Raw genomic sequence first — 56,363 nt, forward strand, 5'->3', positions numbered from 1 at the left:
GGGTGACGTAGCCGGGGTTGGAGTCGGTGGGCTCCGGGGAGGCGGTGGGCGCGCCTGCGCCCGCTGCCGCCGCGCCCACCGCCTCCCCGGAGCCCACCGACTCCAACCCCGGCTACGTCACCCCGCTCGTGCGCAAGCTCGCGGGCGAGAACGGTATCGACCTCTCCACCCTCACGGGAACCGGAGTCGGCGGCCGCATCCGCAAGCAGGACGTCCTCGACGCGGTCGAGGCCGCCAAGTCGGCTCCGGCCGCCCCGGTCTCGGCGCCCGCCGCCGCAGCCGCCAAGGCCGCGCGCACCCCGCTCGAGACGTCGCCCCTCCGCGGCACCACGCAGCCGATGTCGCGCCTGCGCAAGGTCCTCGCGCAGCGCGCCGTCGAGTCGATGCAGACGAGCGCCCAGCTCACCTCAGTCATCGAGGTCGACGTCACGGCGGTCGCCCGCTTCCGCGACTCGGTCAAGAAGAGCTTCCAGGAGAAGACCGGCGCCAAGCTGTCCTTCCTCCCGTTCTTCGCCCTCGCGGCGGCGGAGGCGCTCAAGGCCTACCCGGTGATCAACTCGACCCTCGACGGGGAGTCGATCGTCTACCCGGACCACGAGAACATCAGCATCGCCGTCGACACCGAGCGCGGCCTGCTGACCCCGGTCCTCAAGAACGCGTCCGAGCTGAACCTCGCGCAGATCGCCTCCACCATCGGGGACCTGGCCGAGCGCACCCGCAACAACAAGCTGAAGCCCGACGAGCTCGCCGGCGGCACCTTCACGCTGACCAACACCGGTTCGCGCGGGGCCCTGTTCGACACTCCCGTCGTGTTCCTGCCGCAGACCGCGATCCTCGGCACCGGCATCGTCACCAAGAAGCCGGCCGTCGTGCAGGTGGACGGTGCTGACGCCATCGCGATCCGCTCGACCGTCTTCCTCGCGCTCTCGTACGACCACCGCACGGTCGACGGAGCCGACGCGGCGCGCTTCCTGGTCGCGATCAAGGAGCGTCTCGAGGAGGGCTCGTTCGAGAACGACCTCGGCATCTGAGACGCTCCCCCTGAGCGCGCCTCTCACGAGGCCGCTCCGGTGTAGACGTCGCGGATGAGCCAGCCGGCCTCCGTCCTGATGATCAGGACGGAGGCCGCTGTCGTCCCCGGGGCCGTCCGGAGGTGCACGACCGCCGATGCCCCGTTCACGTCGACGAGGACGGCCGACGCCTCCCCCGTCGCCGGGACAGCGGAGGCGGGGCCGTCCGCTGCGTCGCCGAGCGGCGAGTCCGCCGTGACCAGACCGCGGGCGCACTCCCGGTCCCCGCACGCGCGCACCGCGTCGATCAGCACCTCCGCCGCCTGCTCGGCGTCGAGTGAGGTCGCCGCGACCGGAGCCGGCGGTGCCGCGGTCGCCACCGCCGGCGGAGCCGACCGAGCCGGAACGGGCGCGGCTGCGGTCGACGCCTCCGCATCCTGCACCTGCCGATCGGGCCCGCCCGCGAGCGAACCGGCGAGCACCGCTCCCAGCACGATCGCCGTCCCGACGGAGAGCGGTCCCCGACGCCGGACGACGAACGCCCGGAGGCGGTCCTGCCAGCCGTCGAGCGGATGGACCCGCCTGTGCCGGGCAGCCGGAGCGGGCACCGCCTCCCGACCCCGTGCATCCGCGCCGGACGTCGGCAGCGCCCGCACCGCCTCGCCTATCCCCTGCGGATCAGCGAGTCCGTAGAGGTTGCCCTCCAGCGCCAGCAGGTCGCGGTGCCGCGCGAGGGCGGCGACCGGCAGCTCCGGGCAGAGCATTCCGAGGCGCTCCAGGACCCGCTGCAGCGCGTCGCGCGCCGCACGCGGGGTGTGGACGGCGGGCGTCGTCAGCAGCACCAGCGGCCGACCCTCCTCCGTCAGGCCGATGTCGTCCGTCGTCGGAGCCAGCCATGCTCCCTCGAGCGCGGCCGACCGGACCGCGCCCACCACGGGGGCGAGGAGGGTGACCGCGGCGCCGAGTGCGATCCCCCGCTCGACCCGCAGGAACCTCTCGAGTGTGGCGACGACGGGAGGGGCGGTCGAGACGATGCGCCTCCTCGGAGACGACTCCACCCTGACGATGCGTTCGCGGTGGCGGTGCTCGGCGAGCCGAGCCACCGCCGACACCTGTAGCGCCTCGGCCTCCCGCGGCCGCATCGTCCGCTCGGCCGGCGGTGCGGCATTCGGCGCAGGCGTCCGCCGCCTCCCCGTCCGCACTCCGCCGATCCTCCGGCCCTGGACCGTCCCGCTGCTCGTCATGAGGCGAGCCTGACCGCAGGTCGGGGCGGAGGACACCCGTCGATCCCGATCGGTGGACGGATCGGCGCACGTGCCCTCTGTGGAGGAGTCGGATCCGCGTCCGGGGTCCGCCGCCGCGCTCCCGCTCGGTATCCTTGACGTCATGGCACGCAGCACGGAACCGTCGACGAAGGCGGTCAAGGAACCCGGACGTCTCAAGCAGATGTGGCAGGTGTTCCAGATGACCCGCCGCTACGACAGCAGCGCCGTCTGGATCATCCTCCTCGCGCTCCTGCTCCCGATCCTGCTCGGCGTGCTCCTCGGCATCCTGCTCGGCAACGGCAACGGCTTCGTGATCGCGCTGTGGATCATCGTGGGCGTGATGGCCGGCCTGGTCGCCGGACTCGCCGTGCTCTCGCGTCGCGCCGAGCGCGCCGCCTACGGGCAGATCGCCGGGCAGCCCGGCGCGGTCGGCGCCGTCCTGCGAAGCGGACTGCGCGGCACCTGGACCGGCGGCGAGATGCCCGTCGCCGTCAACGGTAAGACCCAGGACGCCGTCTACCGCGCCGTCGGCCGCGGAGGCGTCGTGCTGATCGCGGAGGGCCCCGCCTCCCGGACCAAGCGCATGCTCGAGGACGAGCGGCGCAAGGTGTCGCGGATCCTGCCGAACGTCCCCGTCACCTTCGTGCACGTCGGCTCCGACGCCGATGCGACTCCGCTGCACAAGGTGCCGAGCCGCCTCTCGAAGACGAAGAAGGTCCTCACCAAGGCCGAGGTCCTCGCGGTGAAGAACCGGCTCTCCTCGCTCAACACGTCGCTGCCCATCCCGAAGGGCGTCGACCCCTTCAAGGTGCGCCCTCAGCGATCGCGCTGACGCACGACGCGACAGGCCGGTCGGGATCTCTCCCGGCCGGCCTGTCGCGTCTGCGGCGCGAGTCAGTAGCGGACGAGAACCGTCCCGGCCACCTTGTCGTGGAAGCCGCGCTGGTCCGAGTCCCAGACGAGCGCCGGCACCAGCACGGCCAGCAGCACAGAGCGCACGATCGGGCGCCACACGCCGACCCAGCCCCCGCCGAGACGGATGACGCGCATCCCGAGCAGGCGGTGCCCGATGCTGCCGCCGATGGTGGGGATGAAGACGACCTGCAGCAGGACGAACAGCAGCAGGCTCGCCCAGCGGTCGTAGTCGAAGAACGCGAGCGACAGCAGAGCGGCGACGGCGAAGTCGACGGCCAGGGCGGCGATGCGGCGGCCGGACCGTCCGACCGAGAGGCGGCCCTCTCGGGGGAGGCCGAGACGCTCCCCCGGGTACGAGCTCGGGGCGGCGTCGGCGAAGGTCCTGCGGTCGGCGGCTGGCATCCTCCGATCCTATCCGCGGCGTCTCGGAGCGGACCGAGGAGCGGGTGGTCCGGCAGACGACGTGGAGCCCGACCCCGGACCGGCCCCGTAACATGTCGGAAACAACAGGGACACGGTGGGGAAACCCCCCGTCACTACCCTGGAACGGCTGCGCTCTGCAGCACCCCGTCACGCCATTGGAGACCTTTGCATGTTTAAAGATTCTTCCGAGGTGCTCTCGTTCATCAAGGACACGGACGTCAAGTTCCTCGACATCCGGTTCACCGATCTCCCCGGTGTCCAGCAGCACTTCAACATCCCCGCCTCGACTGTCGATGAGGAGTTCTTCTCCGTCGGTCAGCTCTTCGACGGGTCCTCGATCCGCGGATTCGCGAACATCCACGAATCGGACATGCAGCTGATCCCTGACGTGACCACCGCCTACGTGGACCCGTTCCGCGTCGAGCGCACGCTGATCCTCGTCTTCGACATCTACAACCCGCGCAACGGCGAGATCTACTCCAAGGACCCGCGTCAGGTCGCGAAGAAGGCCGAGAAGTACCTCGCGTCGACCGGCATCGCCGACACCGCGTTCTTCGCCCCCGAGGCGGAGTTCTACATCTTCGACGACGTCCGCTACGAGATCACGCAGAACTCCGCGTTCCACTCCGTCGACTCGGTCGAGGGCGCCTGGAACTCGGGACGCGTCGAGGAGGGCGGCAACCTCGGCAACAAGACGCCCTACAAGGGCGGCTACTTCCCGGTGAGCCCCGTCGACAAGCAGGCCGACCTCCGCGACGACATCTGCCTCAAGCTGATCGACGCCGGCCTCATCCTCGAGCGCTCGCACCACGAGGTGGGCACCGGCGGCCAGGCCGAGATCAACTACCGCTTCGACACGATGGTCCACGCGGCGGACGACATCCTGAAGTTCAAGTACATCGTCAAGAACACGGCCGAGCAGTGGGGCAAGACCGCCACGTTCATGCCGAAGCCGCTCTTCGGCGACAACGGCTCGGGCATGCACACCCACCAGTCGCTGTGGAACGACGGCACGCCGCTCTTCTACGACGAGAACGGCTACGGCGGTCTCTCGGACCTCGCGCGCTGGTACATCGGCGGACTGCTCAAGCACGCCCCCGCCGTCCTCGCGTTCACGAACCCGACGGTCAACTCGTACCACCGCCTGATCCCGGGCTTCGAGGCGCCGGTCAACCTGGTCTACTCGGCCGGCAACCGCTCCGCGTCCATCCGCATCCCGATCACGGGCACGAACCCGAAGGCCAAGCGCATCGAGTTCCGTGCGCCCGACGCCTCCGGCAACCCGTACCTCGCGTTCGCCGCCCAGCTGATGGCGGGCCTCGACGGCATCAAGAACCGCATCGAGCCGCACGAGCCGGTCGACAAGGACCTCTACGAGCTGCCCCCCGAGGAGGCGAAGCTCATCCCGCAGGTCCCCGCGACCCTGGGCGAGGCGCTCGACGCCCTCGAGGCCGACCACGACTTCCTCCTCCAGGGCGGCGTGTTCACTCAGGAGCTCATCGACACCTGGATCGAGTACAAGCGCGAGAAGGAGATCAAGCCCCTCGCGCAGCGTCCTCACCCGTTCGAGTTCGAGCTGTACTACGGGGTCTGATCCCGCAGCACTGCCGAAGGGCCGTTCCTCCTCGGAGGGGCGGTCCTTCGCCGTCCGCGGCGCGCGGGCGTCAGCGGTAGGAGGGAGCGTCTCCCGCGGCCGGCCCGTAGAACAGGCGCTCGAAGACCGCGCGGGAGCGGCGGGTCACGCCGAGGTAGTCGTCCTCGAGTGCCGTCGCGGACCCGGCCGGATACTCGAGCAGGCGCGCGACGCCCTCGAGCTGCCGGCGGTCGGTCGGGAGGACGTCGCTGGTGCGGTTGCCCCAGAGCGTGGTGCCCGAGCGGACACGGGACGCGAGGATCCACGCGGCGCGCAGCCGATCCGCGTCCTGCGGGCCGATCATGCCCTCCTCCTCCGCGACCGCGAGGGCGGTGAGGGTCGAGGTCGTCCGGAGCGCCGGGGTCCGCCGCGCGTGCTGCAGCTGGAGGAGCTGCACCAGCCACTCGACGTCGCTCAGCGATCCGCGGCCGAGCTTGAGGTGACGGCGCGGGTCGGCGCCCTGCGGCAGACGCTCGCTCTCGACCCGTGCCTTGATCCGCTTCACCTCGCGGATGTCACGGTCGGAGACCGCTCCCGGGTAGCGGACCCCGTCGGCCAGCTCCTCGAAGTCCTCGATGAGCGCCTGGTCCCCCGCTACTCCCCGCGCCCGGAGCAGCGCCTGCGCCTCCCACGTCAGCGACCAGCGGGCGTAGTAGGCGCGGTAGGAGTCGAGGGAGCGCACGAGGGGCCCGTTCTTGCCCTCGGGCCGCAGGTCGGCGTCGAGGTCGAGTGGCAGGCGGGAGTCCTCCGTGAGCCGGACCAGCTCGGCGACGACGAACTGCGAGTAGAGCTGGGCCTGGTGCGGCTCGGCGGTGCCGGGTCGCTGGACGTACATCACGTCGGCGTCGGAGCCGAACCCCAGCTCCGCCCCTCCGTACCGGCCCATGCCGATGATCGCGAACTCCGCGTCGGCGCCGGGCCGGGCCGCACTGCCGCGCCGGATGGCGGCGAGCACGCCGCCCAGCAGTGCGCTGATGATGTCGGTGAGGCTGGTCGCGATCTCCTCGATCGAGCTGAGGCCGAGCACGCCACCCATGGCGGTCCGCAGCACCTCGCGCCGGCGCATCGAGCGGAGGACCGAGGCGACCGCGTCGGGCGTCTCGTGCCGGGCGAGCACGGCGCGCACCTCCTCGGCGAGCTGGGCGGCGCTGCGGGGGCGGAGGGCGTCGTCGTCCTCGAGCCAGGCCGCCGACTCCGGGATGCGGTCGAGCAGCTCGCCGACGAAGCGCGATCCGGAGAGCACCGTGGTGAGCCGCTTGGCGGCTCCGGACGAGTCGCGCAGCATCCGGAGGAACCAGGGCGTCCCGCCCAGTGCGTCGCTGAGGCGCCGGAACGCGAGCAGGCCGTAGTCGGGGTCCGGTCCGTCGGCGAACCACTGCAGCATCACCGGCACGAGGTGGCGCTGGATGCTCGCGCGGCGCGAGACGCCCGAGGTCATCGCGGCGATGTGACCGAGCGCCCCGCGGGCGTCTGCGAAGCCGATGGCGGCGAGGCGCGCCTCCGCCTGGCCGGTGGACAGCTCGGCACCGCCGTCGGAGAGCGCGGCGACCGCGGAGAGCAGCGGACGGTAGAACAGGCGCTCGTGCAGGCCCCGGACGCGGTGCTTGATCCCGTTCCAGACGCTCAGCAGCTCCTCCGCCGTGCGGGCGAGCCCGCTGGAGCGGGCGAGGGTCCGCAGCTCGTGCTCGTCCCGCGGCATCAGGTGCGTACGCCGAAGGCGCCGCAGCTGGAGGCGGTGCTCGAGCAGCCGGAGTGCCCGGTAGTCCTGCGCGAACTCCTCGGCGGCGGAGCGGCCGATGTACCCGCGGTCGGCGAGGGCGCCCAGGGCGAGGAGAGTCCCGGGCATGCGGATCTCGTCGTCGGTCTGCCCGTGGACGAGCTGAAGCAGCTGCACCGTGAACTCGATGTCGCGCAGGCCGCCGGGCCCGAGCTTGATCTGGTAGTGGACGTCGTTCTGCGGGATGTTCTCGGTGACCCGCTCCCGCATCCGCTGCACCGACTCGACGAAGTTCTCGCGGGAGGCGCTCGACCAGACCTTGGGCGCGACCGCGTCGACGTACGCCCGCCCCAGCTCCTGGTCGCCGGCGAGCGGACGCGCCTTGAGCAGCGCCTGGAACTCCCAGCTCTTCGCCCACCGGTCGTAGTAGGTGATGTGCGACTCGAGGGTGCGCACGAGCGCGCCCTGCTTGCCCTCCGGGCGCAGGTTCGGGTCGACCTCCCAGAGCTCCGGCTCCATCGCCAGCGCAGAGGTCCCGCGCATGAGGAGCACGGCGAGCCGGGTGGCGACGTCGATCGCACGGGCGTTCGTCAGCTCCTTCTCCGGGTCGCCCTCGGCGACGAAGATCACGTCGACGTCGCTGACGTAGTTGAGCTCGGACGCTCCCGCCTTGCCCATGCCGATGACGGCGAAGCGGGTGGCGGCGACCTCGTCCCGGCCGAAGCGGCCTGGGCCCGTGCCCTCGACCAGCTCGGTCCGCGCCACGGCGAGGGACGCCTCCAGCGCGGCTCCGGCGAGGTCGGCCAGCGCCCTCGTCACCCGGTCGATCGCCGCGACGGGGTCGGCTTGGCTCAGATCGTGGACGACGATCCTGGTGAGGAGGCGGCGGTACCGGACGCGCAGCGCCGTCCAGCCCGCCTCCTCCCGGAGCGACGAGAAGCCGTCGACGGCGCCGACCGACTCGAGCAGCTCGGCCTTCATCCCGGCGCGCCCGGGGAGCGTGCGCACCGGCTCGAGCACGCTGGCCAGCTCGTCGGGCCGGCGCTGGAGGAAGTCGGCGAGGCCGGAGGAGGCCCCCACCACCAGAAGCAGCCGGGTCAGTGCCTCGTCGTCGGCGAGGACCGCGTCCATGCGGTCGCGGTGCCGCCGCAGCAGGTCGATCAGAGCGAGCAGCGCCTCGTCCGGGTCCGCCACCCGGGCGAAGGAGGGCAGCACCGACTCGAGCTGCCGCCCGGCCAGCTCCTCCGCCTCGGCCAGCCGTGCCCCGGTCTCGCCGAGCGCGGCGAAGCCGAGGCGTGCGACATCGCGGAGGGAGCGTTCGCGGGGCATGGCCGAGGCGTCAGAGCATCTCGAGGTTGCTGCGCAGCTCGTACGGCGTGACCTGGGCGCGGTACTCGGCCCAGTCCTTCCGCTTGTTGAGCAGCACGAAGTTGAACACCTGCTCGCCCAGCGTCTCGGCCACGAGCTCGGACTCCTCCATCAGCGAGATGGCGCGGTCGAGGCTGGCGGGCAGGGCGCCGTAGCCGAGCGCCCGGCGCTCCGCGTCCGAGAGAGCCCACACGTTGTCCTCGGCCTCGGCCGGGAGCTCGTAGCCCTCTTCGATGCCCTTGAGCCCGGCCGCCAGGAGCAGCGAGTACGCCAGGTAGGGGTTCGCCGCGGAGTCCAGCGCCCGGTACTCGATGCGCGAGGACTGCCCCTTGTTCGGCTTGTAGAGCGGGACGCGCACGAGGGCGGACCGGTTGTTGTGGCCCCACGAGACGTAGCTGGGCGCCTCGTCGCCGCCCCAGAGCCGCTTGTAGGAGTTGACGAACTGGTTCGTCACGGCGGTGATCTCGGGGGCGTGCTTGAGCAGGCCCGCGATGAACTGGCGGCCGAGCTTCGAGAGCTGGTACTGGGCGCCCTGCTCGTAGAACACGTTCACGTCGCCCTCGAAGAGCGAGAGATGCGTGTGCATGCCCGAGCCGGGGTGCCCGGAGAGCGGCTTCGGCATGAACGTCGCGTAGACGCCCTGCTCGATCGCCACCTCCTTGATCACGGTGCGGAAGGTCATGATGTTGTCGGCCGTCGTCAGCGCGTCCGCGTAGCGGAGGTCGATCTCGTTCTGGCCGGGGCCCGCCTCGTGGTGGCTGAACTCGACCGAGATGCCCAGATCCTCCAGCATGCGCACGGAGCGGCGGCGGAAGTCGTGCGCCGTGCCTCCGGGGACGTTGTCGAAGTACCCGGCGGAGTCGACCGGTTCCGGACCCTCGGCGCCGAAGGACGACGACTTGAGGAGGTAGAACTCGATCTCGGGGTGCGTGTAGAAGGTGAACCCGCGCTCGGCCGCCTTCGCCAGCGTGCGCTTGAGCACATTGCGCGGGTCGGCGACGGCGGGCTGGCCGTCCGGCGTGGTGATGTCGCAGAACATCCGCGCCGTCGGGTCGATCTCTCCGCGCCACGGGAGGATCTGGAAGGTCGACGGGTCCGGATGCGCGAGGACGTCGGCCTCGAAGGAGCGGGTGAGGCCCTCGATGGCGGAGCCGTCGAAGCCGAGCCCCTCCGCGAACGCGCCCTCCACCTCGGCCGGCGCGATCGCGACCGACTTCAGCGTGCCGACGACGTCGGTGAACCAGAGGCGAACGAATTTGATCCCTCGCTCTTCAATGGTGCGAAGAACGAAGTCCCGTTGCTTGTCCATCCAGACCCCTCCTGTTTCGACCCTCAGGCTACTGCCTCCGACCGGGGCCCGCGGGGCGCCCGAGGCGCGCCGTAGACTGGCGCCCATGTCAGCGCAGCCCGTGAAACGCGTTCGAACCCGCCACTTCCAGAACGCGAAGGACTCCGGTGTCCGCATCACCGGGCTGACCAGCTACGACCAGCTGACGGCGAAGATCTTCGACGACGCCGGGATCGACTTCCTCCTCGTGGGCGACTCCGCCGGCAACACGGTGCTCGGCTACGACACCACTCTGCCCGTCACCGTCGACGAGCTCATCCCGCTGGCGCGTGCCGTCGCCGGAGCCGTCGAGCGCGCCTTCGTCGTCGCCGACATGCCCTTCGGCTCCTACGAGTCGGGTGCCGACGACGCGCTGCACACGGCGTTCCGCTTCATGAAGGAGACGCACGCGCACGCGGTGAAGCTCGAGGGCGGGGTCCGCTCCGCCGAGCAGATCCGGCGCATCGTCGAGGCGGGCGTCCCCGTGATGGCGCACATCGGCTTCACGCCCCAGAGCGAGCACGGGCTCGGCGGCCACATGGTCCAGGGGCGCGGCGAGGGCATCGAGCAGCTGCTCGCCGACGCACGAGCCGTCCAGGAGGCCGGGGCGTTCGCCGTCGTCCTCGAGATGGTGCCCGCGGACGCGGCACGTCAGGTGACGGAGGAGCTGCGCATCCCGACGATCGGAGTCGGAGCGGGACCGCACGTCGACGGACAGCTGCTCGTGTGGACGGACTTCGCCGGATTCACCACCGGCCGCATCCCCCGCTTCGTGAAGCAGTACGCGGATCTGCGCGGCGTGCTCACCGGAGCGGTCACCGCGTACCGGGACGACGTGGAGTCCGGCGCCTACCCCGGCGCCGAGCACAGCTACGAGTAGCCGGAGTCCGGCGCCTACCCCGGCGCCGAGCACAGCTACGAGTAGCCGCGGTCAGCGGTCCTCGGCGGCGTCCTCCTCGGCCCACTTGCGGCTGTTCTCGTGCAGCCGCTCGAGGGCGTGCTCCGCCTCCTCGCGAGAGGAGAAGGGTCCCACCCGGTCGACGGAGGGGGACACGAATCCCTGCTCCACCGTGCCGGCCTTGAGGTTGTACCACCAGGAGTTCGCGTCGCCGTCAGCCATGCCGCGATCCTACGCCGCAGCCCGCGTCGGTCCGCACCCCCGCCCTTCGCTAGCATGGCCGCTATGACTGCTGCGGCGACCGCCATCGGGATCGACATCGGGGGAACGGGCATCAAGGGGGCCTCGGTGGACCTGGCCGCGGGCACTCTGCTCAGCGACCGGATGAAGCTCGCCACTCCCCCGGGCGGCACGCCGAAGGACATCGTCGCCACCGTCCAGCAGATCCTCGAGAAGATCCCGGACCTGCCCTCGGACACCCCGGTCGGCATCTGCTTCCCCGCCGTCGTCGTCCACGGACGGACGATGTCTGCGGCGAACGTGTCGGACGAGTGGATCGGCCTCGAGGCCGAGAAGCTCTTCGAGGACGCGATCGGCCGGAACATCTTCTTCGTCAACGACGCCGACGCGGCGGGCTACGCCGAGTCGCGCTTCGGAGCGGCGAAGGACAAGAAGGGCCTGGTCATCATGACCACCCTCGGCACCGGCATCGGGACGGCGCAGATCCACGACGGGATCCTCATCCCCAACGCCGAGCTCGGCCACCTCGAGATCCACGGCGGCGACTACGAGAAGAAGGCCTCGTTCGCCGCCAAGGAGCGCGACGACCTCGACTACAAGCACTGGGCGAAGCGCCTGCAGCGCTACTACTCCCACCTCGAGGCGCTGCTCTGGCCCGATCTCTTCATCGTCGGCGGCGGCATCTCCAAGCACCACGACGAGTTCCTCCCGCTGCTCGACCTGCGCACCCCGATCATCCCGGCGGCGCTCCGCAACAACGCCGGCATCCTCGGCGCGGCCGCGCTCGCAGGGCGGGGCTGAGTCTTTTTCCTCGACGGTCCCCGCCCGCCGAGGCGCGGTCGGCCTCGGGAGGTGACGCGATCCGGGGAGCGGGGTGCGGACGGCTACGGCGAAACGCCGGCACGCGTTTCGCCGGTTCGCCTCGTGAGTGGCGCCACGGCGGACGGACGTGATCAGACTTTCAGGGTTCAGTGGTCGCGGTGAGCCAGGACGGGGGCGGGGGCACCTGGTCCTCGGGGTCGATCCGCAACGGCGTCTCAGGACCGCCCTCCGGCACCGTCGCCTGCCGGACGTCGTGCTGCACCGCTTCGTCCGCAGGAGGCAGCGCGAGAGATGGACCACGCCAGTCCTGTCGAGTGGCGGCGCAAGGATGTATCGAGACCCGGGAACCGCCACGGCAGGCCGTCGCGCTGCCTGCGGGCGGGAGCGCGAGCTCGGCGACCGGCGGAGACGCGAGATGCCCCGCCGGGGCGGGGCATCTCGTGGCGAAGGGGTCGGCTGATACGCCGGGTTCTGTTCACGCCGCGCCTCTCGGCGGGCGCTGGACGGCCATCTCTCTCGGAGCCACGTCGCCGTGACCCTCCAGCGGTCTACCCGAGGACCCGACGAGCAGCCGCATCGTCCTCTGTCTGACCTTGCTCCGGGCGAGGTTTACCGAGCGGACCGGATCACTCCGGCCCCTGGTGGTCTCTTACACCACCGTTTCACCCTTACCGCCGGCCGGAGCCGACGGCGGTCTGTTCTCTGTGGCACTGTCTCGCGGGTCGCCCCGGGTGGGTGTTGCCCACCGCCCTGCTCTGCGGAGCCCGGACGTTCCTCGGCACCACGGCTCTCGCCGCGGTGACGCGACCGTCTTGCCGGCCCGTTCGCCCGTCCAGTGTACGGCTCAGGCGAGGGTGGACTCCTCGCCGCGCACCAGGATGCAGCCGCTGTCGGGGCAGAGGACGACCTCGTCGGGAGCGGAGGCGCGGATCCAGGAGAGGTCCGACTCGGTGAGGGCCACGCCGCTCCCCTCCGACACCTTCCCGCGGAGGAGGGCCGCGCCGACTCCGTAGCGGGCGCGCTGCTTCTCGTACAGCTCGACCAGGTCCTCCGGAAGGGTCGTCACCAGGTCCGCCCGGTCCCGGGCGAGCGCCTCCTGCTTGTCGCGGAGCTTCTCGGCCTGCGCGTCGCGCTCCTCGGCGAGGGTCCCGAGCGAGGCGACGACCTCGTCGCGCTCGGCCTGAGCCGCGGCGACCTCGGACTCGATGCCCTCGATCCGCTCCATCAGGGTCAGCTCGATGTCCTCGAGGTCTCCCCGTCGCTTCACGAGGGAGGTGATCTCGCTCTCGAGCGCGGCGATGTCCTTGGCCGCGGAGGCGGTCTGCAGGCGGTCGCGATCGCGGGTGAGCCGCTTCTCGACCACGCTGACGTCGGACTCGATGCGCCCGAGCTCGGTGCGCACGTCCTCGAGGCGCCCTGTGCGCTCGGCGAGGGAGCGGCGAGTCTCGTTGTCGCGGGCCTGCATCGCCTGGATCCGCGCGATCTGCGGGAGCGTCGCGAGGGCGTGGCGGAGCTGCGCGCCCCTCGTGTCCAGACTCGCCAGAGTCAGGAGTTCGCGCTGGTGTGCGGGGCTGGCTTTCACGTGGCGGTCCTCGTTCCCGGCGCGCAGTACGGGCGCGCCGCGTCCATTCTCCCGTGCCCGCGGCGGGTCAGTGCACGATCGCGAAATCCCACGGGTCGGTGCGGGTCTCGCTCACCTCGACGGTGACCGTGGGCAGGGCCTCCCGCAGCGCGGTCGCGGCGACGTCGAGCCACAGCCACTCGCTCGCCCAGTGCGAGACGTCGATGAGGGCGGGCCCGGTGCCGTGCAGGGCCTTCTCGCGCGCCTCGGAGGCCGGGTGGTGCCGGAGGTCGGCGGTGATGAAGACGTCGCTCGTGCGGACGGCGGGGGCGTCCAGGAGGGAGTCCCCCGCTCCCCCGCAGAGCGACACGCGGCGCACGGGCGTCTCGTAGGCGCCCGCGGCCCGCACTCCCCCTGCGGTGGCCGGCAGGAGCTCGGCCACGGCTCCGGCCAGGCGTCCGAGCGTCACCTCCTCGGGCAGGTCCCCCACTCGGCCGAGCCCGACCGACGGGTCGGCGCCCGGGACGAGCGGAGTCGCGCCGGTCAGGCCGAGGCGGGTGGCGATCACGTCCGAGACCCCGTCCGCGACGATGTCGGCGTTCGTGTGGGCCGAGATCAGTGCGCAGCCGCCCCGGATGAGGTCCGCGAGCAGGCGGCCCTTGTAGCCGTCCTCGGCGATCGAGGTGACGCCGCGCAGCAGCAGCGGGTGGTGCGCGACCAGGAGCTGGTATCCGCCGTCGACGGCCTCCGCGACGGTGTCGGAGACCACGTCGACCGTGAGCAGGATCCGCTCCACCGCGGCGTCGGGGTCGCCGGTGACCAGGCCGGGCGCGTCCCAGCTCTCGGCGGCCGCCTCCGGCCAGAGACGGTCGATGACGGCGTGGATGTCGCGCAGTGAGGGCATGCGTCCAGGGTAGGGCCGCTCAGCGCGGGTGGTCGGTCTCCACGGCGCGGATCGCGGCGTCTGCGTCGGCCGCCGCGTCGAGGTCGGCTCGCAGGTGGTCGTCCGACTCCGGCACGCGGACGGTGATGCCGCTGTACCGCTCGATCTCGATCAGGCCCGCGACTCCGGAGGCGGCGAGCACGCGGCCGCCGATCCCGCCGGTGGTGTCGACGACGTGCGTGTGCAGGCCGGCGACGCTGATCCCCTGGAACGGCTGCGGGCCGACGAAGCCCAGCAGCGTGCCCTCGACGCCGGTCAGCCGGACCTCGTGCTGGTCGCGCATCGCGTCCGCCAGGCGGCGGTAGGGCTCCGCCTGCGCGATCGGCCGGCGCAGGGTCGGCGTCTCCGCCGCGCGCGCAGGCGGACGCCGACGAAGACGTCCGGGCCGGGCACGAGCGAGCGCACCGCGACCGGTCCGCCGAGCGGCGTGATCGGGAGCCGTCGCGGCGCACGGTCGGTGGTCCGTGCTTGCCTGGGGACCATGAACGAGTACCTCCCCTGGGCCGTCGCGGCCGCCCTGCTCCTGGCCCTTCTCATCACGGTCGTCGCCGGCCGCCGACGGCGCACTGCGGCGAGAGCGGCGGCGGAGCAGGCCGCGGAGGAGGCCACGGAGGAGCACAAGCGCACGATTGCCGAGCGCGACCGGAGCCACGAGGCGGCGCTCAAGGCACTGACGCGCGCGCGCGACGCCGAGCGCGACCTCAGTCGGACCGAGCTCGAGACGGCGCAGGAGGAGGTCGAGCAGACCCGTGACGCGCTCGCCAGGACCTGGAGCAGCGAGGCCGTCTCGCACACCCTGATCCGGGAGGCGTGCGCCTCGGCGGGGCTGTCCGGCGTCCTCGCCACGAACGTCGTCTTCGTACCGGTCGACGCGCGCACGACGCGCCGCTTCCTCGCGCAGATCGACCATCTGCTGCTCACCCGGCACGGCGCGCTCATCATCGAGGCCAAGTACTGGCAGGGGGTCGTCTTCGACGGCGTGCGACCCGGTACCGTCCACCCCTCCTACGGCGTCCTCCTCGACGAGGACGCCCTGCCCGAGGCCTTCGCGGTTCAGATCGCACCGGGGACGGTGTCGCGGTGGACGGTGCGCACGCATGTCGAGCAGCACGTCCCCGCCCGGCAGGTCCGGATCCAGGCCGCGCGGCTCAAGGAGCACCTGGCCCTGAACGGTCTGCCCACGCCGTGGTTCGAGACGGCCGTGCTCTACAGCCACCCCGACGTCAGGACGTACGCGCCCGGATGGGAGGGCACGGGAGCGGCACGGACGAGGATCCTGACGGGAGTCGACGAGCTGACGGACGCTCTGGCCGATCTCGCACGGCGCCCGGGCACCACGATCGGGGAGGACGCGTGGGGCGAGCTCTCCGGATTCCTCGCCGGATGCGGCGGCCATGTGGAGCCGGTCGGGCCGACCCGCGCGTGACCAGCAGGGGGACCCGGTGGCCGGACGGGCACGGTCATGGCTGGCCGCGCCGGCCTGAGCCGGACAGGACGGCGCCGGACAGGACGGCGCCGGACAGGACGGCGCCGGACCCTCTAACGCAGGGAACGACGAAGGTCCGCACTCCCGGAGGAGTGCGGACCTGTTCGGTGGATCCGAGGGGATTCGAACCCCTGACCCCCTGCATGCCATGCAGGTGCGCTACCAGCTGCGCCACGGACCCATGTTGTGTTCTGTCTTGCTTCGTGCTGTCTTTCGCTGTCTCCGCCCGGCGGAAGCAACTCGAATAAACTACAACACGATTCGCGTGAAGTGAAATCGAGCGCTGTCGCCGGGCGTGTTCGTCAGTTCGAGGACGTCGACGAGTCGACGGCGACAGGCTGCTCGAGGGTGAACGGCACCGTTGGGCAGTCCTTCCAGAGGCGCTCGAGCGAGTAGTACATGCGGTCCTCCTCGTGGAAGACGTGCACGACGAGGTCGCCGAAGTCGAGGAGGATCCAGCGGCCCTCCGCACGGCCCTCGCGGCGCAGCAGCTTGGCGCCGGAATCGTTCAGGCGGTCCTCCACCTCGTTCGCGATCGCGACCACGTTGCGCTCGGAGCGGCCGGTGGCGAGGAGGAAGATGTCGACCAGCGGCAGCGGCCCCGAGACGTCGAGGGCGACGAGGTCCTCACCGCCCTTGGAGTCGGCGGCGGTGGCCGCGAGCTGGAGCAGGGCGCGGGCGGAATCGGTCGCAGTCATGAAGCCTTCAGTGTCGGTGGTGGAGATCAGAAGATGTTGAGCACGAAGCCGCCGATGAACAGCGCGATCGCGCCGACCAGCAGGACGGCCGCGGTGATCGCGAGGACCACCGGGACGCTCACGCCGGCGCGCTTCTGCGGCGCGATCATCGAGGTGCCGGCGGCGTGGGTGGAGACGGCGCTGGACGCCCGGACCGGCTCGGACTCGCCGACGGGCTGCTCGCGGTCGATGCGGTCGACGTAGCGGTCCACATCGGGCGAGTCGTAGAGGTTCGGGTGCTGGCCCGTGGAGCCGAGGCTGCGCGGGAGGTCGAACGAGCCGGTGACGAGGATCTCCCCCGTGTCCGTGCCGACTGTCGCGCCGGGGCCCGTGGTCGGCAGGATCAGCGCGTTGGTGGTGGTGACGGCACCGGTGGCGGCGACTCCGCTCGCGATGAGGGAGTCGAACGAGGCGTCCACCTCCTCCTTCGACTTGCTGTCGAGTTCCTCGGTGATGGCGAGGTGCTCGATCGGCGGCTCGAAGCTCCCGGTGATCTCGGTGGCCTTCTCGTCGGCGATGTCGAGGGATCCGCCCACCGACGCGAAGAGCGCGGTGTTCAGGTGCGGCTGCTCGGGCTGCTCGCCGGCCGTCGGCTGCTCGTCGTCCGCGTCCCGCTCGTCGGAGGCGTCCGCGGACGGCGTCTCGTCGTCGGAGGAGGAGCTCTCGATCTCGGCCTCGTGCACCTCGGCCGCGTCGGCGTCCGCGGTCGCATCGGTGGCGGACTCGTCCGCCTCCTCCTCGGACGCCTCGGGGGCGTCCTCGGTGACGACGAACTCGTCGCCCTCCGGCTCCTGCTCCGCTGCGCCCTCGGGCACCGGCTCCGCATCACGGGACTCGTCGGCCGCCTCGATCACGGGGACCGCCCCGGTCGGCGGGAGCGCCGAGGCGCGCTCGAGGGCGCCCTCGACGTCGTCTGAGCGCTCGTCGTCGGACCGCTCCTCGTCGGCGGGCGGCTCCGCCTCCGGTGCGGCGGCGACCTTCTCCGCCTGCTGCTGCGCCAGCAGTGCGCGCAGCTCCCGACGGGTCAGCTGGCGGCCCGTGGCGTTCTCGGTGGCGACGATCTCCATCGAGGAGGTGCGCAGGTCGGGCTCGCTCGCGGGGCTCGGCTCGACGGGGGTGATCCGCAGGGCCTGGGTGGGGGTCAGCACCGGCATGTCGCCGGCGGTGGTGGCGGTCGCGGTGGCAGCCCGGCGGGACGTCGTCGGAACAGCGGCGGTCGTGGCCGCACCGGCCTCGCGCCTCTCGCGCTCGCGGATCTCGCGCCGGGTGAGCGGCTTCTCCTCGGGCTGAACTGTCATGACGTGCTCCGATACAGGTGGTGCTTCGAGATGTACTGGACGACACCGTCGGGAACCAGGTACCAGACCGGATGACCCCGGTTGACGCGGCTCCGACAGTCGGTCGAGGAGATCGCCAGTGCCGGAATCTCCAACAAGGATACGTCCTGGGCCGGCAATCCCGAAACATTGAGGACGTGCCCCGGCCGGCTGACGGCGACGAAGTGGGCCAGCTCCCACAGCTCGTCGTAGTCCTTCCAGCTCAGGATCTGAGCGACCGCGTCCGCGCCGGTGATGAAGAACAGCTCGGCGTCGGGGTGCGCGGCATGGATGTCCCGCAGGGTGTCGATCGTGTAGGTCGTGCCGATCCGGTCCACGTCGACGCGGCTGACGGTGAAGCGCGGGTTCGACGCCGTCGCGATCACCGTCATCAGGTACCGGTGCTCGGCGGAGGTCACCGTCTTCTTGTGCCACGGCTGGCCGGTGGGCACGAAGACGACCTCGTCCAGGTCGAACGACTGGGCCACCTCGGAGGCGGCGACCAGGTGACCGTGGTGGATCGGGTCGAAGGTGCCGCCCATCACGCCGATGCGCGGACGCCGCGGGCCTCCGCTCGCGGCGGACGTCACGATCGCTGGGCTCCCCGCCTAGTGTCCGTGACCGTGCTGGTCGTGGGAGCCGGCGCCGGTCTTGTGCGAGTGGCGGTTCGCCACGTCGCGGTAGCTCCAGGTGACGAAGCCGAGGGCCGTGAAGGCGACGGCGGCGATCAGGCCGAAGACGATCGGGGGGAACGGCAGCTCCGTGTGGGCCGCTGCTTCGGCGAGGACGGTCGTCGCGAGGGACATGCAGTGCTCCTTGGAGGTCGTGGTCGCCCCGGCGGGGCTCCGACGAGTCTACCCGGACGCCGCTCGACGGCGGATCGCCGGTCCGGGCGCTAGGCGCGGACCTGTCCCGCGCCGCGCAGCAGCCACTTCGCGCTGGTCAGCTCGGGAAGGCCCATGGGGCCCCGAGCGTGCAGCTTCTGCGTCGAGATGCCGACCTCGGCGCCGAACCCGAACTCCCCGCCGTCGGTGAAGCGGGTGGAGGCGTTGACCATCACGACCGCGGAGTCGACCTCGGCGAGGAAGCGCTCGGCGCTTCGGAGGTCGTTCGTCACGATCGACTCGGTGTGGTGGGTGGAGTACCGGTCGATGTGGGCCATCGCGGCCTCTAGGTCGTCGACGATCGCGACGGCGACGTCGAGCGAGTAGTACTCCGCCGACCAGTCCTCGTCGGTGGCGGGCACCGCGTCGGGCCAGAGCGCCGCGACGCGCTCGTCGCCGTGCACGGTCACTCCCGCTTCCGCGAGCCGGCCGAGCACGGGCGGGAGGAGGCGCTCGGCGGCGTCACGGTGGACGAGGAGGGTCTCGAGGGCGTTGCAGGTGCTCGGACGCTGCACCTTGGCGTTGTGGACGATGTCCACGGCCCACTGCTCGTCGGCACTGGCGTCGAGGAAGACGTGGACGACTCCGGCGCCCGTTTCGATCACAGGGACCGTCGACTCGGTCACGACCGACTCGATGAGGCCCGCGCTCCCCCGCGGCACCAGGACGTCGACGTAGCCGCGCGCTCGCATGAGGGCCTTCGCGCCCTCGCGGCCGTGGTCGTCGACCGTCTGCACCAGCTCGGCGGGCAGCCCGACGGAGGCGACGGCCTCCTGCAGCAGCTCCACCAGGACGCGGTTCGTGTTCTCCGCGGCCGAGCCTCCGCGCAGGATCACGGCGTTCCCGCTCTTGAGGGCGAGCGCCGCGATGTCGATGGTGACGTTCGGGCGCGCCTCGTAGATCGCTCCGACCACGCCGAACGGGACCCGCACCTGGGTGAGGGAGGCGCCGTTGGGCAAGTTCGATCCCCGCACCGTCTGCCCGACCGGATCGGTGAGCCCGACGACCGCGACGACGGCGTCGGCGAGGGACCCCAGGCGCGCCGCATCGAGGCGGAGGCGGTCCTGCAGGCCCGCGCTCATCCCGCTCTCGCGGCCCCGCTGGAGGTCGAGCTCGTTCGCCGGGACGACGCGCTCGGCGCTCGAGCGTACCGCGTCGGCGATGGCGAGCAGAGCCCGGTTCTTGAGGTCGGTGGTCGCACTGCGGAGGGAGCGCGACGCGACGCGGGAAGCGGCGAACCGCTCGGTCAGCGCACTGCTGTCGGGGGTCGTCTGCGGCATCCGGCCAGTGTAGAGGCAGACGACCCCGGCGGCGGGAGTCAGCTCTCCTCGCCGGCCTCCGTGCCGTCGCCCTCGTCGGCGACGCGCCAGACGCCGCCCTGGCGCTCGCGCTCGAGCTCCGCGCGGGCCTCGGCCTTGGCGTCCATCCGCTCGAAGTAGTCCTCGCGACGCTCGTTGCGGGTCTTGCGCCGGTTGTCCTCGAGGCGGAGGTCCGTTCCGCGGGGCGCGGTGATGAGCTCGGCCGTCGAGGTGAGGGTCGGCTCCCAGTCGAAGACGACGCCGTCGCCGGGGCCGATGACGACGGTGGAGCCGGCGACCGCTCCAGCCGAGAACAGGCCGTTCTCGACTCCGAGCTTGGCCAGGCGGTCGGCGAGGAAGCCGACGGCCTCGTCGTTCGTGAAGTCGGTCTGCGCGACCCAGCGCACGGGCTTGGTGCCCAGGACCCGGTACACGTTGCCGTACGAGCCGCCCTCGACCCGGATCTCGAAGTCCTTCTCGTCCACGGCGCGGGGGCGGATGGTGATGCGCTCCACCCGCGGCACGGCGGCGAGCTCGAGGCGGTGCTTCTCGACGATCTCGGCGAGGGCGAACGTCAGCTGGCGGAGTCCCGAGTGGCTGACCGTCGAGATCTCGAACACGCGGTAGCCGCGGCCCTCGAGGTCGGCCCGGACGAAGTCGGCCAGCTCCTGGGCCTCGGGCACGTCGACCTTGTTGAGCGCGATCAGCTGCGGCCGCTCGATCAGCGGCACCTGTCCGTCGCCGACGGGGTACGCCGCCAGCTCCCCGAGGATGATGTCGAGGTCGGTCAGCGGGTCGCGGCCGGGCTCGAGCGTGGCGCAGTCGAGCACGTGGACGAGCGCGGTGCAGCGCTCGACATGGCGGAGGAACTCCAGGCCCAGGCCCTTGCCCTCGCTCGCGCCCTCGATGAGACCGGGCACGTCGGCGACGGTGAACCGCGACTCCCCCGCCTGCACGACGCCGAGGTTGGGCGCGAGGGTCGTGAACGGGTAGTCCGCGATCTTCGGCTTGGCCGCCGAGATCGCCGCGACGAGGCTCGACTTGCCCGCCGAAGGGAACCCGACGAGCGCGACGTCCGCGACGGTCTTCAGCTCGAGGACGACGTCGCCCTCCCAGCCCGGCGTGCCGAGCAGCGCGAAGCCGGGCGCCTTGCGCTTCGTGGTGGCGAGCGAGGCGTTGCCGAGCCCGCCCTGCCCGCCCGGAGCGATGACGAACCGGAGGCCGGGCTCGTCCATGTCGATCAGCTGGTCGCCGTCCGGCGACTTGACGACCGTGCCGACCGGGACGGGGAGCTCCATGAGCTCGCCGTTCCCGCCCGCGCGGTGGTCGCCCATGCCGGGACCGCCGTTCTCGGAGCTGCGGTGCGGGTGGCGGTGGTAGGCGAGCAGCGTCGTCGTCTGCGGGTCGGCGACGAGGACGATGTCGCCCCCGTGCCCGCCGTTGCCGCCGTCGGGGCCGGCGAGCGGCTTGAACTTCTCGCGACGGACGGAGACGCAGCCGTTGCCGCCGTGGCCGGCACGCAGATGCAGCGTGACGTTGTCGACGAAGGTGACCATGGTGTGAATCCGTCCGTGAGTGCGTGCGGCGCCGGGATGCCGGCGCCGGGGGGCTGTGCCCCGGTAAACGCGCAAGGGGCGAGCCGAAGCCCGCCCCTTGCGTCCTGTGCCTGTGCGGCCGAGGAGGTCGACCCTACTGGGCGGCCGCCACGATGTTGACGACCTTGCGGCCGCCCTTGCTGCCGAACTCGACAGCGCCCGCCGAGAGGGCGAACAGGGTGTCGTCGCCACCGCGTCCGACGTTCGCGCCGGGGTGGAAGTGGGTGCCGCGCTGGCGGACGATGATCTCGCCCGCGTTCACGACCTGGCCGCCGAAGCGCTTGACGCCGAGACGCTGCGCGTTCGAGTCGCGACCGTTGCGAGTGGAGCTCGCGCCCTTCTTGTGTGCCATTTCTCATCTCCTCGAGACCGGGGGGCCGCAGCCCCGTGCTGTTGCCCTGCAGTGCGATGGCTCGCTCCGCAGGTCAGCTCAATTCCTTTGCAGGACTACTTGATGCCAGTGACCTTGACGCGCGTGAGGTCCTGACGGTGCCCCTGGCGCTTCTTGTAACCGGTCTTGTTCTTGAACTTCTGGATGATGATCTTCGGACCACGGAGGTCCTCGAGCACCTCGGCGGTGACGGTGACGCCCGCGAGGGTCGCCGCGTCCGAGGTGATCGACTCACCGTCGACGAGCAGCACGGCAGGAAGCTGCACGGTGCCGTTCTCGTCGGCCTTGACGCGGTCCATCGTCACGATGGTGCCGACCTCGACCTTCTCCTGCCGACCGCCGGCGCGCACAACTGCGTAAACCACTTCTCGTACCTGTTTCTCGTCTGGACGGAGCGGAGGCCTCGTCCGGGGCTTGTAGGGACGGGGCTGAGCCCCGGTCTTCCGGTTCGTACCCGTCTCCTCACGACACGAGGGAACCGGCACCGCGGCCCACGCCCCGTGAGGGGCGGAGCGACAACGGAAATCTGCGTGAGCACATGGATCGCGCCACACCAACGGTCAAGAGTACGGGATCCGCGCTCCACGGTCAAACGCACACGACTGCGAAGCCGTGTCCACCCGACCGGCGACCCCGTCACGATAGTCGAGGAGGAGGCGCGTGGACGGACGGCGCGCCGCCTACGATCGGGGAATGGCCATCCTCGTCGACGCCGCGCGCTGGCCGGCGCACGGCCGGCTGTGGGCGCACCTCGTGAGCGACGTCTCGCTCGAGGAGCTCCACGACTTCGCGCGCCGTCTCGGCGTGCCCGAGCGCGGCTTCGACCTGGACCACTACGACGTGCCCGAGGAGCGGATCGACGAGCTCGTCGCCGCGGGCGCGGTCCTCGTCGGCGCGCGGGAGCTGGTCGAGCGGCTGAGGCGGAGCGGGCTCCGCGTCCGCGGTCGCGACCGGGACGCCGAGAGGGCCCGGCGCCGGCTCTCGCCGGGCACCGGGCCCTCCTGACACCGGGTCGCGCTACTGGTCGGCGCGGCGCGGGGTCTGCTCGGGGATGACCGCGACTCCGGTGAGCGCGGCCGTCGTGACGCGGCGGCTCTTCGCACGGCCCTGGCCGGGCTGCTTCGGGGCCGGCAGAGCGTCGAGCACGGAGTCGAGCAGGTGCTCGGCGACCTCGCTGCGGACGCGGCGCGGAGGCGTGACCGGCGCGATCGGGATGTCGAGGATCGGCGCGGCAGCGGCCGGCTCGATCTCCTTCTCGACCGGGGTCTCGACGGGAGCCGGCTCGACGGCCGCCGTCTCGGCGGCCTCCTGGCGCGGCTCGCGGTCGCGGCTGCGACGACGGCGCTCACCCCGGGCGGGACGCTCGCCGCGACGGCTCGGCTCGGACGGCTGCTCCTCGGGTGCCGTCGCGGACTCCTCCGGCGCCTGGGCCTCGACGGTCTCGGCGGCGTCCTCGACCAGCGCGGCCGCCTCCTCCGCCGCCTGGCGCACGGCCTGGGGGTGGATGGTGCTGGCGGCGATCTGCGCGAGCGCGTTCTTCGCGTCGTCCGTGATGGCGTGGGTGCTGATCGGCTTGGTCGCCGGCGCGCCCTGCCCGTTCTGCCCGCCGTTCGAGCGCCCGGAGGCGGCGGGCTGCTGCTCGCCGCCCTTGCCCCGGCGGCGCTGCTCCTGCTGCGGAGCGGCGGTCGACCGGTGCTTGAGCACGGGGTCGTGGTGGACGATGACGCCGCGCCCGGCGCAGATCTCGCAGTTCTCGCTGAAGGTCTCGAGCAGGCCCAGGCCCAGCTTCTTGCGGGTCATCTGCACGAGGCCGAGCGAGGTGACCTCGGCGACCTGGTGCTTCGTCCGGTCGCGGCTCAGGCACTCGACCAGGCGGCGGAGCACGAGGTCGCGGTTGGACTCGAGCACCATGTCGATGAAGTCGACGACGATGATGCCGCCGATGTCGCGCAGGCGCAGCTGGCGGACGATCTCCTCGGCCGCCTCCAGGTTGTTCTTCGTGACCGTCTCCTCGAGGTTCCCGCCCGAGCCGACGAACTTGCCGGTGTTGACGTCGACCACCGTCATCGCCTCGGTGCGGTCGATCACGAGCGAGCCGCCGCTGGGCAGCCACACCTTGCGCTCCAGCGCCTTCTCGATCTGCTCCGTGATGCGGAACTCGTCGAACGCGTCCTTCTCACCCGTGTAGACCTCGACGCGCTCGAGCAGATCGGGTGCGACCTGGCTGAGGTAGAGCTCGATGGTCTCGCGGGCGTCGTCGCCGGCGATGACCATCTTCTCGAAGTCCTCGTTGAAGACGTCGCGGACGATCTTGATCAGCAGGTCCGGCTCGCTGTGCAGGAGAGCGGGAGCCTGCCCGGTCGCGGCCTTCGCGCTGAGAGCCGTCCACTGCGCGGTCAGGCGCTCGACGTCGACGGTCAGCTGCTCCTCCGTGGCGCCCTCGGCCGCGGTCCGGACGATGACGCCCACGTTCTCGGGCAGCACCTCCTTGAGGATCTTCTTCAGGCGGGCGCGCTCGGTGTCCGGGAGCTTCCGCGAGATGCCGTTCATCGAACCGTTGGGCACGTAGACGAGGTAGCGGCCGGGGAGCGAGATCTGGCTCGTGAGACGGGCGCCCTTGTGGCCGACGGGGTCCTTCGTGACCTGGACGAGGACCCGGTCGCCGGGCTTGAGCGCGAGCTCGATCCGGCGGGGGCCGCCGGCGTTGTTCGCGGCGTCCCAGTCGACCTCGCCGGAGTAGAGCACGGCGTTGCGCCCGCGTCCGATGTCGACGAAGGCGGCCTCCATGCTCGGGAGGACGTTCTGCACGCGGCCGAGGTAGACGTTGCCGATGAGCGACGCCTCCTGCGAGCGGGCGACGTAGTGCTCGGCGAGGACGCCGTCCTCGAGCACGCCGATGCGGATGCTGTCCTCCTTCGAGCGGACGACCATGACGCGGTCGACGGCCTCCCGGCGGGCGAGGAACTCGGACTCGGTGACGACCGTGCGGCGCCGGCCGGCGTCGCGGCCGTCGCGGCGGCGCTGCTTCTTGGCCTCGAGGCGGGTCGAGCCCTTGATGCGCTGCGGCTCGGTGATGAGCTCGGGCTCGCGGGCCTCGCGCTGCTCGCGCGGCTGGCGGACCCGGACGACGGTGTTCTCGGGGTCGTCGGAGCCGGACCTCTCGCTCTCGCCGCTGCGGCGGCGCGAGCGGCGGCGGACGGAGCCCTGCTCCTCGGCCGGGCTCTCGCGCTCCTCCTGGACGCCCAGCGGCGCACCGCGGGGAGGCAGCGGAGCCAGCTCGACGTAGTCGGGCAGGACCGGCGCCTGGAACAGCAGCGACGGGCTCGGCAGTGCGGGCCGTCGCGGCTCCTCCTGCTCGGCACCCGGGGTCTGCGGCAGGGCGTTGAAGAACACCGCGCCCGTCGACGTCGACGGCTCGGCCGCCTCCGCGGCGCTCCCGGTCTCGGGCAGCTCGGTGCCCTCGACTCCGGTCTGGTCGGTCTCGTTGCTGTCGATGATCGTCTCCCCTGTCGCTGGCGCGCTCGACTCGGTCCGCCGGCTCGCCCGGCGGCCACCGAAGAGGCGGCTGATCTTCCTGGCCCCGCTGCGGGGCTCGTCGCGGTCCGGATCGGATCCGCTCGTACTGTTGTCTTCCACCATTCCTGGTGCACTCCTCGGCCGGGTCGTCCGCCGCGTCGTCTTCCCGGATGCTTCTCTCGTGCGAGGGGCCTCGGCCCGCCGCGAATCCTTCCGCTCCCCCGGTCCCGTCGCGCTCGTGGCGCGGGACTCCGGTTGCAGCTGCACACTCGGAACTGACTATCCGACACGCGCTCCCCCGCGGTGCGACCTGCGGTCGACTCCCGGCGGAGCGGAGATCCGGCGCGTCCATTCGCGGAACGCTGTCGATCTCCTGTGGCCCGGTACTCGCCCGGTAAACCTTCTTCGCGTCGATGCGGGGTTCCCCGGACCGACGGCTCCGATTATCGCACGCATTCCCAGAGGCGCCGATCCGGCGCGTGCCATAATCCCCCGGTGTCCAGCGATCCCGGGGTGCGCGACGCCCCCACCCAGCAGCGCCCCGTCCTCTTCGCCGTCCTGCTGATCGTCCTCGGCGTGATCGGCTGGACCGCCGCCTTCGCCCTCACGAACGACAAGTTCGCCGCTCTCGAGAACCCGGATGCGGGCCTCGGCTGCGACTTCAGCCTGCTCGTGCAGTGCAGTGCGAACCTGAACTCGGCGCAGGGCGCGGTCTTCGGCTTCCCGAACCCTCTCATCGGCCTGGCGGCCTGGATCGCGCCGATCGTGGTGGGGCTGGGCCTGCTCGCGGGCGCCCGGTTCGACCGGTGGTTCTGGGCGGCCTTCAACGTCGGCTTCCTGCTGGCCCTGGTGTTCGTGGGCTGGCTCATCGCGACGAGCGTCTTCGCGCTCGGAACGCTCTGCCCCTGGTGCATGCTCACCTGGGCCGTCGTCATCCCGGGCTTCTGGCTGGTGACGCTCCGCAACCTCCGTGAGGGCGTGTTCCCCGTCCCCGCCGGGGTGCGCCGCTTCGCCGGTGCCGCCTACGGCTGGGTCCCGTTCATCACGCTGCTCTGCTACCTGCTGATCGCGGTGATCGCGCAGGTGAGGCTGAACGTGCTCGCCTACCTCTGACGGACGTCGTCAGAGGCAGGCGGCCGAGGGGCTCAGGCGAACCAGAGGCCGAGCTCGCGCGCGGCCGACTCCTCGGAGTCGGACCCGTGCACGAGGTTCTGCTGGACCTTGAGGCCCCAGTCGCGGCCGAGGTCGCCTCGGATGGTGCCGGGAGCGGCCGTGGTCGGGTCGGTGGTGCCGGCGAGGGCGCGGAAGCCCTCGATCACACGGTCGCCCGCGATGCGCAGGGCGACGATCGGGCCGCTCTCCATGAACTCGACGAGCGGCTCGTAGAAGGGCTTGCCCTCGTGCTCGGCGTAGTGCGCGGCGAGCAGCTCGCGGTCGGCCTCGACGAGCTTCACGTCGACGAGGGAGTAGCCCTTCGCCTCGATGCGGCGGAGGATCTCGCCGGTGAGGTTGCGGGCGACGCCGTCGGGCTTGACGAGGACGAGGGTCTCCTGAGTGGCCATGGTTCAGCGGTCTCCTTCGGTGGGGTCGGTGGGCTCCGCCGCCCGGCGCGTCTGAGCGTCGAGGCGGGTGCCGGTCACCATGCAGTACGTCCACAGCGCCACGAAGGCGGCGCCGATCACGTACATGATCGGGACCAGCAGGCCCGAGGCCACGATAACGAACTGGAGCACCCAGCCGATGCGGAAGCCGACCGGCCGGTTCAGCAGGCCCAGAGTGGCGACGAGCGCGAGGCAGACCACCGCTCCCCCGACCAGCACGACCACGGGGTCGGCCGCCTTCAGCCCGAAGGCGACCAGGGTGGCGAGGAAGACGATGACCGCCTCGAAGCCGAGCACGATCGAGCCGAGGCTCTCCCGGACGGTCCGCGAGCGCCGCGGGCGTCCGGCCCTCACGCGCCCATCCAGTTCTCGTCGCGGGCCGCGGTGATCGTGCGGCCGACGAGGGTGATCGAGCCCGTGACCAGCAGGGCGCCCTTGTCGGTGCGCGCCGCGAGGACGCGACCGGCCGTGAGAGCACCCAGCGGGTCGTCGGCGACGCGGACCGCCTCCTCCGGGAACACGGTGCGGGCGAGCGCGGCGAGCTCCTCGGCGGGCATCGCCCGATCGCTCGGCGCCGTGGTCAGGATCAGCTCGTCCACCACGGGGCGGAGCTCCCGGAGGATCCCCTCGGCGTCCTTCTCGGCCAGCACGCCGAGGACGGCCGTCACGCGGTCGAAGTCGAAGTAGCGGCCGAGAGCGGCGGCGAGGGACGCGGCACCGTGCGGGTTGTGCGCCGCGTCGACGACGGTGCGCGGAGCGAGTCCGACGAGCTGCAGGCGGCCCGGGGAGGTCGCGGCGGCGAAGCCCTCGTCGAGGACGTCGCCGGTGAGCTCCTGCGTCCCGCCTCCCAGGAACGTCTCGACCGCGGCGACGGCCACGGCGGCGTTCTCGGCCTGGTGGTCGCCGAAGAACGGCAGCAGCAGCTGCTCGTACGTGGTGACGAGTCCCCGGACGGTGACGACCTGGCCGCCGACGGCGACGGTCGTCGACTCGACGTCGAACTCCGCCCCCTCGACGACGATCGTCGACTCGGTGGCCTCGGCCGCGTGCCGCAGCACCGCCTCCGCCTCCGGGACCTGCCTCGCGGAGACCACCGATGCGAGCGGCTTGACGATGCCCGACTTGGTGCGCGCGATCTCCTCGATCGTCGAGCCGAGGCGGTCGGTGTGGTCGAGGGCGATCGGCGTGAAGACGGCGACCTGCGCGTCGGCGACGTTCGTCGAGTCCCACTCGCCGCCCATCCCCACCTCGACGACGGCCACATCGACCGGCGCGTCGGCGAAGGCCGCGTAGGCCAGGACGGTGATCGCCTCGAAGAAGGACAGCGGCGCCTCGCCCTGCTCGGCCAGCTCGGCGTCGGTCATCCGCAGGTACGGCTCGACGTCCTGCCAGTTGTCGGCGAGGCTCCGGTCCGAGATCGGCTCTCCGTCGATGACGATGCGCTCGTTGAAGCGCTCGAGGTGCGGACTGGTGAACAGGCCCACCCGCAGCCCGTGGGCGCGCAGCAGGCTCTCGATCATCCGGCTGGTCGAGGTCTTGCCGTTGGTTCCGGCGATCTGGATCACCGGGTAGGCGCGCTGCGGGTCGCCGAGGATCTCGACGGCGCGCCGGGTCGGAGCGAGGCGCGGGCGGACGCTCGCCTCGCCCAGGCGCTCCAGCAGCGCGGCGTAGACGGCGTCGGCGGCCGCGCGGTCGGCGTCGTCCGGCTCGAACGGATCAGACATCGGCGGCCTCGACCTTCTCGACGCGGATGATGGCGGTGCCCGCGGGGCCGACGGCGATCGCGCCCTCGCCGCCCTCGAGAGCCGTGGTGAGCGGAGTGAACGCGCATCCGGTCGCGAGGGTCTCCTCCGCGATCCAGAGCGCGTGCGGCTCGAGCGCCTGCAGGCTCGGCTCGTCGAGCACGACCTCCAGGACGATGCGGTCGCTGACCTCGAACCCGGCCGCCTTGCGGGCGTCCTGCACCGCGCGGATGAGGTCGCGGGCGAGCCCCTCCGCTTCGAGCTCGGGGGTGGTCGCCGTGTCGAGGAGCACGAAGCCCCCGCGCGGGAGCAGGGCGATGGCGCGGTCGTCGCCGGCCGAGCCGCCGACCTCGAGCGTGAGCTCGTACTCGCCCTCGACCAGGTCGACGCCGCCGGCGGTGACGACGCCGTCCGTCTCGCTCCAGTCGCCGGCCTTGGCGGCCCTGATCACGGTCTGCACGCCCTTGCCGAGCCGGGGCCCGGCGGCGCGCGCGTTGACCGCGAGACGGGAGGTGACGCCGTAGTCGGCGGCGCTGGAGTCGACCAGCGGCACCAGCGACACCTCCTTCACGTTCAGCTCGTCGCGGAGGATCGCCTCGAACGGCGCGAGCTCGGCGGCGTCGGCGACCACCACGGTCAGGCGCGCGAGCGGCAGGCGGACGCGGAGCCCGGCCTGCTTGCGGAGGGAGAGCGCGGTGGACGAGATGCCGCGGACCGCGTCCATCGCGTGCACGAGCGCCGGGTCGGCGGGGAACTCGTCCGCCTCCGGCCAGTCGGTGAGGTGGACGCTGCGGCCGCCGGTGAGGCCCTGCCAGATCTGCTCCGTGACGAGAGGCAGGAGCGGGGCGGCGACGCGGCACACGGTCTCGAGGACCGTGTAGAGCGTGTCGAACGCCTCCGATCCGCGGCCGTCCTCGTCGACGCCCTGCCAGAAGCGGTCGCGGGAGCGGCGCACGTACCAGTTCGTCAGCACGTCGCTGAAGTCGCGGAGCGCGGCGGCCGCGAGCGTGGAGTCCAGCGCCTCGAGCCGGCCGGTCACGGTCTCGACCAGATCGCGGGTCTTGGCCAGCAGGTAGCGGTCGAGAACGTCCTCGGAGCCGGTGCGCCTGGTCGCCTCGTAGCCGCCGCCCGCCGAGGCGTTGGCGTAGAGGGAGAAGAAGTACCAGGTGCTCCACAGCGGCAGCAGCACCTGGCGGACGCCCTCGCGGATGCCCTCCTCCGTCACGACGAGGTTGCCGCCCCGGAGGACCGGGCTCGACATCAGGAACCAGCGCATGGCGTCGGAGCCGTCGCGGTCGAAGACCTCGGCCACGTCCGGGTAGTTGCGCAGCGACTTGGACATCTTCTGCCCGTCGTTGCCCAGCACGATGCCGTGGCTGACCACGTTGCGGAACGCCGGGCGGTCGAAGAGCGCGGTGGAGAGCACGTGCAGCGTGTAGAACCAGCCGCGCGTCTGCCCGATGTACTCGACGATGAAGTCCGCCGGGTTGTGGGTGTCGAACCAGTCCGCGTTCTCGAACGGGTAGTGCACCTGGGCGAAGGGCATCGATCCGGAGTCGAACCAGACGTCGAGGACGTCGCTGATCCGGCGCATCGTCGAGCGCCCGGTCGGGTCGTCGGGGTTCGGGCGGGTCAGCTCGTCGATGAACGGCCGGTGCAAGTCGTCCGGGCGCACGCCGAAGTCGCGCTCCAGCTCGTCCAGCGAGCCGTAGACGTCGATCCGCGGGTACTCCGGGTCGTCGCTCTTCCACACCGGGATCGGCGAGCCGAAGTAGCGGTTGCGGCTGATGGACCAGTCGCGCGCGCCCGAGAGCCACTTGCCGAACTGGCCGTCCTTGACGTTCTCGGGGACCCAGGTGATCTCCTGGTTGAGCTCCTCCATGCGGTCGCGGATCGCGGTGACGCGGACGAACCAGCTCGAGACCGCCTTGTAGATCAGCGGGTTGCGGCAGCGCCAGCAGTGCGGGTACGAGTGCTCGTAGCTCGCCTGGCGGAGCAGCCGGTGGCCCGCGCGCAGGAGCTGCGTGAGGGGCTTGTTCGCGTCGAAGACCTGGAGGCCGGCGACCTCGCTGATCTGCGGCAGGAAGCGGCCGCCGTCGTCGACCGAGATGATGACGGGGATGCCCGCCGCCTCGCAGACCTTCTGGTCGTCCTCGCCGTAGGCGGGCGCCTGGTGCACGATGCCGGTGCCCTCGCTGGTGGTCACGTAGTCGGCGACGAGGATGCGCCACGCGTTCTGCGTACCCCAGGCCTCGGTGTCCGCGTAGTGGTCCCAGAGGCGGTCGTAGCTGATCCCCTCGAGCTCGGAGCCGCGATGGGTGCGCGAGACGGCGGCCAGGGCCGACTCCGCGTCCGGATAGCCGAGGTCCTTCGCGTAGGCGCCGACCTGGTCGATGGCGAGCAGGTACTCGGCCGAGAGCTCGCGCTCCTCGGGCTCGCCCCTCCCGTCGGCCGCGCCGTTCGGGCCGGCGGGGACGACCGCGTACTCGATGTCGGGCCCGACGGCGAGCGCGAGGTTCGTCGGCAGCGTCCACGGCGTCGTCGTCCACGCGAGAGCGCGGACCGCCGTCAGCTGGAGCGCCTCCGCCGTCTCGCCGACCAGCGGGAACGTGACGGTGACCGTCTGGTCCTGGCGCATCTTGTAGACGTCGTCGTCCATCCGCAGCTCGTGGTTCGAGAGCGGCGTCTGGTCGCGCCAGCAGTACGGCAGCACGCGGTGGCCCTCGTAGGCGAGGCCTTTGTCGTAGAGCTGCTTGAACGCCCAGATCACCGACTCCATGAAGGTGGGGTCGAGCGTCTTGTAGTCGTCGTCGAAGTCGACCCAGCGCGCCTGGCGGGTGACGTAGTCCTGCCACTCCCCGGTGTAGCGCAGCACCGACTCCTTCGCGGCGGCGTTGAAGGCCGCGACGCCCATCTCCTCGATCTGGGACTTGTCGGTGATGCCGAGCTGCCGCTCCGCCTCGAGCTCGGCGGGCAGGCCGTGGGTGTCCCAGCCGAAGCGGCGGTGCACCTGCCGTCCGCGCATCGTCTCGAAGCGGGGGAAGACGTCCTTGGCGTAGCCGGTGAGGAGGTGCCCGTAGTGCGGCAGGCCGTTGGCGAACGGCGGGCCGTCGTAGAAGACCCACTCCGGCGCTCCCTCGCGCTGCCGGATCGACTCCTGGAAGGTGTCGTCCGCCTTCCAGTACGCGAGCACGCGCTCCTCGATCTCGGGGAAGCGCGGCGACGGGGACACTCCCCGGCCGAACGCGGAGCCCTCGGCGGGCTCGGCTCCGTGCGGGGTGGGCGGGGTCAGGGGGTAGGTCACGTGCGGTCTCCTGGCAGTGCTGCTGGTCTGCACGAGGACGGCCCGCCCGGATCTCAGACCCCGGGCCGGGTCGCGGTACCACCTCGCTTGGACCGGTCGGCCGGTCGCTCCCGGAGGAGTGCCCGCTGACGCGTTCCCACTCGATCGGCTGTCACGGGCCGCACCCGTCCGGGTCTACTGGGCGCAGGCCGGAGCCGGCGCCGTTCTTCCGGAGACTCACCGGTGATGGCCGGGTCGAAGTCGTCCGGCGCTATCCTAGCGCGTCGGCGGAAGCGGAGCAGGAGCGGGTCATGGTGCGAGGAGTGCAGCGCGGACGGCCCCGCGCGTCGTCGCGGTCCATGCTCGAGGACGCCGCACTGGACCTCTTCGTCGAGCAGAGCTACGCGGGCACGACGATCGAGCAGATCGCCCAGCGGGCGGGGGTCTCGCGCAACACCTTCTTCAACTACTTCGAGTCCAAGAGCGACGTCTTCTGGGTGCTGGTCGACGACCGGCTGGCCGAGCTCCCGGAGGCGCTGGCCGAGACGGCGGCAGAGGCGCCGGTGATGGACGCGCTCGGCGACGCGCTGCTCGCGATCGGCTCCGGCTTCGGACCCGCGACGGTGCCGTGGGTGCTCACCCAGTCCGAGATGATCGGCAGCGTCCACGAGCTGCAGGCGTCGGCCCTCGGCCGCCTCGCCCGGCAGGCGGCCGTCATCGCCCGCTTCGTGGAGGAGCGGAGCGCGCGCCCGCTGCCCTCGCACCTCTCGCGCGCCATCGCCTACGCGAGCGTCGGAGCCGCGGTGGCGGCCGTGCAGGCCTGGGCCGCGGCGGGCCCCACCCGCGGCGAGCTCGTGCCCTATCTCGACGAGGCGCTCGCGCCCGTCCGCGCCGGCTTCGCCCCCGTCGTCGACTGACCCGGCTCCCGCCGCTCCGGTAGAATCGTCGCGGCCGGCGGGCGACTCGCCCGGGAGCCCCCATCCAGGCACCATCACCACCGACACGGTGCCGCCCATAGCGAACCGGAGCATCATGACCCTCGCCGACCGCCTCCCCGCGAAGCCCGCCCTCGAGGGCCTGGAGGGCACGTGGGGCCTCCGCTGGCAGACCGACGGGACCTACCGGTTCGACCGCACCGGCCTCACCCGGGCCGACGTCTACTCGATCGACACCCCGCCGCCCACCGCGTCCGGGTCGCTGCACATCGGGCACGTCTTCTCCTACACGCACACCGACGTCGTCGCGCGGTTCCAGCGGATGCGCGGCAAGAGCGTCTTCTACCCGATGGGCTGGGACGACAACGGCCTGCCCACCGAGCGCCGCGTGCAGAACTACTACGGTGTGCGCTGCGACCCGACGCTCCCCTACGAGCCCGGCTTCACGCCTCCGTTCGAGGGCGGCGACAACAAGAGCAGCAAGGCCGCCGACCAGAAGCCGATCTCGCGCCGCAACTTCGTCGAGCTGTGCGAGCGCCTCACCGTCGAGGACGAGAAGCAGTTCGAGGACGTCTGGCGCGCCCTCGGCCTGTCCGTCGACTGGTCGCAGAGCTACCGGACCATCGGCGACGAGTCGCAGGCCGCCTCGCAGCGCGCCTTCCTCCGCAACCTCGCCCGCGGCGAGGCCTACCAGGCGCAGGCCCCGACGCTCTGGGACATCACCTTCCGGACCGCCGTCGCCCAGGCGGAGCTCGAGGACAAGGACCAGCCCGGCGCCTACCACCGCCTCGGCTTCCACCGCGACGGCGGCGAGGACGTCTTCATCGAGACGACCCGTCCCGAGCTGCTGCCCGCCTGCGTCGCCCTCGTCGCGCACCCCGACGACGAGCGCTACCAGGCGCTGTTCGGCACCACCGTCCGCACGCCGCTCTTCGACGTCGAGGTCCCGGTGCTCGCGCACCACCTCGCGCAGAAGGACAAGGGCTCGGGCATCGCGATGATCTGCACCTTCGGCGACATCACGGACGTGGTCTGGTGGCGCGAGCTCGACCTGCCCAACCGTGCGATCATCGGCTTCGACGGCCGCCTGATCTCGGAGGCTCCCGCCGCGATCACGAGCGACGCGGGCCGCGCCGCCTATGAGCAGCTCGCCGGCAAGACCGTCTTCTCCGCGAAGCAGGCCGTCGTGGCGCTGCTGAAGGAGTCCGGCGAGATGGTCGGCGACCCGCGCCCCATCACCCACCAGGTCAAGTTCTTCGAGAAGGGCGACAAGCCGCTCGAGATCGTGTCGACCCGCCAGTGGTACATCGGCAACGGCGCTCGCGACGCGGTGCTCAAGGAGCGCCTGCTGGAGCTCGGCCGCGACGTGCGCTTCGTGCCGGAGTTCATGCGCGTCCGCTACGAGAACTGGGTGAACGGCCTCTCCGGCGACTGGCTGATCTCGCGCCAGCGCTTCTTCGGCGTGCCGATCCCGGTGTGGTACCCGCTCGACGGCGACGGCAACCCCGTCTTCGACTCCCCGATCGTGCCGGACGAGGCGGCGCTGCCGGTGGATCCCTCCAGCGACCCGGCCCCCGGCTACTCGGAGGACCAGCGCGGAGCGGCGGGCGGCTTCCAGGGCGAGCTCGACGTGATGGACACCTGGGCGACCTCCTCGCTGACCCCGCAGCTCGCGGGCGGCTGGGAGCGCGACGACGAGCTCTGGCAGCTGGTCGCTCCCTACGACCTGCGCCCGCAGGGCCAGGACATCATCCGCACCTGGCTCTTCTCGACCCTCCTGCGCTCGCAGCTCGAGGACGGCCGCGCCCCGTGGAGCACGGCGACCGTGTCCGGCTTCATCGTCGACCCCGACCGCAAGAAGATGTCGAAGTCGAAGGGCAACGTGGTCACTCCCGCCGCGATGCTCGAGCAGCACGGCTCGGACGCGGTCCGCTACTGGGCCGCCTCCTCGCGCCTGGGCACCGACGCGGCCTTCGACCCGCAGAACCCGACGCAGATCAAGATCGGCCGCCGACTGGCGATCAAGATCCTCAACGCGGCGAAGTTCATCCACGGCTTCCCTCTCGCCGAGGGCGCCGAGGTCACCGACTCGCTCGACCTCAGCATGCTGGCCACCCTCGACACCGTGGTCGCCGACGCGACGACGGCGCTCGAGAACTACGACCACGCCCGCGCCCTCGAGACGACGGAGGCGTTCTTCTGGACGTTCTGCGACGACTACCTGGAGCTGGTGAAGGAGCGCGCGTACAGCGAGGACGGCGCGTCCGCCGCGGCCGCCCTGCACCGGGCGCTCGACGTCCTCCAGCGCCTGTTCGCGCCGTTCCTGCCGTTCGCGACGGAGGAGACCTGGTCGTGGTCGCACGACGACTCGGTGCACCTGCGCCCCTGGCCGGCCGTCGAGGGACTGGGCGGCGACCCCGCCGTCCTGGCCGCGGCGAGCTCGGTCCTCACGGCCATCCGGCGCGCGAAGACCGATGCGAAGGCCTCGCAGAAGACGCCGGCCCGCTCCGCCCTGGTGACGGCGCCCGCCGAGCTCGTCGCGTCCCTCCGGCTCGCCGCGGGAGACCTCGCGGCCGTCGGCAGGATCGCGGCGCTCGACTTCGCCGAGGGCGACGCCCTCGCGGTCGGCATCGAGCTCGAGACCGAGGCGTAGCGCCGCTCCCGGGAGGCGGGAACCGTCCCGCCTCCCTCCCCACCGTCGAGAGGACCTCTCCCATGCAGCTCGGAACCCGCTGGTCGGTCGGCCAGGTGCCGCCGCAGACCCTCCCCGAGATCGTCGTCACCGCCATCGGCGACGTCGAGGGCGAGCTCGCCGCGGCCGGCACGGCGACCGCCGACTGGCGCTGGACGCTCACCTGGCTCGAGGGCAGGCCCGTCCTCGAACTCGACGACGGCACGACGATCACCTACCGTCCTGACGAGGATGCTGCCTACATCACGCAGCCGCAGGGCCGCGTGGAGGGCGAGGACGACGACGACTGGGGCTGACGCCCCTTCGCGGCGCGGTCGTCGAGTCCGGTGAGCGCGCGCGTCCTGCGATCCTGAGTCGGAGCCCTCTCCCCCGCTCGCGCTCTAGGCTCGCAGGATGAGCGCACCCGATCCCGTCGCCGTCCTGCTCGAGCCGAGCGGACTCCCCCACGGGCTCCCCGACTTCGCCGCCGTCGACCCCGAGGCCTACCGCCCGGCGTTCCTCGAGGCCCTCCGCCGGCACCGCGCCGAGATCGACGCGATCGCCGGCGCCTCCGAGCCGCCGACCGTCGAGAACACCCTCGTCGCCCTCGAGCGGGCGGGCCGCGAGCTGCGCCGGGTGAGCGCCGTCTTCTTCACCGTCGCCGCCTCCGACCGCACTCCGCTCACCGACGCTCTGGAGGCCGAGCTCGCTCCGCTGCTCTCGGCCCACAGCGATGCGATCAGCCTCGACCCGCGCCTGTTCGCCCGTCTCCGCGCTCTCGCCGAGCAGTCGACGGAGCTCGACCTCGACGCCGAGACGGCCTACCTCCTCGAGCGGAGGATCACTGGGTTCGAGCGCTCCGGTGCGCTCCTCGACGACGTGGGGAAGGCACGGCTCGGCGAGCTGAACGAGCAGCTCTCGACCCTGACCACGCGTTTCGAGAAGGACCTGCTCGCCGAGTCGAACGACCGGGCGGTCCTCCTCGAGGACGTCGCCGGCCTCGACGGGCTCGACGAGTCCGACGTCTCGGCCGCCGCGCGCGCCGCCGCCGACCGCGGTGTCGACGGCTGGCTGATCACCCTGCCCCTCTACTCCGGCCACCCCTGGCTCGCGCGTCTGCGCGACCGCGGCGTCCGCGAGCGCGTCCTGCGCGCCTCCGTCGGCCGCGGTGCGGAAGGCGGGCCGCACGACACCACCGCGACCCTGCAGCGCATCGTCGCGCTGCGGGCCGAGCGCGCAGCTCTGCTGGGCGCGGCCTCGCACGCCGAGTTCGTGATCTCGGGCCAGACCGCGGGCTCGCCGGAGCGCGTCCTGTCGCTGCTGCGCGAGCTCGCCGCTCCCGCCGCCCGGAACGCGAGGATCGAGCTCGAGCGGATGCAGGCCTCCGCCGACGCCGAGCACGACGCCGCCGGAGCGCCGCGCTTCACGATCGAGGCTTGGGACCGCGCCTACTACGAGGAGCGCGTGCGGTCGGAGAGCTACTCCGTCGACTCCAGCGCACTGCGTCCCTTCTTCGAGCTGGAGCGGGTGCTCCGGCACGGCGTGCTCGCCGCCGCCACCGGTCTCTACGGCGTCCGCTTCTCGGAGCGGAGCGACCTGGCCGGCTACAGCGAGCACGTCCGCGTGTTCGAGGTGCACGAGGAGGACGGGACGCCGCTGGGCCTGTTCCTGCTCGATCCCTTCACCCGCGACTCGAAGCGCGGCGGGGCGTGGATGAACTCCCTGTCCAGCCGCACCTCGCTGCTCGGCGACTCCGCCGTCGTCGTGAACAACCTGAACCTGTCGGCTCCAGGCCCGGGCGAGCCCGCCCTTCTCAGCCTCGACGAGGTGGAGACGCTCTTCCACGAGTTCGGGCACGCCCTGCACGGCCTGTTCGCGAGCACGCGGTACCCGCGCTTCGCCGGTACCGCGGTGTTCCGGGACTTCGTCGAGTTCCCGAGCCAGGTGAACGAGACGTGGGTGCGCCGCCCCGGGCTCCTCGCCGAGTACGCCCGCCACGTCGAGACCGGCGAGGCCCTGCCCGCGGGGACCGTCGAGCGCCTCGAGGCGTCCGCGCTGTGGGGCGAGGGCTTCGCGACGAGCGAGTACCTGGCGTCCGCCCTGCTCGACCTCGCCTGGCACTCCCTGCCGGCCCCGGTCGAGCCGCGCGACGCGGCCGCCTTCGAGCGCGACGTGCTCGACGGCGCGGGCCTCCTCCTTCCCGCCGTGCCGCCCCGCTACCGCAGCACGTACTTCGCGCACGTCTTCTCCGGCGGCTACTCCGCGGGCTACTACTCCTACATCTGGAGCGAGATCCTCGACGCGGACACGGTCGAGTGGTTCGAGGAGAACGGCGGCCTCGACCGCTCGGCGGGCGAGCGCTTCCGCCGCGGGGTGCTCGAGCTCGGCGGCTCCCGCGATCCGCTCGACGCGTACCGCGCGTTCCGCGGACGGGATGCGCGGACCGAGCCGCTGCTCGCGCGCCGCGGCCTCCTCTAGCGGCGCCGGGGGACGAGCCAGGCGAGGAGGACGAGTCCCACGACCAGGCCCCAGAACGCCGATCCGATCCCCGCGATGGTCGTGCCGGAGGCGGTGACCAGGAGCGTCGCCGCCGCCGGCAGCCGCAGCCGCGCGTCCTCCACAGCGGCCTGCACCGCCGACACGAACACCCCCAGCAGCGCCAGACCGGCGACCGCCTCGATCAGCAGCGGGCTCGCGGAGGACACCAGCGCGGCGGCCGCTCCGGCGAACACGCCCAGCACGAGGTAGGAGGCGCCCGCCGAGACCGAGGCGACCCAGCGCTGCTCCGGCCGCGGCGAGGCCTCGGGTCCCGCGGTCAGCGCGGCGCTGAGCGCGGCGTAGTTGATCGGCACGCCGCCGAAGATCGCCGAGACCCCGGAGAGAGCACCGGTCGAGACGATCCCGGGACGCGAGTGGGCCGCGAAGCCGAAGCTCGTCAGCACCGCGATGCCTGGGATGTTCTGCCCGGCCATGGTGACCACGTAGAGCGGCAGGCCGATCCCGACCATCGCTCCGATCTCGAACACCGGAGCGACGAACTGCGGCACGGGGAGCAGCGGCGCACCGGCGAGTGCCGCGCCGTCCGTCACGATCAGCAGCACGATCGCCAGGGCGATCGCGGCCGGCACCGCCCAGCGGGGCAGGAGCCGCAGGAGCAGCAGCCAGAGCAGGATCACCGGCAGCGCGAGCGCGGGGATCTCGACCGCCGCGCGCACCGGCGCCAGGACGAGCGGGAACAGGATGCCCGCGAGCATGGCGTTCGCGAGCGGCCGCGGGATGCGCGCGACGAGCCTCCCGAGCGCCGGCCACAGCCCGGTGACCACCAGCAGAGCGGAGGCGACCAGGAACGCCCCGACCGCGCGGTCGAAGCCGCCGGGGAGCGTCGCGGTCGAGGCCAGCAGGGCGGCGCCCGGCGTGCTCCAGGCGAAGGTCATCGGCACGCGGTAGCGGATGCTCAGCGCGATGCACAGGACTCCCTGCAGCACGCAGACGGCGAGGAGGCCCGAGGCCGCCTGTTCGTCCGTCGCGCCCACCGCGACCACCCCGGCGAGCACGATCGCGAACGAGCTCGAGAAGCCGGTCAGGGCGGCGACGATCCCGGCGAGCAGCGGCTGGACGATGGCGGAGCCTCCCGGAGGATCGACCGGCACCGAGGCGACCGGACGCGCCGTCGGCACGCTCCGCCAGGTTAGGGAAGCGGGAGCGCCTCGCCCGACGATCCAACGGGCCAATCGCGGTGAACTGGCCGAGCGGAGCGGGGAGAGACTAGGCGCTCTTCTCCTGGCGACGGGGAGCGTGGGGGACGATCGTCGGGGCCGCGTTGTCGAGCACCGCGGCGCGGGTGACGACGACGCGCGCCACCTCGTCCGAGGAGGGCACCTCGAACATGATCGGGCCGAGCACCTCCTCGAGGATCGCGCGCAGTCCGCGGGCCCCGGTCTGGCGGAGGACCGCCAGGTCCGCGATGGCCTCGAGAGCGCCCCGGTCGAACTCGAGCTCGACGCCGTCGATCTCGAACATCCGCTGGTACTGCTTCACGAGCGCGTTGCGCGGCTCGGTGAGGATCTGCATGAGCGCGTCCTGGTCGAGCTGCGTGACCGTCGTCACGACGGGGAGACGCCCGATGAATTCGGGGATCAACCCGAACTTGTGCAGGTCCTCCGGGAGGACCTCGCTGAAGATGTTGATCTCGTCTTCCTTGTTGTGCAGCGGAGCGCCGAAGCCGATGCCGCGCTTGCCCGCCCGTGACGAGATGATGTCCTCGAGTCCGGCGAAGGCGCCGGCGACGATGAAGAGGACGTTCGTCGTGTCGATCTGGATGAACTCCTGGTGCGGGTGCTTCCGCCCGCCCTGCGGGGGCACGGAGGCGACGGTGCCCTCGAGGATCTTGAGCAGCGCCTGCTGCACTCCCTCGCCCGAGACGTCGCGCGTGATCGAGGGGTTCTCGGCCTTCCGCGCGATCTTGTCGACCTCGTCGATGTAGATGATGCCGGTCTCTGCACGCTTGACGTCGTAGTCGGCGGCCTGGATGAGCTTGAGGAGGATGTTCTCGACGTCCTCGCCGACGTAGCCCGCCTCGGTGAGGGCCGTGGCGTCCGCGACGGCGAAGGGCACGTTGAGGCGCTTCGCGAGGGTCTGGGCGAGGTAGGTCTTCCCGCAGCCCGTGGGGCCGATGAGCAGGATGTTGCTCTTGGCGATCTCGACCTCGTCGTGGATCGCGTCGGCGGCGGTGATGGTGTTGCGGGCCCGCACGCGCTTGTAGTGGTTGTACACGGCGACGGCGAGGGCCTTCTTGGCCTGCTCCTGCCCGATCACGTACTCCTCGAGGAAGCCGAAGATCTCCTTCGGCTTCGGGAGGTCGAACTCGTGGCTCGTCTCCTCGCTCGATTCGGAGAGGCGCTCCTCGATGATCTCGTTGCAGAGCTCGACGCACTCGTCGCAGATGTAGACGCCCGGTCCCGCGATGAGCTGCTGGACCTGCTTCTGGCTCTTGCCGCAGAAGGAGCACTTCAGCAGGTCGGCGCTTTCGCCAATACGTGCCACGGGGATGCCCCACTTCCTTGTCGTGCGTCTGTCGTGCGTCGGTCGGTCGTGCAACGGAGCCCGGAGCTCCGGCCGGTGCGAGCGGGACGAGCCCCCTGACACTGCTCCGAGCCTAGCCGCTGAGCCGCGAGGGCTCGGCAGGCGGGCCGGATTCGCCGTGCCTTGCGCCTCGTGTGGCGCTTTGCTACGGCGACGGAGGACGCAGAGAGGGGCCGGGCGGCGGATCGCTCCGCCACCAGGCCCCTCCTGGACGCCCTACGCCGTGAGAGCCGGGAGGCTCTTGCGGCTGGTGAGCACCTGGTCGATCAGCCCGTACTCGAGCGCGTCGCTCGCGCCGAGGATCTTGTCGCGGTCGATGTCCTTCTTGACCTGCTCGATCGAGCGGTTCGAGTGCTGCGACAGCGTCTCCTCGAGCCACTCGCGCATGCGCATGATCTCGGCGGCCTGGATCTCGATGTCCGAGGCCTGACCCCCGCCCTGCTGCACGGCGGGCTGGTGGATGAGGATGCGCGCGTTCGGCAGCGCGAGGCGCTTGCCCGGCGTTCCCGCGGCGGTGAGCACGGCGGCGGCCGAGGCGGCCTGGCCGAGCACGACCGTCTGGATGTGCGGGCGGATGTACTGCATCGTGTCGTAGATCGCCGTCATCGCGGTGAAGGATCCACCGGGCGAGTTGATGTACATGACGATGTCGCGGTCCGGGTCCTGGCTCTCGAGCACGAGGAGCTGGGCCATGATGTCGTCCGCGGAGGCGTCGTCGACCTGGACTCCGAGGAAGATGATGCGGTCCTCGAAGAGCTTGGCGTACGGGTCCTGGCGCTTGTAGCCGTAGGCCGTGCGCTCCTCGAACGTGGGGAGGATGTAGCGCGAGGACGGTGCGGCTCCGGAGCCGAACGCCGTTCCGCCGAAGGTGGGTGTGGTCATTGTCTGTTCCTGATCTCTCGGCGCGTTCGCTGGACTACTCGTCGATGGCGGTTCCGCCACCGCCGGCCACGTCGGTCGCCGACGAGCGGATGTGGTCGACGAAGCCGTAGGCCAGGGCCTCCTCGGCGCTGAACCAGCGGTCGCGGTCGCCGTCCTCGTTGACCTGCTCGACGGTCTTGCCGGTCGCCTTGGCGGTGATCTCGGCGAGGCGCTTCTTCATGTCGAGGATGAGCTGCGCCTGGGTCTGGATGTCGGAGGCCGTGCCGCCGAAGCCGCCGTGCGGCTGGTGGAGGAGCACCCGCGCGTTCGGGGTGATGTAGCGCTTGCCCTGGGTTCCGGCGGCGAGGAGCAGCTGGCCCATGGAGGCCGCCATCCCGATGCCCACGGTCACGATGTCGTTCGGGACGAACTGCATCGTGTCGTAGATCGCCATGCCCGCGGTGATGGAGCCGCCGGGCGAGTTGATGTAGAGGTAGATGTCCCGCTCGGAGTCCTCGGCTGCCAGGAGCAGGAGCTTCGCGGCGATCTCGTTCGCGTTCTCGTCGCGCACCTCGGAACCGAGCCAGATGATCCGGTCCTTGAGCAGGCGGTCGAAAACACTGTTGGGCATAACCATGTCGGCCATGTATTGCTCCGTTTCAGTTGTCGCTTCGGAGGCGAATCTATCGGACGCCGCCAGGCCGATCCGGCCGTGTTCGCCCGGGGCGGAGCGGGAGTCGCCCGTGTTCGCCCGGGGCGGACCGGAGCCCCGCAACGAGAGGAGCCGCCCTCCGACGGATCGGGGGGCGGCTCCTGACGTGCTCGCGGCGACTACTCCGCGGCCGGGGTCTCCTCGGCGGGAGCGGCGGCCTTCTTCTTGGCCGGCGCGCGCTTCTTCTTGGGGGCCGGGGCGGGCTCCTCCTCGGCAGCGGGCTCCTCGGCGACGGGCTCCGCGGGGACCTCGGCGTCGGCGGCGGCCTGAGCCTCCTCCACGACCTCGGTCTCGTCCGAGGCGACTGCCTCGTCGGAGGCCTCGACGGCCTCGTCGTCACCGGGGACCGCGGTGAACGCGGTCAGGTCGACGGCGTTGCCCTCGGTGTCGGTGACCTTCGCCTTGCCGAGGACGATCGCGAGCGCCTTGTTGCGGGCGACCTCGCCGACCATCTGGCCGATCTGGTTGTTCTCGGACAGGATCTTGATGAACTCGTTCGGCTCCATGCCGTACTGCGCCGCACCCTGGATGAGGTACTGCGTGAGCTCGTCCTGGCTGACCTGGACCTTCTCCTGCTCGACGACGTGGTCGAGGAGGATCTGCGTCTTGAAGGTCTTCTCGCTGGCCTCCTTGACCTCGGCGCGGTGCTCGTCGTCCTCGAGGCGGTTCTCGCCCTCGAGGTGGCGGTGCACCTCGTCCTCGACGAGACCGGCGGGCACGGGCACCTCGACGAGGGCGAGCAGCGCCTCGACGAGCTTCTCGCGGGCCTCGCCGCCCTGGCCGAAAGTCTTCTGCTGAGCGGCCTGCTCCTTGAGCGACTCGCGCAGCTCGGCGATGGTGTCGAACTCGCTGGCGATCTGCGCGAAGTCGTCGTCGGCCTCGGGGAGCTCGCGCTCCTTGACGGCGGTGAGCGCGACGGCGATCTCGGCCTGCTCGCCGGCGTGGTCGCCGCCGAGCAGCGGAGCGGTGAACGTGGTGCTCTCGCCCGCGGTGAGCGAGTCGAGCGCCTCGTCGATGCCCTCGATCAGCTCGCCCGAGCCGAGCTCGTACGAGATGGCGTTGGCGGTGTCGACCTCGACGCCGTCGATGGAGGCGACCAGGTCGATCTGCGCGAAGTCGCCGGTCTTCGCCGGGCGATCCACGGTGACCAGGGTGCCGAAGCGGCTGCGGAGCTTGTCCAGCTCGGCGTCGACGTCGGCGTCGGTGACCTCGGCCGCCTCGACGGTGAGCTCGATGCCGTCGTAGTCCGGGACGGTGATCTCGGGGCGCACGTCGACCTCGATGGCGAGCTCGAGGTCGCCGGTGAAGTCCTTGTCGCTCGGCCAGGCGACGATGTCGGCCTGCGGGCGGCCCAGGGGGCGGACCTCGGTCTCGCGGACGGCCTCGCGGTAGAAGCCGTCGAGGCCCTCGTTGACCGCGTGCTCGAGCACCGCGGCCTTGCCGACGCGCTGGTCGACGATGGCCGGCGGGACCTTGCCTTTGCGGAAGCCGGGGACGTTGATCTGCTCGGCGATGTGGCCGTAGGCGTGCGTGATGCTGGGGCCGAGCTCGTCCGGGGTGACCGAAATCGCGAGCTTCACGCGGGTCGGGCTCAGCTGTTCTACCGTGGTCTTCACGTGAGGGGATCTCCTGTGCTGGTTGGTGTCGGCGCCGGATGACGGTCGTCACGGGTCGATGTCGTCACGATGAGTACTCGTGGTCGGGGCGACAGGATTCGAACCTGCGACCTCCCGCTCCCAAAGCGGGCGCTCTAGCCAAGCTGAGCTACGCCCCGGATGCGCGGGCCTGGGCACCGTGCGTGAGACTCTCGTCGAGCCGTCCCCGCACGTGCGCTTGCGCGACACGCCGAAATGGCCTTCGCAAGTGTACTGCACCGCGGCAGCGGCGACCGGAACCGCGCGGCGGAGGACGACCGGGGTGTCCACGGTGCTCGCGCGATGTACTACGCTGTCCTGGTGCCCGGTCGAGAGACCCGGTCGCACCGGTTCGCGGTCGTCAGACCAGCGATTCGGGGCTGTAGCTTAGTGGTAAAGCCTCTGTCTTCCAAACAGATGATGCGAGTTCGATTCTCGTCAGCCCCTCTCCTCACGAAGAGCCCCGGATGTCCGGGGCTCTTCGTCGTTCCGAGGCGTTCCGGGCGTGCTCAGCCGACCGCGCCGCGATGCTCCTCCGTCAGGGCGAGGTACGAGGCGGCGTTCCGGCGGATGCCCTCGCGCTCCTCCTCCGTCAGCTCCCGCCGGACCCTCCCGGGGACGCCCGCCACCAGCGAGCCCGGCGGGACGACCGTCCCCTCGAGGACGACGGCGCCTGCGGCGACCAGCGAGCCGGTGCCGATGACGGCCCCGTTCAGGACGGTCGCGCTCATGCCGACCAGCACGTCGTCCTCGAGGGTGCAGCCGTGCAGCACGGCGTTGTGCCCGACCGAGACTCCGGCGCCGATGACCGCGTCGTAGTCGGCGTCGACGTGGACAACGACGCCGTCCTGGAGGTTGCTGCCGGCGCCGAGCTCGATCCGCGCGTGCTCGGCGCGCAGGACGGCGCCGTACCAGACGCTCGCCCGCTCCCCCAGGCGCACGGAGCCGATCACGGTGGCGCCCGGAGCGACCCACGCGGTGTCGGCGATCTCCGGGGCGCGTCCCCCGGTCAGGGCGAGGACGCGGGCGCCCTCCGCGGGACTCGACGGCATCGGGTTCTCCTCTTCTCCGGTGGTCAGCGCCCGGCGCGCAGGAAGGCGAGGACCGCCAGCACCCGCCGGTGGTCGGAGCCCGAGTCCTCGAGCCCGAGCTTCTGGAAGATCGCGGTCACGTTCTTCTCCACGGCGCCCACGCCGACGAAGAGAGCGGAGGCGATGCCCGCGTTCGTGCGCCCCTGGGCCATCTGCTCCAGCACCTCCCGCTCCCGCGGGGTCAGCGAGGCGAGCGGGTCGCGGTTGCGCTGCAGGAGCGAGGCGACGACCTGCGGGTCGAGGACGGTTCCGCCCGCCGCGACGCGCTCGACGGCGTCGCGCAGCTCCTCCACGGAGGCGACCCGGTCCTTCAGGAGGTAGCCGAGTCCGCCGTCGCCGGAGCCGAGCAGCTCCTGCGCGTAGGTGACCTCGACGTACTGGCTGAGCAGGAGGACCGACACGTGCGGGTAGCGGCGGCGGATCTCCAGCGCCGCGCGGACGCCCTCGTCGCGGAAGGTCGGCGGCATCCGGACGTCGAGCACGGCGACGTCGACGCCGGCCGGGTCCCGCGCCAGATCGGCGAGCAGGGCGTCCGCGTCCCCGAAGGCGCCGACGGAGGCGAACCCCGCGTCCTCGAAGAGGCGGACCAGGCCCTCGCGCAGGAGGACCGAGTCCTCGGCGATGGCGACGCGGATCACGGGCACGCCCTCAGGATAGGACGGCCGGGCGGTAGGGGACGTGCACCCCGACCGTGGTCGGCCCGCCGACCGGCGACTCCACGCTCAGGATCCCGCGCAGGCCCCGGACGCGCCCGCCGACCCCCTCGAGACCGTGACCGGCGACCGGCGACGCCCCGCCGACTCCGTCGTCGACCACCCAGGCGTCGAGCCAGCGCTCCCCCGGAGCGCCGGAGTCGCGGGTGTCGAGGTGCACCCGCACCGATCGGGCACCGGAGTGCTTGGAGACGTTGGCGAGCAGCTCGGCGACGACGAAGTAGACGCTGCGCTCGACCTCGGGCGGCACGTCCGCCACGGGGTGCTCGGTGAGGACCTCGACCGGCACCGGGCTGAGCTCGGCGAGCGAGTGCACCGCCGCCTCGAAGCCCCGGTCCTGCAGGATCGGCGGCGCCACGCCGCGGGAGAGGGCGCGCAGCTCGTCGAGCGCGGCGCGCACGTGCTCGCGGGCCTCGTCGACCAGGCGGGCGGCGGACTCCGGGTCGGCGGCGAGTCGGTTGCGGGCCGAGGCCAGGTCCATCTGGACCCGGATCAGGCGCTGCTGCGGGCCGTCGTGGATGTCGCGCTCGAGCCGGCGCAGCGCGCGGTCCTCGGCGGCGACGGCTGCGCCGCGGGAGGCGCTCAGCTCGGCGACCTCGCGCTGGAGCGCCTCCGACTCCCACGGGCCGAGCAGGAGACGGTCGACCAGCCAGTGCAGGAGGGAGAGGCCGCGGGTGGCGAACGGCAGGGTCGAGACGAAGAGGACGGTCGTGGCGACCGTCGCCGCGGCGACCAGTCCCGCCGGAGGCTGCGGGGCGCCCAGCAGAGCGGCCCCGCTCTCGGCCAGCAGGCGGGCCGGACCGGGGGCCCCCGTGAGCGCGGCGGCCACCGTGCCCGGGCCCGCCCAGGTCCACAGCGCGAGGAGCAGTCCGGACAGCAGCGCGAGCACCGGAGCCACGACGAGCGTGTGCAGGAGAGCGAGCCAGTAGTGCCCGTCGATCACCGGACCGTAGAGGGCGAAGGTCGAGGGAGTGACGGCGAAGGGCGGTCGCCGCCACTGCGGCCGGGGGACGGCGGGCCGTCCGGCCAGCACGTCGAGGCCGACGGCGGCCCGCGAGAAGAAGCGCGCCGTGTAGAGGGCGGCGGGCAGGAACACCAGGCCGATCAGGACTCCGACGAGCCCGAGCGCGACGGCCAGCGCGACGCCGGCGCAGAAGGCACCGAGGAGCGCGACCGGGATCGCGGCCACCAGCGCGAGCACCTCCCGGGGCAGTCCGCGCCAGAGCCGGAGGTAGGCGCGCGAGGCCTCGCCGAGGGCCGTCGATGCTCCGCTCATCCGCGCCTCCTGTCCGCTCCCGCCGCCGCCGCGACCCGGTCGAGCGTACCGGCGGCACGGCTCCGGGCACCCGGGGGGAAGCCCCCGTGACGCCCCTCCGCGACCGAGGTGAGCCTGTCCTTCACCGGACTGAGCCGAGCCTGCGCTTCCTTGCGGCGCCGGGGGATCTGCGTACTGTTGACGATCAGTCACCCCCTCTCGAAAGGACCAGACGATGTCCACCACGTCCGTCACGTCGCTCACCTCGTCGAACCCGGATGTCGCATCCGGAGTCGCTCAGTTCCTCAGCCCCGTCGTCATCGAGATGACCGCGCTCGCCGTCAACGGCAAGCAGGCGCACTGGCACGTCCGCGGCGCCAACTTCATCGGCGTCCACGAGCTGCTCGACGCGATCGTCGGCCGCGCCATCGAGTGGGCCGACCTCGCCGCGGAACGCGTCGTCGCCCTCGGCCTCCCGGTCGACGCCCGCATCCAGACCGTCGCCTCGGCGACGCGGTCCGAACCCCTCACCCCCGGCTTCCAGCGCTCCGAGAACGCGATCGTCGAGATCATTCGCCAGATGGACGTCGCCATCGCGACCGTCAACACGGCGATCGCCGAGCTCGCCGAGATCGACGCGAGCAGCCAGGACGTCGCGATCGAGATCGGCCGCGGCCTCGAGAAGGACCGCTGGTTCCTCTTCGCCCACGTCAGCGAGAGCTGAGCACCACGCCTCGACCGGCCCGCGGATCCTCGGATCCCGCGGGCCGTCGTCGTTCCCGGGCCCGTCCGCGCGATCCGGAGCAGCCGGTGTCGCGACGGGCGCGGGTCAGCCGCCGTGCGTGAAGCGGCCCGCCAGGAGGGTCGCGGCGACCGGCATGGATCGGAGGGCTCCTGCATCGGCGGCGAGCGGATCGCGGTCGACCACCACCAGATCGGCGGCATCGCCGGCCGCGGGCGTGAGCCGGCGCACCCGGGTCGAGGCGACGATCGCCTCCTCGACGCTCACCCGCTGCTCCGGATGCCAGGGCTCGTCGCCCGGCAGCGCCCGCGCGACCGCGGCCGAGATCGCGACCCACGGGTCGAGCGGAGCGACCGGAGCGTCCGAGCCGAGCACCACGCGGGCCCCGGAGTCGAGCAGCGAGCGCAGCGGGAACGCCCGGCCGGTGCGTCCCGGCCAGTACCGCTCCGCCACCTCGCGGTCGTCGAGCGCGTGCGCGGGCTGCACTCCGGCCTCCACGCCGAGCGCGGCGAACCGCGGAAGGTCGGCCTCCGCGAGCAGCTGAGCGTGCTCGATCCGGCCCCCGCCGATCCGGCCGAGCGCGTCCAGAGCCAGCATCGCCGCGGCGTCTCCGATCGCGTGCACGGTGGAGCGGATGCCCCCGGCGGCCGCGCGGGCGAGCAGCTCGTCCAGCTCGGCGGGCTCCACGGTGAGGACGCCGTTGCCGTCGTGGTCGGCGTAGGGGTGGGCGCAGTAGGCGGTCCTCGTGTTGAGGGAGCCGTCGATCAGGACCTTGAGCGGGCCCATCCGCAGCAGGCCGTCACCGCCGTCGAGCTCGTCGCCAGTGCGCAGTCCGTCCGCGAGGGCGCGGTCGAGGTGGTCGCGGTAGACGCCGGTGTCGACGCGGAGGGAGCGGGTTCCGCCGTCGACGCGACGGGGCCAGTCCCCCGCGTTCCAGCGCATCTCGAGGTCGACGACGCCGACCACCCCGCGGGCCGCAGCCCGCCGGGCCGCCGCGTCGGCGAGCGCGTCGAGCTCGTCGTCGCCGAGGGCTCCGAGTGCGGTGACGAGTTCGAAGCAGGCGTCCTCGCGCAGCAGCTCGGGCTCGGGAGCGACGGCGTAGCGCCGGTACGCGGCGGAGTTCAGCCAGGCGCAGTGCAGGTCGCCGCTGATCAGCACGACGGGCCGCTCCGGAGAGACCTCGTCCAGGAGCGCGGTCGTCGGCGGCTCCGGCCAGAGGCCGTCGCGGAAGCCGAAGCCGATCAGCGTGCCGGTACCGGGCTCCTCCGCCAGGCGACGTCGGACCGCGTCCGCCGTTCCGCGGGCCGAGTCCGCCGACGAGACGTCCAGGCGCGGGGCCGTCATCGCCCACTGGGAGAAGTGGACGTGCTCGTCCCAGAGGCCGGGGAGCACCCAGCGCCCGTCGAGGTCGCGCACCTCGTCGCCCGGGGCGGCGGCGGCGTCCGGTCCGACCGCTTCCACGCGGCCGTCGCGCAGGAGCACGGCACCGGGTCGGGACGAGCCGAGGAGGCGGGCGCCCCGGAGCAGGAGACCGCCGGTCATCGGGAGGCCTCGCGGAGCGCGGGGCGGACGGCTCGGCGGGCGCGGGACCGGGCCGGCGTCTCTCCACCGGCGCTCACGACTGGCACACCGGGCACCAGTAGAGCTTGCGCGCGCCGATCTCCTCGAGCAGCACGTTCGTGCCGCAGACGCGGCAGGGCAGGCCCTCGCGCTTGTAGACGTAGTTGCGCTCGGCGCGGCTGCGGACGGCTTTCGAGCGCTCGGTCTTCGTCAGGCCGCGGCGCGTGATCATCATCCCGGTCCGGATGCCGTCCTCGAGCAGGTCCGCCCAGTCCCGCCACAGCTCCTGTGCGAGCTCCAGCGGCACCTGCTTGCCGGGAGTGTGCGGGTCGAGGCCGGCGCGGTAGAGCAGCTCCGCGCGGTAGATGTTGCCGATGCCGCTGACCACGGACTGGTCCATCAGCACCAGCCCGACCGGCGTCGCCGTCCTGCGGAGCCGGTTCACGAAGCGGTCGCGCGCCTCGTCGGAGTCGTCGTCGGCCGGATCCGGACCGAGGCGGGCGAGGAGGGCCTCCACCTGGGCGGGGTCCATCACCTCGCAGGCGGTGGGGCCGCGAAGGTCGGCGACGGTCTCGTCCGTCATGATGCGCACGCGCACCGCGCCCACGGGCGGCGGCGGGAACTCGTCGAGGTCGGAGTCGGTCTCGTGCTCCGTCTCGGAGAGGCGCACGGCGCGGCGGCGCCGGGGAGCGCCGATGCTGCTGCCGGCCTTCCCGTCCGGGAACAGCGGCGAGACGTGCCCGAGGAAGTCCCACGCGCCGTAGAGGCCGAGGTGGACGTGCAGCGTCAGGTCGCCCTCGAAGCGCAGCAGCAGGTGCTTGCCGACGGCCGTGGACTCGAGGACCTCGCGCCCGTCGAGGAGCGCGGCTCCCTCGGTGAAGCGGCCCTGGGGGCTGCTGGTCGCGACGCGGTGCCCGACGACGTCGCGCTCGAACTGCAGGGCGATCCGGTGGACGGAGTGCCCCTCGGGCACTCAGCGCTCCTTCGCGGCGGAGTCGACGACCCGGCCGGTGATGTCGCCGGTGGCCTCGTACTCGGCGAGCTGCGCGATGCGGCGCACGTGCCGCTCCTCGAAGGTGAAGGGCTCGGCGACGAACGCGTCGATGAAGCCGGTGGCCTCCTCCACGGAGTGCTGGCGGGCCCCGATCGAGATGACGTTCGCGTCGTTGTGCTGGCGGGCCAGCACGGCGGTGCTCAGGTTCCAGACGAGCGCCGCGCGCACGCCCGCGACCTTGTTCGCCGCGATCTGCTCGCCGTTGCCCGAGCCGCCGAAGACGACGCCGAGGGCCTCGACCCCCGCCTCCTGATCGCGGACGACCGCGGCGGCGGCGTTGATGCAGAAGGACGGGTAGTCGTCCAGCGGGTCGTAGGACGTGGGGCCGTGGTCGATCACGTCGTGACCGGCGGCGCCGAGGTGCTCGATCAGGTGACGGCTGAAGTCCAGCCCTGCGTGGTCCGTGGCGATGTGGATGCGCACGAGAGAACTCCTCCGGAAGAGCCGTCTGGGGCCCGCGGTGCCCGGGCCGGGAGTCAGAGTACCGCGAGTCGGCTCAGTCGAACTGCGGGTCGCGGGTCCGCGAGCGCTTGAGCTCGAAGAAGCCGTCGAAGGAGGCGGCGGCGACGATGCCGTCCCAGAGGGTCAGCGCCTGCTCGCCCCTCGGGATCGGCGAGATGACGGGGCCGAAGAAGGCGACGTCGCCGATCGCGATGACCGGGGTGCCGACGTCCTGGCCGACCCGCTCGATCCCGTCGAAGTGGGAGGCGCGCATCGGCTCGTCGTACTCGTCCGAGTCGGCGTGGGCGGCGAGCTCCGCGGGCAGGCCGAGCTCGGCCAGCGACTCGGCGATCACCGCGTCGACGTCGGTGCGCCCGCCCGGGTGGATCCGGGTGCCGAGCGCGTCGTAGAGCGGCTTCACGTGCTCGCGGCCCTCGCGCTCGGCGACGGCGGCGACCAGGCGCGTGTAGCGCAGCGCGCGCGGGAGGAAGGCGCGGTACGAGTCGTCCACGTCCTTGTCCTCGTTGAGGACGGCGAGGCTCATGATGTGCCACTGCACGTCGAGGTCGCGCGCGGGGGTCACCTCGTCCACGAATCGCGAGGTCATCCAGGCCCACGGGCAGGAGGGGTCGAACCAGAAGTCCACAGAGGTCATGGGGACACGCTACGCCGCTCGCCGGGGCCGCGTCCGCGCTCCCCGGCGGCTCCGCAGGATCGGCGCCACGGGGCTCCACGGCGGGTCCCGGCAGCTCTAGGGTGGATCGGCGGCGCCCGCACCCCGGCGCCCGCGGCAGCGCCCGAGACGAACGGATGGAGCACCCCCGTGCCAGGAGACAACCTCACCCGGAGCGAGGCGCAGGAGCGCGCCTCGCTGATCCAGGTCCACGACTACGACATCGCCCTCGACCTGACCCGGGGAGCCGAGACCTTCCTCAGCACGACCACGGTGCGCTTCTCCGCCACCGAGGGCGCCTCGAGCTTCATCGACGCCGTCACGGGCACGGTCCACTCCGTCACCCTCAACGGCGCGGAGCTCGACCCCGCCGACGTCGCCGACGGCGTCCGGATCCGCCTCGACTCCCTGGCCGCGGACAACGAGCTCACCGTCGTCGCCGACATGCTCTACACCAACACGGGCGAGGGCCTGCACCGCTTCGTCGACCCCGTCGACGGCGAGGTGTACCTGTACTCGCAGTTCGAGGTGCCCGACTCCCGCCGCGTCTTCGCGGTGTTCGAGCAGCCGGACCTCAAGGCCGAGTTCCGCTTCACCGTCACCGCGCCCGCGCAGTGGCAGGTCGTGTCGAACCAGCCCACTCCCGAGCCGGTCCCGGCGGGCGAGGGGATCGCGACCTGGAGCTTCGAGCCCACCCCGCGCATCTCCTCCTACATCACGGCCCTCGTCGCCGGACCCTACGTGGTCGAGACCGACTCGCTCGTCTCCTCCGACGGCCGCACCATCCCGCTGGGGGTCTTCGCGCGGGCCTCGCTCGCGCCGTTCCTCGACGCCGACTACGTGTTCGAGAAGACGAAGCAGGGCTTCGCCTTCTACGAGGAGAAGTTCGGCGTCCCGTACCCGTTCGCGAAGTACGACCAGCTGTTCGTCCCCGAGTTCAACGCCGGCGCGATGGAGAACGCGGGAGCGGTGACCTTCACCGAGACCTACGTGTTCCGCTCCAAGGTGACGGACGCGATCAAGGAGCGCCGGGTCGTCACGATCCTCCACGAGCTCGCCCACATGTGGTTCGGCGACCTGGTCACGATGAAGTGGTGGAACGACCTCTGGCTCAACGAGTCGTTCGCCGAGTACGCCTCCACCCTCGCCACCGCGGAGGCGACGGAGTGGACCGAGGCGTGGACCACCTTCGCCGCGATGGAGAAGAGCTGGGCCTACCGCCAGGACCAGCTGCCCTCGACCCACCCGATCGTCGCGACCATCAACGACCTCGAGGACGTCCAGGTCAACTTCGACGGCATCACCTACGCCAAGGGCGCCTCGGTGCTCAAGCAGCTCGTCGCGTGGGTCGGCGAGAAGGAGTTCCTCGCCGGCGTCCACGAGTACTTCGTCAAGCACGCCTTCTCGAACACGGAGCTGCGCGACCTGCTGGTCGAGCTGGAGGCCACCAGCGGGCGCGACCTCACCGAGTGGTCGGCGCAGTGGCTCGAGACGGCCGGCGTGAACACGCTCCGCCCCGAGATCGCGGTCGACGAGAGCGGAGCGATCGCGTCCTTCGCGATCCTGCAGACCGCGGTCGAGGAGTACCCGACGATCCGCCCGCACCGCCTGGCGATCGGCCTGTACGACTTCGAGGGCGAGCGCCTCGTCCGCGTCGACCGCCTCGAGCTGGACGTCGACGGGGAGCGCACCGAGGTGCCCGAGCTGATCGGCCGCACCCGTCCGGCGCTCGTGCTGCTCAACGACGACGACCTCGCCTACGCGAAGGTCCGCCTCGACGACGCCTCGCTCGCCGTGGCCGTCGAGCACCTCGCGAGCATCGACAGCCCCCTGGCCCGCTCGCTGGTCTGGGGCTCGGTCTGGGACTCGACCCGCGACGCCGAGTCGGCGCCGCGCGACTTCGTCCGCCTCGTCCTGGGCAACGTCGCGACCGAGACCGAGTCCACGACCCTGCGGACGGTGCTCAACCAGCTCGTCGCCACCGCCACCCAGTACGTCGCTCCGGAGTACCGGGCCGAGGTCGTCGAGGAGGCGGGCGATCAGCTGTGGACGCTCGCGCAGAGCGCCGAGCCGGGCAGCGACGCGCAGTTCCAGTTCGTGAAGTTCTTCGCCGCGATCGCGTCCACCCCGGCGCACCTCGAGGCCGTGCAGGCGCTGCTCGACGGCTCCACCGCCCTCGGCGGCCTCGACATCGACACCGACCTCGGCTGGGAGCTGCTGATCGCTCTCGTCGCCGGTGGGCGGGCCGGTGCGGACGACATCGACGCGGCGCTCGCCTCGGACAACACGGCGACCGGCCAGCAGTCGGCCGCGCACGCCCGTGCCGCACTGCCGACCGCGGAGGCGAAGCGCGCGGCGTGGGACTCCGTCACGGCCGACGACTCGGCACCGAACACGATCGTCCGCTCGACGGGCCTGGGCTTCCAGCGCGCCGCCGACCCGCGCCTGCTCGACGCGATGGTCCCGGTCTACTTCGACGCCCTCCGCACCCTCTGGGAGTCGAAGAGCTACAAGATCGCCGAGTACCTGGTCGTCGGCTTCTACCCGGCCGCCACGCCCTCGCAGGAGATCGTCGACGCCACCCGCGCCTGGCTCGACGCGAACCCGGAGGTCCCGGCGCTGCGCCGACTCGTGATCGAGAACCTGGCCGGCGTGGAGCGTGCGCTCCGCGCCCAGGAGCGCGACACCCGGGGCTGACAGTGAGCCGCCCGGTCCCCCGGCGCTCGGCGCTGCGGGACCGGGCGGCTCTCCCCGCTCCCGGCGCCTAGCGCTGCGGGACCGAGCGGCGCTCCGGCCCGTCGTAGGCGGACAGCGGCCGGATGAGCGCGTTCGAGCCCCGCTGCTCGATCACGTGGGCCGTCCAGCCCACCACCCGCGCGGCGACGAACAGCGGAGTGAAGATCCCGGTGTCGAAGCCCATCAGCCGGTAGGCGGGGCCGGACGGGTAGTCGAGGTTCGGCAGGATGCCCGTCCGCTCGGCCATCGCCGCGGCCAGAGCGTCGTACAGCTCCATCATCTCGCCGGCCCCCTCGTGCTCGGCGAGCCGCCGGAGAGCGGCGTCCATGGTCGGCACCCGCGAGTCGCCCGACTTGTAGACCCGGTGGCCGAACCCCATGACCTTCCGGCGCTGTCCGAGAGCCTCGGCGAGCCACTCGCGGGACCGCCGGTCCGCCTCCGGTCCGGTGCCGACCTCGTCGAGCACGTGCAGCACGGCCTCGTTCGCCCCGCCGTGGAGCGGTCCCTTGAGCGCTCCCACGGCGGCGGTCACGGCGGAGTGGACGTCCGACAGCGTCGACGTCACGACGCGGGCCGTGAAGGTCGAGGCGTTGAAGGAGTGCTCGGCGTAGAGCACCAGCGAGACGCGGAACGCGTCGACGACGACCGGCTCCGGCACCTCGCCGAAGGTCGTCCAGAGGAAGTTCTCGGAGTAGTCGAGGTCGTCGCGCGGATCGATCGGCTCGAGGCCGCGCAGGCGGCGCTGAGCGTAGGCGACGATCGCCGGCAGTGCCGCCCAGAGCCGCACGGAGCGCTCCAGCACGGCCTCGGGAGCGTCGGCGTCCGGATCCTCCTCCAGCGCGCCCAGGACGCTCACCGCCGTTCGCACCACGTCCATCGGGTGCGCCGACAGCGGCAGCAGGTCGATCACGGTGCGCACCTCGGGGGCCAGGGCGCGGTGGGCCCGCTCCACGGCGGCCAGCCCGGCCGCCTCCTCCGCAGTGGGGAGCTCGCCGTGCCAGAGCAGCCAGGCCACGTCCTCGAACGAGGTCCCCGCCGCGAGCTCCTGCACGGGGTAGCCGCGGTAGAGCAGCGAGTTCGACGCCGGGTCGACCTTCGAGACGGCCGTCGTGTCGACGACGACCCCCACGAGTCCCTTGCGGATGTCCTGATCGGTCGTGCTCATCCTTCGCTCCTTCGCGAGAGGCGGGCGGCGGCGCCGGGGAGCGCCGCCGGTTCGTGCGGGTCGGCGCGCTCAGGCGCCGTAGTGGTCGGCGAGCGAGAAGTCGAAGACGCCCTCGTCGAAGCGGCTGTACGAGGCGTAGTCGAGGAGCTCGTAGAGCTCGGCGCGCGTCTGCATGCCCGGGACCTCCGAGCGGAGCGACCCCTCCGCCTTGAGGGCGTCGAGTGCCCGCATCGCGGCGCCCATCGCGATCCGGAGCAGCGAGACCGGGTGGATCACGACGTTCACGCCGACGTCGGCGAGCTGCTGCGCGGTGAACAGCTCGCTCTTGCCGAACTCGGTCATGTTGGCGAGGATCGGCACGTCGATCGCGGCGCGCACGGCCTCGAACTCGGACAGGTCGCGCATCGCCTCGGGGAACACCGCGTCGGCTCCGGCGTCGACGAGGCGCTTGGCGCGGTCGATCGCGGCCGGCAGGCCGTCGAGGGCGCGGATGTCGGTGCGGGCCATGATCACCAGATCGGAGTCGCGGCGCGCGTCGACGGCCGCCGCGATCCTCCGCACCGAGGTCGCCTCGTCGACGACCGCCTTGCCGTCGAGGTGCCCGCAGCGCTTGGGGTTCACCTGGTCCTCGATGTGCAGCCCCGCGACTCCGCCGTCCTCGAGCATCTGCACCGTGCGCGCGACGTTCAGCGGCTCGCCGAAGCCGGTGTCCGCGTCGACGAGGACCGGCAGGTCGGTCAAGCGCGCGATCTGCTGCGAGCGGCCGGCCACCTCGCTGAGCGTGGTGAGCCCGATGTCCGGCAGCCCCAGCTCGGCCGAGAGCACGGCGCCCGAGACGTAGATCCCGTCGAAGCCCTTCGCCTCGATGAGGCGCGCGGAGAGCGGAGTGAACGCGCCGGGCAGCTGCAGCAGCTCGCCCGAGGCGAGGCGCTCGCGGAAGAGGCGGCGCTTCTCGGCGGGAGTCCGGGTGGAGTGGAGCATCGGGCGTCCTTCCCAGGGCGGTGTCCGGGTCCGAGCGGACCCGCCTCGAATCTATACGCGCTCGGGGCTCGTGCACCCGTCTCGGA

48 protein-coding genes, 3 tRNA genes, 1 other RNA gene and 1 pseudogene are annotated in these 56,363 nt (G+C 71.9%); 15 read left to right on the plus strand and 38 right to left on the minus strand.

What is annotated here, in order from left to right; all coding sequences use genetic code 11:
• Positions 1-41: 41 nt before the first annotated feature.
• Positions 42-1,031, plus strand: a pseudogene (gene sucB / locus C5B98_RS09305) (2-oxoglutarate dehydrogenase, E2 component, dihydrolipoamide succinyltransferase); the annotation flags it as partial.
• Positions 1,032-1,054: 23 nt separating this feature from the next.
• On the opposite strand, the gene C5B98_RS09310 reads toward sucB, so the two are convergent.
• A complete protein-coding gene (locus tag C5B98_RS09310) occupies positions 1,055-2,113 on the minus strand; it encodes a hypothetical protein (protein ID WP_146076944.1) in 1,059 nt (352 codons plus the stop codon).
• A gap of 283 nt (positions 2,114-2,396) precedes the next feature.
• On the opposite strand from C5B98_RS09310, the gene C5B98_RS09315 reads away from it, so the two are divergent.
• Positions 2,397-3,107, plus strand: a complete 711-nt coding sequence (locus C5B98_RS09315) for a DUF4191 domain-containing protein (protein WP_104223728.1) — start codon at positions 2,397-2,399, stop codon at positions 3,105-3,107.
• Between the two features lie 62 nt (positions 3,108-3,169).
• On the opposite strand, the gene C5B98_RS09320 is transcribed toward C5B98_RS09315, so the two are convergent.
• Positions 3,170-3,592 carry an RDD family protein gene (locus tag C5B98_RS09320; protein ID WP_104223667.1) on the minus strand — a complete coding sequence of 141 codons (423 nt, stop codon included), beginning with the start codon at positions 3,590-3,592 and terminating at the stop codon, positions 3,170-3,172.
• Positions 3,593-3,782: 190 nt separating this feature from the next.
• Between C5B98_RS09320 and glnA the strand changes: the two genes are divergently transcribed.
• The gene (gene glnA, locus C5B98_RS09325) at positions 3,783-5,207 is read left to right on the plus strand and encodes a type I glutamate--ammonia ligase (protein WP_104223668.1); all 1,425 of its coding nucleotides are present in this window, start codon (positions 3,783-3,785) and stop codon (positions 5,205-5,207) included.
• 70 nt (positions 5,208-5,277) lie between these two features.
• Here glnA and C5B98_RS09330 read toward each other — a convergent pair whose 3' ends face one another.
• Both C5B98_RS09330 and C5B98_RS09335 read right to left on the minus strand, forming a co-directional pair.
• A complete protein-coding gene (locus tag C5B98_RS09330; protein ID WP_104223669.1) occupies positions 5,278-8,292 on the minus strand; it encodes a bifunctional [glutamine synthetase] adenylyltransferase/[glutamine synthetase]-adenylyl-L-tyrosine phosphorylase in 3,015 nt (1,004 codons plus the stop codon).
• A 10-nt stretch (positions 8,293-8,302) separates the two neighbouring features.
• Positions 8,303-9,640 carry a glutamine synthetase family protein gene (locus C5B98_RS09335; protein ID WP_068253236.1) on the minus strand — a complete coding sequence of 446 codons (1,338 nt, stop codon included), beginning with the start codon at positions 9,638-9,640 and terminating at the stop codon, positions 8,303-8,305.
• 85 nt (positions 9,641-9,725) lie between these two features.
• Between C5B98_RS09335 and panB the strand changes: the two genes are divergently transcribed.
• Positions 9,726-10,538 carry a 3-methyl-2-oxobutanoate hydroxymethyltransferase gene (gene panB / locus C5B98_RS09340; RefSeq protein WP_104223670.1) on the plus strand — a complete coding sequence of 271 codons (813 nt, stop codon included), beginning with the start codon at positions 9,726-9,728 and terminating at the stop codon, positions 10,536-10,538.
• A 51-nt stretch (positions 10,539-10,589) separates the two neighbouring features.
• Here panB and C5B98_RS09345 read toward each other — a convergent pair whose 3' ends face one another.
• The gene (locus C5B98_RS09345) at positions 10,590-10,778 is read right to left on the minus strand and encodes an SPOR domain-containing protein (RefSeq protein ID WP_104223671.1); all 189 of its coding nucleotides are present in this window, start codon (positions 10,776-10,778) and stop codon (positions 10,590-10,592) included.
• A gap of 63 nt (positions 10,779-10,841) precedes the next feature.
• On the opposite strand from C5B98_RS09345, the gene ppgK reads away from it, so the two are divergent.
• Complete coding sequence (ppgK, locus tag C5B98_RS09350) at positions 10,842-11,597, plus strand: polyphosphate--glucose phosphotransferase (RefSeq protein ID WP_104223672.1); 756 nt, start codon at positions 10,842-10,844, stop codon at positions 11,595-11,597.
• 465 nt (positions 11,598-12,062) lie between these two features.
• Here the strand turns inward: ppgK and rnpB are convergent.
• From rnpB to C5B98_RS17465, 4 genes are all read right to left on the minus strand, one after another.
• Positions 12,063-12,441: RNase P RNA component class A (gene rnpB, locus C5B98_RS09355), an RNA gene on the minus strand.
• 21 nt (positions 12,442-12,462) lie between these two features.
• Entirely contained in the window at positions 12,463-13,200 is a 738-nt protein-coding gene (locus C5B98_RS09360) for a zinc ribbon domain-containing protein (protein WP_104226713.1), read from the minus strand.
• Positions 13,201-13,267: 67 nt separating this feature from the next.
• On the minus strand, positions 13,268-14,083 hold the full coding sequence (locus C5B98_RS09365; protein WP_104327680.1) for a Nif3-like dinuclear metal center hexameric protein: 816 nt from the start codon (positions 14,081-14,083) through the stop codon (positions 13,268-13,270).
• Between the two features lie 19 nt (positions 14,084-14,102).
• Complete coding sequence (locus C5B98_RS17465; protein ID WP_181065514.1) at positions 14,103-14,405, minus strand: acetolactate decarboxylase; 303 nt, start codon at positions 14,403-14,405, stop codon at positions 14,103-14,105.
• Positions 14,406-14,603: 198 nt separating this feature from the next.
• On the opposite strand from C5B98_RS17465, the gene C5B98_RS09370 reads away from it, so the two are divergent.
• The gene (locus C5B98_RS09370) at positions 14,604-15,548 is read left to right on the plus strand and encodes a nuclease-related domain-containing protein (RefSeq protein WP_146076945.1); all 945 of its coding nucleotides are present in this window, start codon (positions 14,604-14,606) and stop codon (positions 15,546-15,548) included.
• 168 nt (positions 15,549-15,716) lie between these two features.
• On the opposite strand, the gene C5B98_RS09375 is transcribed toward C5B98_RS09370, so the two are convergent.
• The 9 genes from C5B98_RS09375 to rplU form a co-directional block, all read right to left on the minus strand.
• Positions 15,717-15,789: transfer RNA gene (locus C5B98_RS09375), tRNA-Ala, on the minus strand.
• 121 nt (positions 15,790-15,910) lie between these two features.
• Positions 15,911-16,306 (minus strand): ribosome silencing factor, encoded by a 396-nt coding sequence (gene rsfS, locus C5B98_RS09380; protein ID WP_104223676.1) that lies wholly within the window; start codon positions 16,304-16,306, stop codon positions 15,911-15,913.
• Positions 16,307-16,332: 26 nt separating this feature from the next.
• Positions 16,333-17,643 (minus strand): hypothetical protein, encoded by a 1,311-nt coding sequence (locus C5B98_RS09385; RefSeq protein ID WP_104327682.1) that lies wholly within the window; start codon positions 17,641-17,643, stop codon positions 16,333-16,335.
• Entirely contained in the window at positions 17,640-18,251 is a 612-nt protein-coding gene (gene nadD / locus C5B98_RS09390; RefSeq protein ID WP_104223678.1) for a nicotinate-nucleotide adenylyltransferase, read from the minus strand. Before nadD ends, C5B98_RS09385 begins: the two co-directional genes overlap by 4 nt.
• A gap of 18 nt (positions 18,252-18,269) precedes the next feature.
• Positions 18,270-18,467: a hypothetical protein gene (locus C5B98_RS09395; protein ID WP_104223679.1), complete on the minus strand. Its 198-nt coding sequence runs from the start codon at positions 18,465-18,467 to the stop codon at positions 18,270-18,272.
• An 89-nt stretch (positions 18,468-18,556) separates the two neighbouring features.
• The gene (locus C5B98_RS09400; RefSeq protein ID WP_104327683.1) at positions 18,557-19,825 is read right to left on the minus strand and encodes a glutamate-5-semialdehyde dehydrogenase; all 1,269 of its coding nucleotides are present in this window, start codon (positions 19,823-19,825) and stop codon (positions 18,557-18,559) included.
• Between the two features lie 38 nt (positions 19,826-19,863).
• Positions 19,864-21,399 (minus strand): GTPase ObgE, encoded by a 1,536-nt coding sequence (gene obgE, locus C5B98_RS09405; protein WP_104223681.1) that lies wholly within the window; start codon positions 21,397-21,399, stop codon positions 19,864-19,866.
• A gap of 133 nt (positions 21,400-21,532) precedes the next feature.
• Positions 21,533-21,790 carry a 50S ribosomal protein L27 gene (gene rpmA / locus C5B98_RS09410; RefSeq protein WP_068209107.1) on the minus strand — a complete coding sequence of 86 codons (258 nt, stop codon included), beginning with the start codon at positions 21,788-21,790 and terminating at the stop codon, positions 21,533-21,535.
• Positions 21,791-21,885: 95 nt separating this feature from the next.
• On the minus strand, positions 21,886-22,194 hold the full coding sequence (gene rplU / locus C5B98_RS09415) for a 50S ribosomal protein L21 (RefSeq protein ID WP_104223682.1): 309 nt from the start codon (positions 22,192-22,194) through the stop codon (positions 21,886-21,888).
• Positions 22,195-22,522: 328 nt separating this feature from the next.
• On the opposite strand from rplU, the gene C5B98_RS09420 reads away from it, so the two are divergent.
• Positions 22,523-22,834 carry a DUF4031 domain-containing protein gene (locus C5B98_RS09420; protein ID WP_104223683.1) on the plus strand — a complete coding sequence of 104 codons (312 nt, stop codon included), beginning with the start codon at positions 22,523-22,525 and terminating at the stop codon, positions 22,832-22,834.
• A gap of 12 nt (positions 22,835-22,846) precedes the next feature.
• On the opposite strand, the gene C5B98_RS09425 is transcribed toward C5B98_RS09420, so the two are convergent.
• Positions 22,847-25,468: an Rne/Rng family ribonuclease gene (locus C5B98_RS09425; protein ID WP_104327684.1), complete on the minus strand. Its 2,622-nt coding sequence runs from the start codon at positions 25,466-25,468 to the stop codon at positions 22,847-22,849.
• Between the two features lie 372 nt (positions 25,469-25,840).
• Here C5B98_RS09425 and C5B98_RS09430 point away from each other — a divergent pair, with 372 nt between their 5' ends.
• Complete coding sequence (locus C5B98_RS09430) at positions 25,841-26,458, plus strand: vitamin K epoxide reductase family protein (protein ID WP_244230638.1); 618 nt, start codon at positions 25,841-25,843, stop codon at positions 26,456-26,458.
• Positions 26,459-26,490: 32 nt separating this feature from the next.
• Here C5B98_RS09430 and ndk read toward each other — a convergent pair whose 3' ends face one another.
• The 4 genes from ndk to ileS are packed head-to-tail and all read right to left on the minus strand — an operon-like array spanning position 26,491 to position 31,992.
• Positions 26,491-26,907 (minus strand): nucleoside-diphosphate kinase, encoded by a 417-nt coding sequence (gene ndk / locus C5B98_RS09435; RefSeq protein WP_104223686.1) that lies wholly within the window; start codon positions 26,905-26,907, stop codon positions 26,491-26,493.
• A gap of 3 nt (positions 26,908-26,910) precedes the next feature.
• Positions 26,911-27,300 (minus strand): DUF4233 domain-containing protein, encoded by a 390-nt coding sequence (locus tag C5B98_RS09440; protein ID WP_104262805.1) that lies wholly within the window; start codon positions 27,298-27,300, stop codon positions 26,911-26,913.
• The gene (locus C5B98_RS09445) at positions 27,297-28,670 is read right to left on the minus strand and encodes a folylpolyglutamate synthase/dihydrofolate synthase family protein (RefSeq protein ID WP_104327685.1); all 1,374 of its coding nucleotides are present in this window, start codon (positions 28,668-28,670) and stop codon (positions 27,297-27,299) included. Before C5B98_RS09445 ends, C5B98_RS09440 begins: the two co-directional genes overlap by 4 nt.
• Entirely contained in the window at positions 28,663-31,992 is a 3,330-nt protein-coding gene (ileS, locus tag C5B98_RS09450; protein ID WP_374953055.1) for an isoleucine--tRNA ligase, read from the minus strand. Before ileS ends, C5B98_RS09445 begins: the two co-directional genes overlap by 8 nt.
• 290 nt (positions 31,993-32,282) lie before the next feature.
• Between ileS and C5B98_RS09455 the strand changes: the two genes are divergently transcribed.
• The 4 genes from C5B98_RS09455 to C5B98_RS09470 all read left to right on the plus strand — a co-directional run bounded on the left by C5B98_RS09455 (position 32,283) and on the right by C5B98_RS09470 (position 38,055).
• Positions 32,283-32,888, plus strand: coding sequence for a TetR/AcrR family transcriptional regulator (locus C5B98_RS09455; RefSeq protein ID WP_104327686.1), 606 nt, complete (start codon positions 32,283-32,285; stop codon positions 32,886-32,888).
• A gap of 115 nt (positions 32,889-33,003) precedes the next feature.
• Complete coding sequence (valS, locus tag C5B98_RS09460; RefSeq protein WP_104327687.1) at positions 33,004-35,559, plus strand: valine--tRNA ligase; 2,556 nt, start codon at positions 33,004-33,006, stop codon at positions 35,557-35,559.
• A gap of 62 nt (positions 35,560-35,621) precedes the next feature.
• The gene (locus C5B98_RS09465; protein WP_104250565.1) at positions 35,622-35,894 is read left to right on the plus strand and encodes a hypothetical protein; all 273 of its coding nucleotides are present in this window, start codon (positions 35,622-35,624) and stop codon (positions 35,892-35,894) included.
• 97 nt (positions 35,895-35,991) lie between these two features.
• Positions 35,992-38,055, plus strand: coding sequence for a M3 family metallopeptidase (locus C5B98_RS09470; RefSeq protein ID WP_104327688.1), 2,064 nt, complete (start codon positions 35,992-35,994; stop codon positions 38,053-38,055).
• Here the strand turns inward: C5B98_RS09470 and C5B98_RS09475 are convergent.
• The 6 genes from C5B98_RS09475 to C5B98_RS09500 all read right to left on the minus strand — a co-directional run bounded on the left by C5B98_RS09475 (position 38,052) and on the right by C5B98_RS09500 (position 44,006).
• Positions 38,052-39,254 carry a benzoate/H(+) symporter BenE family transporter gene (locus tag C5B98_RS09475; RefSeq protein ID WP_258063481.1) on the minus strand — a complete coding sequence of 401 codons (1,203 nt, stop codon included), beginning with the start codon at positions 39,252-39,254 and terminating at the stop codon, positions 38,052-38,054. The genes C5B98_RS09470 and C5B98_RS09475 overlap by 4 nt on opposite strands.
• 88 nt (positions 39,255-39,342) lie before the next feature.
• Entirely contained in the window at positions 39,343-40,620 is a 1,278-nt protein-coding gene (clpX, locus tag C5B98_RS09480) for an ATP-dependent Clp protease ATP-binding subunit ClpX (protein ID WP_104247278.1), read from the minus strand.
• 255 nt (positions 40,621-40,875) lie between these two features.
• Positions 40,876-41,541, minus strand: coding sequence for an ATP-dependent Clp protease proteolytic subunit (locus tag C5B98_RS09485; protein ID WP_104327689.1), 666 nt, complete (start codon positions 41,539-41,541; stop codon positions 40,876-40,878).
• A 34-nt stretch (positions 41,542-41,575) separates the two neighbouring features.
• Positions 41,576-42,166, minus strand: coding sequence for an ATP-dependent Clp protease proteolytic subunit (locus tag C5B98_RS09490; protein ID WP_104327690.1), 591 nt, complete (start codon positions 42,164-42,166; stop codon positions 41,576-41,578).
• Between the two features lie 185 nt (positions 42,167-42,351).
• Positions 42,352-43,848: a trigger factor gene (tig, locus tag C5B98_RS09495; protein ID WP_104232539.1), complete on the minus strand. Its 1,497-nt coding sequence runs from the start codon at positions 43,846-43,848 to the stop codon at positions 42,352-42,354.
• A gap of 80 nt (positions 43,849-43,928) precedes the next feature.
• Positions 43,929-44,006: transfer RNA gene (locus C5B98_RS09500), tRNA-Pro, on the minus strand.
• Between the two features lie 236 nt (positions 44,007-44,242).
• Between C5B98_RS09500 and C5B98_RS09505 the strand changes: the two genes are divergently transcribed.
• A tRNA-Gly gene (locus tag C5B98_RS09505) sits at positions 44,243-44,313 on the plus strand.
• 62 nt (positions 44,314-44,375) lie between these two features.
• Here the strand turns inward: C5B98_RS09505 and C5B98_RS09510 are convergent.
• The 3 genes from C5B98_RS09510 to C5B98_RS09520 are packed head-to-tail and all read right to left on the minus strand — an operon-like array spanning position 44,376 to position 46,946.
• The gene (locus C5B98_RS09510) at positions 44,376-44,918 is read right to left on the minus strand and encodes a gamma carbonic anhydrase family protein (protein WP_104292157.1); all 543 of its coding nucleotides are present in this window, start codon (positions 44,916-44,918) and stop codon (positions 44,376-44,378) included.
• A gap of 23 nt (positions 44,919-44,941) precedes the next feature.
• Complete coding sequence (locus C5B98_RS09515) at positions 44,942-45,601, minus strand: response regulator transcription factor (protein ID WP_104257382.1); 660 nt, start codon at positions 45,599-45,601, stop codon at positions 44,942-44,944.
• 4 nt (positions 45,602-45,605) lie between these two features.
• Positions 45,606-46,946 carry a histidine kinase gene (locus C5B98_RS09520; protein ID WP_104327691.1) on the minus strand — a complete coding sequence of 447 codons (1,341 nt, stop codon included), beginning with the start codon at positions 46,944-46,946 and terminating at the stop codon, positions 45,606-45,608.
• Positions 46,947-47,160: 214 nt separating this feature from the next.
• Between C5B98_RS09520 and C5B98_RS09525 the strand changes: the two genes are divergently transcribed.
• The gene (locus tag C5B98_RS09525) at positions 47,161-47,649 is read left to right on the plus strand and encodes a Dps family protein (RefSeq protein WP_104223697.1); all 489 of its coding nucleotides are present in this window, start codon (positions 47,161-47,163) and stop codon (positions 47,647-47,649) included.
• 105 nt (positions 47,650-47,754) lie between these two features.
• Here the strand turns inward: C5B98_RS09525 and C5B98_RS09530 are convergent, their stop codons facing one another.
• The 4 genes from C5B98_RS09530 to C5B98_RS09545 all read right to left on the minus strand — a co-directional run bounded on the left by C5B98_RS09530 (position 47,755) and on the right by C5B98_RS09545 (position 51,377).
• Positions 47,755-49,209, minus strand: a complete 1,455-nt coding sequence (locus C5B98_RS09530) for an amidohydrolase (protein WP_104327692.1) — start codon at positions 49,207-49,209, stop codon at positions 47,755-47,757.
• Positions 49,210-49,282: 73 nt separating this feature from the next.
• Positions 49,283-50,200 carry an Fpg/Nei family DNA glycosylase gene (locus tag C5B98_RS09535; protein WP_104254926.1) on the minus strand — a complete coding sequence of 306 codons (918 nt, stop codon included), beginning with the start codon at positions 50,198-50,200 and terminating at the stop codon, positions 49,283-49,285.
• Positions 50,201-50,704, minus strand: a complete 504-nt coding sequence (locus C5B98_RS09540; protein ID WP_104327693.1) for a ribose-5-phosphate isomerase — start codon at positions 50,702-50,704, stop codon at positions 50,201-50,203.
• Positions 50,705-50,777: 73 nt separating this feature from the next.
• On the minus strand, positions 50,778-51,377 hold the full coding sequence (locus C5B98_RS09545) for a DsbA family protein (protein ID WP_104223701.1): 600 nt from the start codon (positions 51,375-51,377) through the stop codon (positions 50,778-50,780).
• A 168-nt stretch (positions 51,378-51,545) separates the two neighbouring features.
• Here C5B98_RS09545 and pepN point away from each other — a divergent pair, with 168 nt between their 5' ends.
• The gene (pepN, locus tag C5B98_RS09550; RefSeq protein WP_104261280.1) at positions 51,546-54,092 is read left to right on the plus strand and encodes an aminopeptidase N; all 2,547 of its coding nucleotides are present in this window, start codon (positions 51,546-51,548) and stop codon (positions 54,090-54,092) included.
• Between the two features lie 67 nt (positions 54,093-54,159).
• Here pepN and C5B98_RS09555 read toward each other — a convergent pair whose 3' ends face one another.
• Entirely contained in the window at positions 54,160-55,296 is a 1,137-nt protein-coding gene (locus C5B98_RS09555; RefSeq protein ID WP_104232531.1) for a bifunctional 2-methylcitrate synthase/citrate synthase, read from the minus strand.
• 69 nt (positions 55,297-55,365) lie between these two features.
• Positions 55,366-56,277 (minus strand): methylisocitrate lyase, encoded by a 912-nt coding sequence (prpB, locus tag C5B98_RS09560; protein ID WP_104327694.1) that lies wholly within the window; start codon positions 56,275-56,277, stop codon positions 55,366-55,368.
• Positions 56,278-56,363 lie beyond the last annotated feature (86 nt).

Source organism: Rathayibacter sp. AY1A5 (assembly GCF_002930875.1).
Lineage (GTDB): Bacteria > Actinomycetota > Actinomycetes > Actinomycetales > Microbacteriaceae > Rathayibacter.

Excerpts from the sequence above, each read along its gene's own strand:
- C5B98_RS09385 (WP_104327682.1), bottom strand. The coding sequence starts at position 17,643 with ATGACAGTTCAGCCCGAGGAGAAGCCGCTCACCCGGCGCGAGATCCGC.
- C5B98_RS09420 (WP_104223683.1), top strand. The coding sequence starts at position 22,523 with ATGGCCATCCTCGTCGACGCCGCGCGCTGGCCGGCGCACGGCCGGCTG.
- ndk (WP_104223686.1), bottom strand. The coding sequence starts at position 26,907 with ATGGCCACTCAGGAGACCCTCGTCCTCGTCAAGCCCGACGGCGTCGCC.
- panB (WP_104223670.1), top strand. The coding sequence starts at position 9,726 with ATGTCAGCGCAGCCCGTGAAACGCGTTCGAACCCGCCACTTCCAGAAC.
- C5B98_RS09555 (WP_104232531.1), bottom strand. The coding sequence starts at position 55,296 with ATGAGCACGACCGATCAGGACATCCGCAAGGGACTCGTGGGGGTCGTC.
- rpmA (WP_068209107.1), bottom strand. The coding sequence starts at position 21,790 with ATGGCACACAAGAAGGGCGCGAGCTCCACTCGCAACGGTCGCGACTCG.
- C5B98_RS09455 (WP_104327686.1), top strand. The coding sequence starts at position 32,283 with ATGGTGCGAGGAGTGCAGCGCGGACGGCCCCGCGCGTCGTCGCGGTCC.
- C5B98_RS09365 (WP_104327680.1), bottom strand. The coding sequence starts at position 14,083 with ATGCCCTCACTGCGCGACATCCACGCCGTCATCGACCGTCTCTGGCCG.
- rsfS (WP_104223676.1), bottom strand. The coding sequence starts at position 16,306 with ATGACTGCGACCGATTCCGCCCGCGCCCTGCTCCAGCTCGCGGCCACC.
- C5B98_RS09485 (WP_104327689.1), bottom strand. The coding sequence starts at position 41,541 with ATGACCACACCCACCTTCGGCGGAACGGCGTTCGGCTCCGGAGCCGCA.
- C5B98_RS09445 (WP_104327685.1), bottom strand. The coding sequence starts at position 28,670 with ATGTCTGATCCGTTCGAGCCGGACGACGCCGACCGCGCGGCCGCCGAC.
- C5B98_RS09465 (WP_104250565.1), top strand. The coding sequence starts at position 35,622 with ATGCAGCTCGGAACCCGCTGGTCGGTCGGCCAGGTGCCGCCGCAGACC.
- C5B98_RS09335 (WP_068253236.1), bottom strand. The coding sequence starts at position 9,640 with ATGGACAAGCAACGGGACTTCGTTCTTCGCACCATTGAAGAGCGAGGG.
- C5B98_RS17465 (WP_181065514.1), bottom strand. The coding sequence starts at position 14,405 with ATGCGCGACCAGCACGAGGTCCGGCTGACCGGCGTCGAGGGCACGCTG.
- C5B98_RS09545 (WP_104223701.1), bottom strand. The coding sequence starts at position 51,377 with ATGACCTCTGTGGACTTCTGGTTCGACCCCTCCTGCCCGTGGGCCTGG.
- C5B98_RS09520 (WP_104327691.1), bottom strand. The coding sequence starts at position 46,946 with ATGAGCGGAGCATCGACGGCCCTCGGCGAGGCCTCGCGCGCCTACCTC.
- C5B98_RS09400 (WP_104327683.1), bottom strand. The coding sequence starts at position 19,825 with ATGCCGCAGACGACCCCCGACAGCAGTGCGCTGACCGAGCGGTTCGCC.
- ppgK (WP_104223672.1), top strand. The coding sequence starts at position 10,842 with ATGACTGCTGCGGCGACCGCCATCGGGATCGACATCGGGGGAACGGGC.
- C5B98_RS09525 (WP_104223697.1), top strand. The coding sequence starts at position 47,161 with ATGTCCACCACGTCCGTCACGTCGCTCACCTCGTCGAACCCGGATGTC.
- C5B98_RS09530 (WP_104327692.1), bottom strand. The coding sequence starts at position 49,209 with ATGACCGGCGGTCTCCTGCTCCGGGGCGCCCGCCTCCTCGGCTCGTCC.
- C5B98_RS09490 (WP_104327690.1), bottom strand. The coding sequence starts at position 42,166 with ATGGCCGACATGGTTATGCCCAACAGTGTTTTCGACCGCCTGCTCAAG.
- valS (WP_104327687.1), top strand. The coding sequence starts at position 33,004 with ATGACCCTCGCCGACCGCCTCCCCGCGAAGCCCGCCCTCGAGGGCCTG.
- prpB (WP_104327694.1), bottom strand. The coding sequence starts at position 56,277 with ATGCTCCACTCCACCCGGACTCCCGCCGAGAAGCGCCGCCTCTTCCGC.
- C5B98_RS09320 (WP_104223667.1), bottom strand. The coding sequence starts at position 3,592 with ATGCCAGCCGCCGACCGCAGGACCTTCGCCGACGCCGCCCCGAGCTCG.
- C5B98_RS09470 (WP_104327688.1), top strand. The coding sequence starts at position 35,992 with ATGAGCGCACCCGATCCCGTCGCCGTCCTGCTCGAGCCGAGCGGACTC.
- C5B98_RS09315 (WP_104223728.1), top strand. The coding sequence starts at position 2,397 with ATGGCACGCAGCACGGAACCGTCGACGAAGGCGGTCAAGGAACCCGGA.
- C5B98_RS09370 (WP_146076945.1), top strand. The coding sequence starts at position 14,604 with ATGAACGAGTACCTCCCCTGGGCCGTCGCGGCCGCCCTGCTCCTGGCC.
- obgE (WP_104223681.1), bottom strand. The coding sequence starts at position 21,399 with ATGGTCACCTTCGTCGACAACGTCACGCTGCATCTGCGTGCCGGCCAC.
- glnA (WP_104223668.1), top strand. The coding sequence starts at position 3,783 with ATGTTTAAAGATTCTTCCGAGGTGCTCTCGTTCATCAAGGACACGGAC.
- C5B98_RS09330 (WP_104223669.1), bottom strand. The coding sequence starts at position 8,292 with ATGCCCCGCGAACGCTCCCTCCGCGATGTCGCACGCCTCGGCTTCGCC.
- C5B98_RS09510 (WP_104292157.1), bottom strand. The coding sequence starts at position 44,918 with ATGCCGTCGAGTCCCGCGGAGGGCGCCCGCGTCCTCGCCCTGACCGGG.
- C5B98_RS09395 (WP_104223679.1), bottom strand. The coding sequence starts at position 18,467 with ATGTCCCTCGCGACGACCGTCCTCGCCGAAGCAGCGGCCCACACGGAG.
- C5B98_RS09425 (WP_104327684.1), bottom strand. The coding sequence starts at position 25,468 with ATGGTGGAAGACAACAGTACGAGCGGATCCGATCCGGACCGCGACGAG.
- C5B98_RS09345 (WP_104223671.1), bottom strand. The coding sequence starts at position 10,778 with ATGGCTGACGGCGACGCGAACTCCTGGTGGTACAACCTCAAGGCCGGC.